At 41.7% G+C, this 57,671-nt stretch carries 52 protein-coding genes (2 of these 52 cut by a window edge); 31 read left to right on the forward strand and 21 right to left on the reverse strand.

Translation table 11 applies throughout. The features are described from left to right. The 3 genes from J8Z28_RS19365 to J8Z28_RS19375 all read left to right on the forward strand — a co-directional run. A protein-coding gene (locus J8Z28_RS19365; RefSeq protein WP_250660832.1) for a DUF7822 domain-containing protein crosses the window boundary here: on the forward strand, nucleotides 1–24 show its 3' end. It extends 834 nt beyond the left edge of the window; only the last 24 of its 858 coding nucleotides appear in the window; its start codon lies beyond the left edge, outside the window; the stop codon is at nucleotides 22–24. 499 nt (nucleotides 25–523) lie between these two features. Beyond that, the gene (locus tag J8Z28_RS19370) at nucleotides 524–778 is read left to right on the forward strand and encodes a YfhL family 4Fe-4S dicluster ferredoxin (protein ID WP_054562570.1); all 255 of its coding nucleotides are present in this window, start codon (nucleotides 524–526) and stop codon (nucleotides 776–778) included. A gap of 104 nt (nucleotides 779–882) precedes the next feature. Further along, the gene (locus J8Z28_RS19375; RefSeq protein ID WP_250660833.1) at nucleotides 883–2,202 is read left to right on the forward strand and encodes a methyl-accepting chemotaxis protein; all 1,320 of its coding nucleotides are present in this window, start codon (nucleotides 883–885) and stop codon (nucleotides 2,200–2,202) included. Nucleotides 2,203–2,234: 32 nt separating this feature from the next. Here the strand turns inward: J8Z28_RS19375 and J8Z28_RS19380 are convergent, their stop codons facing one another. Both J8Z28_RS19380 and J8Z28_RS19385 read right to left on the reverse strand, forming a co-directional pair. Then, nucleotides 2,235–2,486 (reverse strand): TIGR03643 family protein, encoded by a 252-nt coding sequence (locus J8Z28_RS19380; RefSeq protein ID WP_250660834.1) that lies wholly within the window; start codon nucleotides 2,484–2,486, stop codon nucleotides 2,235–2,237. 45 nt (nucleotides 2,487–2,531) lie between these two features. Next, entirely contained in the window at nucleotides 2,532–3,416 is an 885-nt protein-coding gene (locus J8Z28_RS19385) for a LysR family transcriptional regulator (protein ID WP_250660835.1), read from the reverse strand. Between the two features lie 102 nt (nucleotides 3,417–3,518). Here J8Z28_RS19385 and J8Z28_RS19390 point away from each other — a divergent pair, with 102 nt between their 5' ends. The 3 genes from J8Z28_RS19390 (at nucleotide 3,519) to J8Z28_RS19400 (ending at nucleotide 5,955) form a co-directional block, all read left to right on the forward strand. Then, nucleotides 3,519–4,148: an NAD(P)-dependent oxidoreductase gene (locus tag J8Z28_RS19390; protein ID WP_250660836.1), complete on the forward strand. Its 630-nt coding sequence runs from the start codon at nucleotides 3,519–3,521 to the stop codon at nucleotides 4,146–4,148. A gap of 68 nt (nucleotides 4,149–4,216) precedes the next feature. Beyond that, nucleotides 4,217–5,239 carry a Kelch repeat-containing protein gene (locus J8Z28_RS19395; protein WP_250660837.1) on the forward strand — a complete coding sequence of 341 codons (1,023 nt, stop codon included), beginning with the start codon at nucleotides 4,217–4,219 and terminating at the stop codon, nucleotides 5,237–5,239. Beyond that, nucleotides 5,236–5,955 (forward strand): SIR2 family NAD-dependent protein deacylase, encoded by a 720-nt coding sequence (locus tag J8Z28_RS19400; RefSeq protein ID WP_250660838.1) that lies wholly within the window; start codon nucleotides 5,236–5,238, stop codon nucleotides 5,953–5,955. The genes J8Z28_RS19395 and J8Z28_RS19400 overlap by 4 nt, the downstream gene beginning before the upstream one ends. Before the next feature lie 33 nt (nucleotides 5,956–5,988). Here the strand turns inward: J8Z28_RS19400 and J8Z28_RS19405 are convergent, their stop codons facing one another. Next, nucleotides 5,989–7,581, reverse strand: coding sequence for a carboxylesterase/lipase family protein (locus J8Z28_RS19405; protein ID WP_250660839.1), 1,593 nt, complete (start codon nucleotides 7,579–7,581; stop codon nucleotides 5,989–5,991). Between the two features lie 194 nt (nucleotides 7,582–7,775). Between J8Z28_RS19405 and J8Z28_RS21880 the strand changes: the two genes are divergently transcribed. After that, the gene (locus J8Z28_RS21880; protein ID WP_063530332.1) at nucleotides 7,776–9,092 is read left to right on the forward strand and encodes a methyl-accepting chemotaxis protein; all 1,317 of its coding nucleotides are present in this window, start codon (nucleotides 7,776–7,778) and stop codon (nucleotides 9,090–9,092) included. Between the two features lie 50 nt (nucleotides 9,093–9,142). On the opposite strand, the gene J8Z28_RS19420 is transcribed toward J8Z28_RS21880, so the two are convergent. Continuing rightward, on the reverse strand, nucleotides 9,143–10,141 hold the full coding sequence (locus J8Z28_RS19420; RefSeq protein ID WP_250660896.1) for a DUF4382 domain-containing protein: 999 nt from the start codon (nucleotides 10,139–10,141) through the stop codon (nucleotides 9,143–9,145). 229 nt (nucleotides 10,142–10,370) lie between these two features. Here J8Z28_RS19420 and J8Z28_RS19425 point away from each other — a divergent pair, with 229 nt between their 5' ends. Beyond that, complete coding sequence (locus J8Z28_RS19425; RefSeq protein WP_063528152.1) at nucleotides 10,371–10,811, forward strand: hypothetical protein; 441 nt, start codon at nucleotides 10,371–10,373, stop codon at nucleotides 10,809–10,811. A gap of 36 nt (nucleotides 10,812–10,847) precedes the next feature. Here the strand turns inward: J8Z28_RS19425 and J8Z28_RS19430 are convergent, their stop codons facing one another. The 6 genes from J8Z28_RS19430 to J8Z28_RS19455 all read right to left on the reverse strand — a co-directional run bounded on the left by J8Z28_RS19430 (nucleotide 10,848) and on the right by J8Z28_RS19455 (nucleotide 16,967). Continuing rightward, nucleotides 10,848–12,536 (reverse strand): methyl-accepting chemotaxis protein, encoded by a 1,689-nt coding sequence (locus J8Z28_RS19430; RefSeq protein ID WP_063528153.1) that lies wholly within the window; start codon nucleotides 12,534–12,536, stop codon nucleotides 10,848–10,850. A gap of 98 nt (nucleotides 12,537–12,634) precedes the next feature. Next, on the reverse strand, nucleotides 12,635–13,144 hold the full coding sequence (locus J8Z28_RS19435; protein ID WP_062565821.1) for a GNAT family N-acetyltransferase: 510 nt from the start codon (nucleotides 13,142–13,144) through the stop codon (nucleotides 12,635–12,637). A gap of 3 nt (nucleotides 13,145–13,147) precedes the next feature. Next, nucleotides 13,148–14,491: an N-succinylarginine dihydrolase gene (gene astB / locus J8Z28_RS19440; protein ID WP_250660840.1), complete on the reverse strand. Its 1,344-nt coding sequence runs from the start codon at nucleotides 14,489–14,491 to the stop codon at nucleotides 13,148–13,150. Between the two features lie 48 nt (nucleotides 14,492–14,539). Next, nucleotides 14,540–14,770, reverse strand: a complete 231-nt coding sequence (locus J8Z28_RS19445; RefSeq protein ID WP_054562555.1) for a helix-turn-helix domain-containing protein — start codon at nucleotides 14,768–14,770, stop codon at nucleotides 14,540–14,542. A gap of 658 nt (nucleotides 14,771–15,428) precedes the next feature. Further along, the gene (locus J8Z28_RS19450; RefSeq protein ID WP_250660841.1) at nucleotides 15,429–16,442 is read right to left on the reverse strand and encodes a zinc-binding alcohol dehydrogenase family protein; all 1,014 of its coding nucleotides are present in this window, start codon (nucleotides 16,440–16,442) and stop codon (nucleotides 15,429–15,431) included. 93 nt (nucleotides 16,443–16,535) lie between these two features. After that, on the reverse strand, nucleotides 16,536–16,967 hold the full coding sequence (locus J8Z28_RS19455) for a MarR family winged helix-turn-helix transcriptional regulator (protein ID WP_250660842.1): 432 nt from the start codon (nucleotides 16,965–16,967) through the stop codon (nucleotides 16,536–16,538). A 123-nt stretch (nucleotides 16,968–17,090) separates the two neighbouring features. Here J8Z28_RS19455 and J8Z28_RS19460 point away from each other — a divergent pair, with 123 nt between their 5' ends. Further along, on the forward strand, nucleotides 17,091–17,519 hold the full coding sequence (locus tag J8Z28_RS19460) for an organic hydroperoxide resistance protein (protein WP_054553604.1): 429 nt from the start codon (nucleotides 17,091–17,093) through the stop codon (nucleotides 17,517–17,519). Between the two features lie 27 nt (nucleotides 17,520–17,546). Here J8Z28_RS19460 and J8Z28_RS19465 read toward each other — a convergent pair whose 3' ends face one another. Then, nucleotides 17,547–19,280, reverse strand: coding sequence for a GMC family oxidoreductase (locus J8Z28_RS19465; protein WP_250660843.1), 1,734 nt, complete (start codon nucleotides 19,278–19,280; stop codon nucleotides 17,547–17,549). 25 nt (nucleotides 19,281–19,305) lie between these two features. After that, entirely contained in the window at nucleotides 19,306–20,739 is a 1,434-nt protein-coding gene (locus tag J8Z28_RS19470) for a coniferyl aldehyde dehydrogenase (protein WP_250660844.1), read from the reverse strand. A gap of 107 nt (nucleotides 20,740–20,846) precedes the next feature. Here J8Z28_RS19470 and J8Z28_RS19475 point away from each other — a divergent pair, with 107 nt between their 5' ends. Both J8Z28_RS19475 and J8Z28_RS19480 read left to right on the forward strand, forming a co-directional pair. Continuing rightward, entirely contained in the window at nucleotides 20,847–21,851 is a 1,005-nt protein-coding gene (locus J8Z28_RS19475) for an AraC family transcriptional regulator (RefSeq protein WP_250660845.1), read from the forward strand. Nucleotides 21,852–21,967: 116 nt separating this feature from the next. Next, a complete protein-coding gene (locus J8Z28_RS19480) occupies nucleotides 21,968–24,091 on the forward strand; it encodes a methyl-accepting chemotaxis protein (RefSeq protein ID WP_062565817.1) in 2,124 nt (707 codons plus the stop codon). A gap of 248 nt (nucleotides 24,092–24,339) precedes the next feature. Here J8Z28_RS19480 and J8Z28_RS19485 read toward each other — a convergent pair whose 3' ends face one another. Together J8Z28_RS19485 and J8Z28_RS19490 are read right to left on the reverse strand one after the other, a co-directional pair. Then, a complete protein-coding gene (locus tag J8Z28_RS19485; RefSeq protein ID WP_250660846.1) occupies nucleotides 24,340–24,654 on the reverse strand; it encodes a hypothetical protein in 315 nt (104 codons plus the stop codon). Nucleotides 24,655–24,870: 216 nt separating this feature from the next. Beyond that, nucleotides 24,871–26,343, reverse strand: a complete 1,473-nt coding sequence (locus J8Z28_RS19490; protein WP_250660847.1) for a sensor domain-containing diguanylate cyclase — start codon at nucleotides 26,341–26,343, stop codon at nucleotides 24,871–24,873. Between the two features lie 401 nt (nucleotides 26,344–26,744). Between J8Z28_RS19490 and J8Z28_RS19495 the strand changes: the two genes are divergently transcribed. Further along, a complete protein-coding gene (locus J8Z28_RS19495) occupies nucleotides 26,745–28,262 on the forward strand; it encodes a DUF3360 family protein (protein WP_250660848.1) in 1,518 nt (505 codons plus the stop codon). 45 nt (nucleotides 28,263–28,307) lie between these two features. On the opposite strand, the gene J8Z28_RS19500 is transcribed toward J8Z28_RS19495, so the two are convergent. Further along, on the reverse strand, nucleotides 28,308–28,832 hold the full coding sequence (locus J8Z28_RS19500) for a hypothetical protein (RefSeq protein WP_250660849.1): 525 nt from the start codon (nucleotides 28,830–28,832) through the stop codon (nucleotides 28,308–28,310). Nucleotides 28,833–28,884: 52 nt separating this feature from the next. Between J8Z28_RS19500 and J8Z28_RS19505 the strand changes: the two genes are divergently transcribed. Further along, nucleotides 28,885–29,244 carry a DUF1294 domain-containing protein gene (locus tag J8Z28_RS19505; RefSeq protein ID WP_062565812.1) on the forward strand — a complete coding sequence of 120 codons (360 nt, stop codon included), beginning with the start codon at nucleotides 28,885–28,887 and terminating at the stop codon, nucleotides 29,242–29,244. A gap of 50 nt (nucleotides 29,245–29,294) precedes the next feature. On the opposite strand, the gene J8Z28_RS19510 is transcribed toward J8Z28_RS19505, so the two are convergent. The 6 genes from J8Z28_RS19510 to J8Z28_RS19535 all read right to left on the reverse strand — a co-directional run bounded on the left by J8Z28_RS19510 (nucleotide 29,295) and on the right by J8Z28_RS19535 (nucleotide 35,588). Continuing rightward, nucleotides 29,295–29,639, reverse strand: coding sequence for a hypothetical protein (locus J8Z28_RS19510; RefSeq protein WP_175082849.1), 345 nt, complete (start codon nucleotides 29,637–29,639; stop codon nucleotides 29,295–29,297). A gap of 249 nt (nucleotides 29,640–29,888) precedes the next feature. Then, the gene (locus J8Z28_RS19515; RefSeq protein WP_175082848.1) at nucleotides 29,889–30,206 is read right to left on the reverse strand and encodes a DUF600 domain-containing protein; all 318 of its coding nucleotides are present in this window, start codon (nucleotides 30,204–30,206) and stop codon (nucleotides 29,889–29,891) included. A gap of 26 nt (nucleotides 30,207–30,232) precedes the next feature. Next, complete coding sequence (locus J8Z28_RS19520; RefSeq protein WP_250660850.1) at nucleotides 30,233–30,760, reverse strand: hypothetical protein; 528 nt, start codon at nucleotides 30,758–30,760, stop codon at nucleotides 30,233–30,235. A 1-nt stretch (nucleotide 30,761) separates the two neighbouring features. Continuing rightward, nucleotides 30,762–31,508, reverse strand: a complete 747-nt coding sequence (locus J8Z28_RS19525) for a hypothetical protein (RefSeq protein WP_250660851.1) — start codon at nucleotides 31,506–31,508, stop codon at nucleotides 30,762–30,764. Between the two features lie 170 nt (nucleotides 31,509–31,678). Then, nucleotides 31,679–32,578, reverse strand: a complete 900-nt coding sequence (locus J8Z28_RS19530) for an IS5 family transposase (RefSeq protein WP_250659373.1) — start codon at nucleotides 32,576–32,578, stop codon at nucleotides 31,679–31,681. A 37-nt stretch (nucleotides 32,579–32,615) separates the two neighbouring features. After that, nucleotides 32,616–35,588, reverse strand: coding sequence for a contractile injection system protein, VgrG/Pvc8 family (locus J8Z28_RS19535; protein WP_250660852.1), 2,973 nt, complete (start codon nucleotides 35,586–35,588; stop codon nucleotides 32,616–32,618). Nucleotides 35,589–35,891: 303 nt separating this feature from the next. Between J8Z28_RS19535 and J8Z28_RS19540 the strand changes: the two genes are divergently transcribed. From J8Z28_RS19540 to J8Z28_RS19625, 18 genes are all read left to right on the forward strand, one after another. Beyond that, a complete protein-coding gene (locus J8Z28_RS19540; protein ID WP_055197462.1) occupies nucleotides 35,892–36,311 on the forward strand; it encodes a hypothetical protein in 420 nt (139 codons plus the stop codon). A gap of 28 nt (nucleotides 36,312–36,339) precedes the next feature. Next, nucleotides 36,340–36,807: a type VI secretion system lipoprotein TssJ gene (tssJ, locus tag J8Z28_RS19545; RefSeq protein ID WP_250660853.1), complete on the forward strand. Its 468-nt coding sequence runs from the start codon at nucleotides 36,340–36,342 to the stop codon at nucleotides 36,805–36,807. Beyond that, a complete protein-coding gene (gene tssK, locus J8Z28_RS19550) occupies nucleotides 36,807–38,147 on the forward strand; it encodes a type VI secretion system baseplate subunit TssK (protein WP_063704423.1) in 1,341 nt (446 codons plus the stop codon). Before tssJ ends, tssK begins: the two co-directional genes overlap by 1 nt. 11 nt (nucleotides 38,148–38,158) lie before the next feature. Further along, nucleotides 38,159–38,881, forward strand: a complete 723-nt coding sequence (icmH, locus tag J8Z28_RS19555; RefSeq protein WP_054554075.1) for a type IVB secretion system protein IcmH/DotU — start codon at nucleotides 38,159–38,161, stop codon at nucleotides 38,879–38,881. 8 nt (nucleotides 38,882–38,889) lie between these two features. Further along, nucleotides 38,890–42,606: a type VI secretion system membrane subunit TssM gene (gene tssM / locus J8Z28_RS19560; RefSeq protein WP_250660854.1), complete on the forward strand. Its 3,717-nt coding sequence runs from the start codon at nucleotides 38,890–38,892 to the stop codon at nucleotides 42,604–42,606. Between the two features lie 8 nt (nucleotides 42,607–42,614). Continuing rightward, nucleotides 42,615–43,607 carry a type VI secretion system-associated protein TagF gene (tagF, locus tag J8Z28_RS19565; RefSeq protein WP_055197346.1) on the forward strand — a complete coding sequence of 331 codons (993 nt, stop codon included), beginning with the start codon at nucleotides 42,615–42,617 and terminating at the stop codon, nucleotides 43,605–43,607. Beyond that, complete coding sequence (locus J8Z28_RS19570) at nucleotides 43,604–45,169, forward strand: TssA family type VI secretion system protein (protein WP_250660855.1); 1,566 nt, start codon at nucleotides 43,604–43,606, stop codon at nucleotides 45,167–45,169. Before tagF ends, J8Z28_RS19570 begins: the two co-directional genes overlap by 4 nt. A gap of 52 nt (nucleotides 45,170–45,221) precedes the next feature. Further along, nucleotides 45,222–45,743 (forward strand): type VI secretion system contractile sheath small subunit, encoded by a 522-nt coding sequence (gene tssB / locus J8Z28_RS19575; RefSeq protein WP_054554071.1) that lies wholly within the window; start codon nucleotides 45,222–45,224, stop codon nucleotides 45,741–45,743. 10 nt (nucleotides 45,744–45,753) lie between these two features. Further along, nucleotides 45,754–47,280 carry a type VI secretion system contractile sheath large subunit gene (gene tssC / locus J8Z28_RS19580; protein ID WP_250660856.1) on the forward strand — a complete coding sequence of 509 codons (1,527 nt, stop codon included), beginning with the start codon at nucleotides 45,754–45,756 and terminating at the stop codon, nucleotides 47,278–47,280. Between the two features lie 223 nt (nucleotides 47,281–47,503). Next, complete coding sequence (locus J8Z28_RS19585) at nucleotides 47,504–47,989, forward strand: Hcp family type VI secretion system effector (protein WP_054554067.1); 486 nt, start codon at nucleotides 47,504–47,506, stop codon at nucleotides 47,987–47,989. A gap of 54 nt (nucleotides 47,990–48,043) precedes the next feature. After that, nucleotides 48,044–48,451, forward strand: coding sequence for a type VI secretion system baseplate subunit TssE (gene tssE / locus J8Z28_RS19590; RefSeq protein WP_054554066.1), 408 nt, complete (start codon nucleotides 48,044–48,046; stop codon nucleotides 48,449–48,451). Nucleotides 48,452–48,473: 22 nt separating this feature from the next. Continuing rightward, nucleotides 48,474–50,192: a type VI secretion system baseplate subunit TssF gene (gene tssF / locus J8Z28_RS19595; RefSeq protein WP_250660857.1), complete on the forward strand. Its 1,719-nt coding sequence runs from the start codon at nucleotides 48,474–48,476 to the stop codon at nucleotides 50,190–50,192. Further along, nucleotides 50,189–51,169: a type VI secretion system baseplate subunit TssG gene (gene tssG, locus J8Z28_RS19600; RefSeq protein WP_063704436.1), complete on the forward strand. Its 981-nt coding sequence runs from the start codon at nucleotides 50,189–50,191 to the stop codon at nucleotides 51,167–51,169. Before tssF ends, tssG begins: the two co-directional genes overlap by 4 nt. Nucleotides 51,170–51,196: 27 nt before the next feature. Beyond that, complete coding sequence (tssH, locus tag J8Z28_RS19605; protein ID WP_250660858.1) at nucleotides 51,197–53,935, forward strand: type VI secretion system ATPase TssH; 2,739 nt, start codon at nucleotides 51,197–51,199, stop codon at nucleotides 53,933–53,935. Between the two features lie 21 nt (nucleotides 53,936–53,956). Then, nucleotides 53,957–55,978, forward strand: a complete 2,022-nt coding sequence (locus J8Z28_RS19610; RefSeq protein WP_250660859.1) for a type VI secretion system Vgr family protein — start codon at nucleotides 53,957–53,959, stop codon at nucleotides 55,976–55,978. A 15-nt stretch (nucleotides 55,979–55,993) separates the two neighbouring features. Continuing rightward, nucleotides 55,994–56,410 (forward strand): hypothetical protein, encoded by a 417-nt coding sequence (locus tag J8Z28_RS19615; RefSeq protein WP_250660860.1) that lies wholly within the window; start codon nucleotides 55,994–55,996, stop codon nucleotides 56,408–56,410. Further along, a complete protein-coding gene (locus J8Z28_RS19620) occupies nucleotides 56,340–57,569 on the forward strand; it encodes a hypothetical protein (RefSeq protein WP_250660861.1) in 1,230 nt (409 codons plus the stop codon). Before J8Z28_RS19615 ends, J8Z28_RS19620 begins: the two co-directional genes overlap by 71 nt. Continuing rightward, on the forward strand, nucleotides 57,559–57,671 hold the beginning of the coding sequence (locus J8Z28_RS19625; protein WP_175081699.1) for a DUF2169 family type VI secretion system accessory protein. 919 nt of this gene lie beyond the right edge of the window; the window shows 113 of its 1,032 coding nt (coding positions 1–113); the start codon lies at nucleotides 57,559–57,561; its stop codon lies beyond the right edge, outside the window. The genes J8Z28_RS19620 and J8Z28_RS19625 overlap by 11 nt, the downstream gene beginning before the upstream one ends.

Below are 57,671 nucleotides of genomic sequence, written 5' to 3' on the forward strand. Positions count from 1 at the left end.
AATGAAAGGCTTTGGAAAAGATGATGTATGGAGGCTAAGTTCTTCATCTTTAGAAAATAAAGATGGCGAGATTACCCTACGCTCTGTAAGTGAAATAGAAGAGTATTCTTTTAAAGAAAATACATAACAAGCCGCTAAATACTTATTTTCACTACCTGGCTAAAATTTATAAATTTTAGCCACTTCGCGCCTACAACAGGCTTGCGGAGCGTTACGATTAAATCCTCTATCGCACTTTTGTCCATAAACGAGCTATGCCCTTAAGACTCTGCCCATACCGAAAACTCATCTAGTCACCATAAAACCCCTCACTTATTTCATCACATAGCTTGGTTCGATAGATCCCTGTGCATTAGTTCTGTAATATCGCTCTTGGAGAATCTTAACTACTTTTAAACTTGATCTAGATCAAAGAAACTTCATTCGCAGCAATCTATATTACGCGGCTGCAATTTTCGCTGCTTTTTGAAATCTAGATTAGCTTTTAAAGGCAATACTCCATCATCGTGCTTAAAGGTGTGTCATGGCATTACTCATCAATAACAAATGTATTAACTGTGATATGTGTGATCCGGAGTGTCCGAATGAGGCTATATATATGGGCGCGAAGATATATCAAATAGACCCAAATAAATGCACTGAGTGTGTTGGGCATTACGATAACCCTACATGTGTTAGTGTGTGTCCTATTGATTGCATTAAGCCAGATCCAAATCATCGTGAAACTTTAGATGAGCTGGCTGAGAAATACGTTAAATTGACCTCTCAAGCTTCTTAGTTAAATCACTTTTCTTAATTCTTTTTGCTTATCTTAAAGTAGCGCCCTGCGATAATTGTTCTACAATTTTATGAACAACAACACGATAATAATCAGGGCGTTTTATGTGGTTTAGTAAATCCTTACAGGCTGAAATTGATGCGTTAAAAGCTGAGCTTTATCCGCTAAAAGATCTCACTTCGGGTATTGATGAAGAGATGTTGGTGCTTAGGCTGCGTGCTGATGGCACAATGGCCTATATTAACCAGAACTTTTTAGATGAATTAGGCTACTCGCACAACCAGCTAATTGACTCGCCCTTCCAAGATATTATTACTGAACAATCTCGAAATACTGACCAATTTAAAGACTTAAAAAACGCCATTGAAAATCAGCAGCATGGAGTAGGACACTTACAAATAACTCGCTATGATGGCAAGCTTGAGTGGCTTCGTTTGATTGCTCACCCGGTACACACAGAGCAAGGTGAACTTAATTACTTTGCTATTTACGGCACTGTGCTTACCGATGCCATTTCTACTTCTCGTGAACAGCGCGACACTATAAATGCCATCTATCGCTCGATGGCGGTTATTGAGTTTGACTTAGAGGGTAAGGTTATTAACGCAAATGAACCGTTTTTAGAGAGCATGGGTTATAAAAAAGAAGAGATAGTAGGTAAGCACCATAGTATGTTTTGTGAACCTGAACTGGCTGAGTCAGCTGAGTATGAGAAGTTTTGGCAGCGCTTAAGACGTGGTGAGTTTGTTGTTGATCGCTTTAAACGTGTTGACCGTCATGGCAATGAAGTGTGGCTTGAAGCTTCATACAACCCCATTTCAAATGATTTTGGTGAGCTTTACAAAGTGATGAAGTTTGCCACTGTGATCACTGAGCAAGTTAATCGTGAACAGGCAATTTCCCAAGCGGCCGAAATTGCGTATGGCACATCAACAGAGACTGATAGACTGGCTCAACAAGGGGCTGAGGTGTTACAAAACACCATGATGGTGATGAATGAATTAGCCCAGCAGATGGAGCAAGCAGCCCAAGAGATTTCAGCCCTTGATAAACAGTCACAGCAAATTGCAGCCATTGTGCAAAGTATAAGTAGCATTGCGGAGCAAACGAACTTGCTGGCGCTAAACGCAGCAATTGAAGCCGCTCGTGCCGGTGAGCAAGGTCGAGGTTTTGCGGTGGTTGCTGATGAAGTCAGACAGCTTGCTTCAAGAACCTCAAAAGCCACCGAAGAAATTGTTGAAGTGGTAAATAATAATCAGTCACTTACGCAAAATACAGTAAAGGTTATTGAGCAAGGTAAGGTGAAAGCTGAGCAAGGCGTGTCTTTATCAAATGAGTCTGGTCAAGTGATGGAAGACATACAACACGGTGCCCAGCAAGTGGTTGATGCAGTAGGGCAATTTGCTAACCAACTGAATCAGTAATCTTTTTCATACTAGGTTTTAAGCCGTGTAAACTATCTATGTTTATATTGGGTTTTACAATAACCACGGGATATATCTGGATGGCGTAGTTTTAGGTGTTTGGTTTGCCTACCTGATGCGCGTTTTCGCCAAAGTTTAAAACTCGAGCTTGTTAATTGCTCACGCATTAGCGCGATAACGCTTTTTTCATTTAAACCAAACTGTTGGTTTATTGCTTCAAACGGGGTTCTGTCTTCCCACGCCATCTCTATGATGCGTGATACTTCATGATCTAAATGCTGCATTTCGGCTCCTTTTTATAGCCTATACGTATTTGCAGCAGGTTTAGATTATAAGATATCGTGTTGCCAGTGCTCTGCTAAAAAGTCGATGAACGCTCTCACCACATTTTGTTGGAAGTTACGTGATAAATACACTGCCCACAAGTGAGAGCCTATAGTTGTATGCTCTGGCAGTACTTTTACAAGCTCACCTGATGCCAAATAGTCATTGGCGAGATCACATGGTAGGTGAGCTACCCCGATTCCTTGTTTTGCTGCTTTTAAAAGCACCCCCATATCGTTGGCAACAATGTTGCCCTTAACCGTGACTTTTTGTGTGTTGTCGTCGTGTTGAAATTGCCAAATAGTGTGTTTGTTATGAATAAGGCAATTATGTGCAGTTAAGTCATTTGGCTCATTAATCGGTGGGCTCGTAGCTAAATAGTCGTTTGATGCACACACTGCGGTTGCGATATACATTAGCTTACGGGCAATGAGTCCTTCATCGGGCTGGTGGATATAACGCAAAGCGATATCAACGCGGTCATCAACGAGCTGCGATAAACTATCAGAAAGTAACAGTTCAAAGCGCGTCTGTGGATGGCGCTTGGTAAACACTTCAATGGCATCAAACAGTTTATGTTGGCCAAGCCCGATCGGAGAGGCAACTCGAATGGTACCCACTAATTCGTTGTTATGGCTGTGTGCTCTGCTTTGTAAATCAGACACTTGATTTAATATTTGCTGGCAATAGCTAAGGGCTTCTTCGCCTTGAAATGTTAAACTCACTTTGCGTGTTGTGCGATGAAACAATCTTAAATTTAGCCACTTTTCTATATCTTGAATATGTCTAGAAACTTGTAATCGGCTTAAACCTAAATGCTCAGCGGCTTGAGTAAAGCTGCCTGTACGGGCAACTTCGACAAAGCTAGTAATTGAAGTGAGTTTATCCATTGGTATCTTAATATGAAACAATGTGTATCTATATAGTGTATTTATCAGTAATTAGTGAACAAGTAAACTGCAATCATTGAAACAAACAACGGAGAATTCCTTATGAAATTAGCAGTTATTGGCGCAACAGGTTGGATTGGCAGCCACATTACTTCAGAAGCAATCGCACGTGGTCATCAAGTAAATGCATTAGTTAGAGACGCAGGTAAAGTAACCCAAGATAACGTTACAGTGACTGAATTTGATTTAACTAAAGACGATATCGCAACTGCAGCTGCAGGTAGTGATGTTGTTATTGCTGCAATTGGTGGTCGTGCTTTAGGTAACCATAAAATTGTGGCAAATACAGCAAAACAATTACTAAACGCACTTGCAGGTACTAACACACGCATTCTATGGGTGGGCGGTGCAGGTAGCTTAGAAGTCGCACCCGGTGTAACACTAGTATCAAGCCCAGATTTTCCTGCTGAATACAAAGCAGAAGCCATAGCTCAAGGTGAAGCACTTGATGTATTTAGAGCATCAACAGCAGATACAGCTTGGACTTTTGTATCACCAGCTGCGGTCATTTACCCAGGTGAGTCAGAAGGCCCGTACCGTGTTGGTGGCGACAGCTTCTTTACTGATGCAAACGGCGAAAGCAAAATATCAGTCACTGATTATGCTAAAGCGATGCTTGATGAAGCACAATCGGCAGCTCATTTAAATCAACGTATTAGTATTGCTTACTAATAGCGAGCCTTTCTTCAGGCTCATAAAATGGTATTCTTTAGCGATGTGTTAAGTTACCTATTTAATTTATGAGCCTGTTATTTTCTATTGCACTTGCAACCATACCTGCCTTACCCGAACCCGTCGCGAACAATGCTGTTGCCAAAGTTGTTATTGATGAACAAGCCTACTTCCTAAGCTTTATGGGCTTGAGCTCAGGCAAAGCACATACCGATGTTCACAACAAAGTGTGGGTCCTTAAAGTGGGCGATAACGCGTGGCAAGCGGCTAAAGCCGTGCCAAGTACGTTGCCTCTTAGTGGCCGTTTGGCGAGTACCGCGGTGGGTGTGGGTAAGCATGCCTATGTATTTGGTGGGTATACCGTTAGCGCCGATCATCAAGAAATCTCTACACCCGATGTATATCGCTATGATGTGCTCTCTAATTCATATACGCAACTTGCCAATATGCCAGTGCCGGTGGATGACAGCGTGGCGCTTTCGTACCAGCAGCGTTATATCTATTTAGTCAGTGGTTGGCATAACGATGGCAATGTTAACCTTGTACAAGTGTATGATACGCAAACGGATACCTGGCAACAGGCTTCGCCATTTTTAGGTCAACCGGTGTTTGGCCAAGCGGCGGCAATTAGTGGAAACACCATATTGGTGTGTGATGGCGTTAAAACACAGGCGAATGCTGATAAGCGCCGTTCTTTCGCTGCGGTTGCACAGTGCTTAAAAGGTACGATTGATGCTGATAACCCATTAAAGATAGATTGGCGTACCGTGCCACACCCAACAGGTGTTGCCCATTACCGTATGGCAGCAACCAGTTTTAATGGCGACATTTATATGATGGGCGGCTCTGAGAACCCATATAACTACAATGGTATGGGGTACGATGGTAAACCAGCGCCAGCGAGTGATCATGTTTGGCGCTTTGATGTTGATAAAAACACGTGGCAAGTGATGCCAAAAGCCGGTACCGCGAGCATGGATCATCGAGGTTTATTAGAGCACCAAGGAAGTTTGTATCGTCTTGGTGGTATGGATAATAATCAACAAGTGACAGCCGATGCACTTGCTTACAAGGTAAAGTTATCTCTATGAATACACTCTATATTACAGGGGCGGGAGTGAGTGCCGCTAGCGGTATACCGACCTTTCGTGGCGAGGATGGTTATTGGACCATTGGCAGCAAAAATTATACGCCGATGGAAATGGCAACGCGTGCTATGTACGAAAATAATCCCCGCGAATTTTTAGCTTGGTATTATCATCGCTTTGCAACCTATCGCCATCACGGTCCCAATGAAGTGCATCATTGGTTGAGTGATAAAAATCTCATTACGCAAAATATCGATGGCCTTGATGGCAAAGCAGGTAACACCGATTTTATTGCTATTCATGGTCGCTTAGATCAAATGACACTGTTTCACCATCAAGGTGACGATGTGATGGCTTTTAACGCGCCGTGGGATAATGTCAACGAAGACAACCTCCACAACTCCTTGCTTGAGGTGTTCAATATTAATAATGAAAGCCCCAAGCTCAACGAGTCGTTTAAGCCTTACGTGTTGTTATTTGATGAATACTACACTGAGCTTTATCGAATCTCTGAGGCGCAACAGCGCATGCTTGATGCCGATAAAATCGTCTTTATTGGCACCTCGTTTAGCGTCAATATTACCCAAATGGCACTCGATATTGCTCGCAGTCAAGGCACGCCAATTGAAATAGTAGACCCAGATCCTACTCACGTATTTCATCCTAATGTGACATATCACAAGATGACAGCGCTTGAGTATGTTCAGCAGCAAGGATAAAAATAAGGCGCTTATATTAAGCGCCTTATTTGATTAATTTTCAGCTTTTGTTTCTGCGATGTTTAACCGCGCTTGTAAGGGATCCGGTAAAAACTCTGCAGTCCCTGATTTACTCATTTGCAGTATAAAAGATTCATCATTCTTATATGCTTGCCAAGTCGGTAAACCCGGGCCATTGGGGGTGCCTAGCTTAATAAAATTCGTCACATAACGGTGCATTATTTTAGCGGCTTGCTTATCTTGCTCAGTGGTGACATGACCATATTTCGCTGCCACAGTATTAAAAAAGTATGGAATTTCGCTGGCGTGCTCTGCACCTGGTTTATCTAAGGTTTGCGCCACATAACCAAAACGATACAAAAAGGCATCCTTACCCATATCTGTCACACGTTTTGCAACGAACCTTGCAGGCTCTTGCATTAAAGCATCTTGACCAACTTGGTAATTGAGTAAAGGCAATGGCGTTTCGCCGCTTGCATCGTAAGTCATTTTTGCTTGTGTACTGTGTGGAGCAAAACTTGCGAATAACGCCTCTTTAGAAGCAAAATTAGCAAAGCCTAAATCCATATCTGTTGTGCCAACCATGGTCGCAACATGGCTAAATGTGCCTTTACTCAAGCGCGCTTCTGTCGCCGAATTGATGATGGTGCCATCAATAATTGGCCCGCCAACGTAAGTAGACTCATCATTATTTTGTCGATTTAATGTGCTCAAATTTAGGTTATCAACCACGTCTTCGGCAGATAACTCACGCAGTGCAGCAAGGGCATTTTCATCACTGCCTAAAATGGTGTGTTGTTTGGCAAAGTTTTCGCCAATTTTTTCGGCGCTTAGCACAGTGTCATCATCACTACTAAGTGGCAACCGCTTAAATAGTTCTCGTCCGCCCGCTGACATAATAATCGCTTGCTGGAATAAGCCATTAGCAGCAGGGGTTTGCATCATTGCATGTACCGATGCGCCTCCTGCAGATTCACCCATTAGCGTTACTTTTGCAGCATCACCACCAAATTGAGCGATATTTTGTTTCACCCATTCAAGTGCCGCAATTTGATCCATCAAAGCGTAATTGCCCAGTGCATCGTTCTCAAAACGACTAAGGGCTGGGTGCGCAAAAAAGCCAAATCGGCCTAGGCGATAATTAAAGCTAACAAAAATAACCCCTTGTTTAGCAAAGCTTTCACCTGAGTAAACAGCGGGTGATGCGCCACCATTTACAAAGCCACCACCGTGTATCCATACCACAACGGGATAAGGAGCATCGCTGTGTTTAGTGGGTTTAAATACATTTAAATAAAGGCAATCTTCCGAAGGGGTTGTTGTAAGCGGTGCAGCGTCGGCTGCAAACGGTTTTTGCATACAGTCAGGCGCGTAATCGTTAAGTATTTTTACATCTTGCCACTTAGGCACAGGCTGCGGTGCTCGCCAGCGTAACTCTCCCACCGGAGCTGCTGCATACGGAATGCCTTTATAGGCAATAAAGCGACCTTCTTTTTGCCCTTGGATGAGCCCGCCAGTGACGGCGATTTGATCTGATTGAGGTTGTTCTTGGCAGCCTTGCAAAAATACGGCAGAGCCTAATAGAAAAGATGAGTAGAAAATCGATTTGAGAATACGCGAGGTCATAACAAAGCCTAGGCTGTTTGGGTAAGGCTTATAATATTATATATTTGCTCAATGTTTAAGAAGAAAGCGCTTTAGTGTTAGAACTGGCAGTTGGTTAACCTGTTAATCATTAAGAAAAAAGAACCATTTTGTAATTCTATTTCTTATGCTAGTGAGCTAATATTTATTTAACTACCCTAATAACTGGTGTTTCAATGTGGTTTAGTAAACATAAAGATCAACTCATTGATGCCTTGCAGCATGATGTTGATAAAAGTCAGCAATATTTAGCTGGGATCAGAGAAAATATTGCTTATATCGAATTTACACCAGATGGAACTGTTCTCGAAGCCAATGATTTGTTTTGTAAAACAATGAAAGTGCAAGCTGGGGATATTATTGGTCAGCATCATCGTAAGTTTTGTGCGCCTGAATATAGCAGCTCAAAAGAGTATCAAACGTTTTGGCAAGATATCGCTAGAGGCCAAGCAAAGTCAGGGGTTTTCTCGCGCATAAATGGTGCCGGCGAAGATATTTGGCTGCGTGCAACCTATTTTCCTGTTCGCGGTGATGATGGCAAGGTGCGCTGTGCAATTAAGTTCGCTTCAGAAATTACTAAAGAAGTCGAGAAACTTGATGAAATGTCGGCAATCTATGATGCCGTTAATAAAAGCACTGCGATGATCCGCTTTACGCCGGATGGTCATATTATTTCTGCGAATGATAATTTCTTAAATGTTGTAGGTTACAGTCTTGCTGAAATCCAAGGTCAGCATCACAAACTGTTTTGTTATGACGACTTTTATCAAAAGAACCCCAACTTTTGGCAAGAGCTTTCTAACGGGCGCATTTTCTCTGGGCAATTTTCTCGTAAAAAACGTGATGGCAGCCCGCTTTACTTAGAGGCAACCTATAACCCTATTTTTAATAAACAGGGTAAAGTGACGCAGATCATTAAGTTTGCATCTGATGTCACTGCCAGAGTTAACAGCACCGAAGAAGTTAAACATGCAGCTGAAAATGCCGGCCACACGTCTGAAGAAACCTCGCAAGTCGTGACTAATGGTCAGCAGCGAATTTTAAGTAGTGTTGCGTCATCAAAAAAAGTGAGCGAGCAGGTTCATCAAACTCGTGAACTGTCGGATGTTTTAGCGCAGCAGTCATCACAAATAGGTGAAATTGTAACCACCATTAATAGCATCGCAGAGCAAACAAACTTACTTGCCTTAAATGCAGCGATTGAAGCTGCCAGAGCCGGGGAGCATGGCCGCGGCTTTGCGGTGGTTGCCGATGAAGTAAGGAATTTATCGCAACGTACTTCTGTGTCGACCAGTGAAATATCAGGCCTGATTGGAAAGACGCAAGAAATCGCAGCAAAAATGACGGCTCTTATCGAAGAAATCGAAGCTCTGTCTGGTGAGTCTCAGCAAAATGTTGAAGAAGTCAGTATGATCATGGAAGACATTAAAACCGGTGCAGATAAAGTTGTGGATCAAATATCTGAAGTAATTATTCGTTACGATACACTCTAAACAACAAAAAGCCCGCACACAGTGCGGGCTTTTGATGGGGTATTCCAATATTATTCAGAAACAGTGAAAGACACGTCTAAGTCTTCACCCGATGTAACTGTAATTGGTTTTACTTGATAAAGCGTAAATGCTTCGTCTTGCGTTTCTACGTCATCGATGTGCGCTGCACAGGTATAAGCAAGTTGATAATCACCTGGTTGAATGAACGCAAGTTCAAATTCGTATTGGTTATCTTCGCTATCGAAAACAACATCCGCCGTTGCAAGAGGTGCATCTAATGGTGTTTCGTCTTCGTTAACTTCATAGTTGTCCATTGGCATTTCAACATCGCTGCTATATAAGTAAATAGCATGACCGAATGAGCCATCTTCTAGTGCGATATCGATATTATCAGTTTCACAGTTAGCGATAAGTACATCGCTTACAGTGCCTTCGATATCTTCAGATTCAGCAAGGTTTTCTAAGCGAACACCGCGTGGTTTTAAGAAGATCTCATCACTATTTTGTGGATCAACTAGTGACTTTTTAAGGTCAAATTCAATAACAAACTCGTTACCAGCTTGGTTTAGGGTAAAACCATCAAGTTGAATTTCACCGATACCATCGTTGCCTTTACGTTTAACAACCAGTGGTGCAATGCTGTCATCTTCGTAAACAACATGCGAAGTCATGGTTAAATCGTTTGTGTCACCATTGATGACATCTGCACGGATCCATTGATATTCACCCGCAGCTACTTCTTCATCTTCTAATAAAGAAAATACATCATCACCTGTGTAGTCTAATAAATTAACCATTTCAGGCATGGTTTCATCATCATCTTCACGGGTCTCAAAAGTGAACTCTTCACCACCTTGGGTTTTCAATGTGATTGAATCAAACACAACATTTACAGCTTTTAAACCTGTTACAGGTGCATCAGACACACCTAACGTGAACTGTGCAGTTTGCGGCTGAGGATCAACCGAATCGTTCTTGTCGTCATCTGAGCCACAACCAACAAGTGCAAATAAAACGGCGCTGCTAAGTAATGTAGTTTTAAAGTTCATCATTTCTTCCCTTTGTGTTCTAAAAATTTACAAATAGTTTAGTCACTAAAACTTAATGTAACTTGAATTGCTAATAATAAGTTTCGATTAACACCTTTGTACCTTTTATGTAACAACCTGAAAGCCACGACAAAATATAAATGCAAATTTACCGTGCTTATTAAGCAAATCCATTTTTCTTCCACATTTTGCTGACACCATCGCAAAAAATAAAAATCTAGGAACAAAAATGAAGGTCATTGATTTAGAAAAGCGCTTTGAGTTGAGGAGTTGGGCACTGCTAGCTGCATTTAACTTAATCTTATTTGTGGGATTTATTAATAGCTCATCAGAAGTGAGCAGCTTACTTTTTAGCTTTTTAGCTTGTGCAGTTACGTTGTTATTAGCGCTACTTGTGTTTAATTCAAAGCGTAATTTAACGGTGTGCCGTCATGGTGTGCATTACCGTAATTTATTTGGGCAATGCCGCCATATGCACGCAAGACAAGTGCAGTTTATTCACCATTACTCATTTTTTGGTTTGCGCTTAGTACTTATTATGGGCGAAAAGTATATTTGTATTGCGCCTTTTTATAGCCTTAATGACAAACATCAACAGCGTCTAAAGCGCTACGATAATGATTTGTTCGATTGGCTAAAGAACTTACAAAAGACCAATGATTTTTGTTAAGCAGGCTGCAATGCCTGCCTAACCATCAATCAGTTATTAGGTTTTATAACGGCTTACATTTTGTTCTAACTGCGTTGCCGTGTCTGTTAGTTCATGCATGTATGACGTTGCTACATCGGTATCATTAGCGGTTTTGTTAGCAATATCGACAATGGTCGTCATGTTTTGATTAATCGCTTCAGACACTGACGTTTGCTCTTCAGCGGCTGTGGCAATTTGTGCATTTTGTGATGTGATAGTGTTAACCGAAAGCAGTACTTCATTAAGCGCTTTTTCGACTTCGCCTGCCTCATTAACACTGGTTGCACTGCCAGATTTGATTGACTGCATAATGCTATTTACAGTTGTTGTTCCTTGCTGTACTTGCTCAATCATTGCCTCAATTTCATGAGTACTATCTTGCGTGCGTTTTGCTAGAGTTCGCACTTCATCAGCCACCACTGCAAAACCACGACCCGCTTCACCAGCTCGGGCAGATTCAATTGCCGCGTTCAGTGCCAATAGATTCGTTTGCTCAGCAATGTTTCTGATCACATCAAGCACACTGCCTATTTGACTCGATTGTTGGTTAAGCTGATCAACTGCATTCGCCCCTTCATCAACTTGTTTGGCAAGGCCATTAATCACCTTTATAGCAATGAGTAATTGGTTGTTAGCTTGTTTTACTAAATGATCGGCATGTTCAGCAGCGGTTGAGGCCTCTTGGGCGCTGCGGGCAACTTCCATTGACGCCGCCGACATTTCGTTTATTGCGGTTGCAACTTGCTCACTTTCTTCATGTTGGCGATTAATACCTGCGTGCATGTTAGCAAGTAGCTCGTTAAGTTTGTGTGACGCTTGATTCATCGATTGCGATGATTGGCGTATATCAATAACCATTTTACCAACGTCATCGGCAAAGCGGTTAAACGAGCTGCCAAGTTTGCCCAGTTCATCGTCTCGTTTCACCATTAAACGCTGGGTTAAATCGCCATCCCCTTGTGATATATCGTTCATTGCGAGTACGGTTGTGTGCAGTGGGCTAGTAATACTGCGTGATACCACCACTGCAATCGCTGCGGTAATTGCAACTGCGAATATTGAAGCGATAACTGTGTTTATAAAGGCATTATCGATACCTTCATTAACCCGTTGTTCTGTTACTGCAACTTGTTGCTCAAGGCCACTGATCCAAAAGCCGGTTCCTAGCACCCAATTCCATTTTGGTACCAAAGCGGCATAGCCGAGTTTAGGGTTTACACTGCCGTTGGTATTTTTCCAAGAATACTGCACATAACCACCGCCTTTCTTCGCAGCATCAATCAGCTCTCGTATCAGATAAACCCCATTAGGATCTTTAAAATCATAAAGGTTTTTACCCTCAAGTGAGGCGTTAACGCCATGGGCAATATTGACACCTTTTACATCATAAACAAACACATAACCTGTATCGCCAGCATCATCAAAACGCAAATTACGCAAAATACTTTTTGCTTGGTTTTGCAATTGTTCAGTATTAGAGCCATCATCTTGTGCGATGAGATGAGCAATCGAACTCATGGCAATTTTTTGATAGTTACTGACTTCGGCCTTTCGGTCGTTTTCCATTTGTGTAGCAAAACTTTCAACGGTTTGCGCACCACTGTGCTTTGACTGCACATAGTTGTAGAGTGTCAGCATAATTGCAATGAGTAGGGGGGGAAGTAGGGCTAGAAAGAGTACCCGTTGCTGTATTGATAGCGCCATTTATCGCTCCTAATAAAAATCCGCAGTACTAGTTTAGTACGTTTAAAGATTTTTATTAGTCGACTTTATGATTATATCAATTGGCTATAAAAGCAGATCTAGGCGACTTGCTTATAAAAATACACCGTTGCGTCAAATTCACCGGAGGAACTTTTCGCAAAACCAGGAATCGTGCCAGCTTCAATGTAATCGAGTTTTCGATACAAATATGAAGCAGTGTCACCTTGGCGGGTATCAAGTACGAGTAATTGAATTCCTAAGATACGGGCGTCGGTTTCTAGGCTATTCATCAATTGTTTTGCTATTCCTTTGCCTTGATATTCGCTGTGCACCATGAGCTTTTCTACTTCACCGCGGTGAGCGCCATTGGCTTTGGCGCACAAAGAAAGCTGCACTGAGCCAATCACCGTATCACCATCAAGGGCAAGATAAAGCCTACGGTAGGGCGTTGCTAAATCGCCATCGACCCCTTGCCAGTAGTCATGTGCTGACTGTAATGATAGCGGGGCAATAAAGCCGATTGATGCGCCACTGGCAACGCTATCAATCAGTAAACTATTGAGTGATTTAGACACCCCTTTAATAGAGTGTACAGCTTTAATTTTCATTATTTATTCTTGTTGAAATAGATACACAGAGCCTAAATTAAGTAAGTTGGTTAACTCATCAAGTGCTTGATAGCTTTCGGTTAAAAGCATTGGATCGGCAAAGTCGTCACTACTTAACGAGTCACGGTAATGCTTATTCGCCCAACTTACTAATTGGTTATATTTTTCTTCGTTGAATCGTACACCCGGATTGACCGCGGCTAGTTCGTCAGTGTTGAGCGCTACACGCAAGCGTAAACAAGCAGGGCCACCGCCATTTTGCATGCTTTGGCGCAAGTCAAAAAAGCGCACTTGCTGAACTGGGTTATCTGCCAAAATCATTTCTTGAATGTAATCGTGAACAGCTTGATTACGCTGACATTCTTTAGGTGCAACCAGCATCATGCTGTCATCACTTAAGGTAATTAATTGGCTATTAAATAAATAGCTGCCTACAGCATCTGTAATGCTCACTTTATTGGTTGGCACTTCAATAATATGTAGCGGTTTATTGCCTAGGTAAGCTTGTTTGATCTGTTTTAGCGTATCAGCTTGATGCAAAAACGCTTGTTCGTGGCATAAAAGTACATTGCCATTGGCCACTGCGATTACATCGTTATGAAAGACACCTTGGTCTATCACATCAGGGTTTTGCTGAATAAATAATTGATTTTCTGGCTTTAGCTGATGTAAACGGGCAATTGCTTGCGAAGCTTCAAGAGATTGTCTTGCAGGAAATTTAACGGGCTTTGGCAAGGCGCTATTAAAACTACTTGCACCATAAACAAAGATCTCAAGCCCTGCATCTGCATGGCTGTCGCATAATCGATTATGATTTGCGGCGCCTTCATCACCAAAAAAACCTTGATCAGGTAAGTGCGTATGATGGCTAAAGTAACGTTCATCGTTAAACATGGCTTTTAATAAAGCCGTAGTTGTAACGGGCTCTAGCGAGCGGTGAAATTTGTTATTTAAGTTAGCAGCCGTAAAGTGCACTTTGTCATCAAGCGTATCGACTGAAGGCGAGATAGTGCCAGCATTGGCTGTCCACATGGCCGATGCACTGTAACAAGCTCGCAGTAAAACAGGGTCGGCTTTAAATGCTTTTTCTATAATTTGGCTATCGCTGCCTGTAAAACCTAAACGCTTTAGCACATTAATGTCGGGGCGAGCATGAGGTGCAAAAATACCTTGTTCTAGGCCTAATTCGTGCATTGCCTTCATTTTTTCAAGGCCTTGAAGCACGGCTTCTTTGGGGTTCGAATGCGAAGAGGCGTGACTTAGTGAAGCGACATTGCCATACGATAATCCCGCGTAATTGTGAGTAGGCCCCACTAAGCCATCAAAGTTTACTTCTACTGCGTGCATACTTAATCCATCATTATTGTGCGTGTATTTTAACCATACAGAAGTTATTTAGCTGAAGCTAGCTAACTCCATTTCTACATTACGTAGACTTTGTTGAAGGCGCTTCTGAGTGGCAATTAAATACGCTTTTTGTTTGTTCTGTTTAACTTGTTGCTGTCGTGCGGCTTTGTATAACACACGCTTAGGAATGTCGTACTGCTCAGACGCTTCGGTGATTGTCAGTTGGTGAACCGAAATTTTTTTAAGCGCTTCAATAAATGCGGGGTCATTATTTAACATAGCGACGCTCCAAATCAGCCACATTATGCGGATCGTTTGCTTCATGCATATGCCATGTGCTGATGTCTAATCGCCAAAGTAGATAAAGAGTGTGAAAGAAGTTAGTCACGTTAGTCTCCTTGTTAGTGCCAGTTCATACTCACTATTGGAAGATCTGTGCCAAACCTTTATTTAAATTAAATACATTAAAAATCAATTGGTTAATATTGGGCGGTAAGGGCGTCCCTAAAAACAGGCACTAAAATAGTGAAAGGTAAGTGCTGTAATGCACTTTAATGATGCGTGTTATTATTGTTGAGTGAGGAAATACGCGATGTGAAATCGCTGATATATGCTCGCACATCGTATCTCGTTTTTCGTAGCAGCGGCTTTATGCCGCGACATGGTTGAGGTAGGAGGATACGAGAATAAAACGCGATGTAAAATCGCTGCTACAAGCTGGCACTTCGCTTCTCGTATCTCGCACCTCGTAACTTGAATCTTAATTTTTTGTTTCGCGCGCCAAGCAAGCGTGACGCCTACGGGTAGCAGCGGCTTTATGCCGCGTTATTGGTGAGGTAGGAGCGATTCGAGAATAAAACGCGATGTAAAATCGCTTCTCGCAGCTCGCTTCTTTACTCTCGTTTCTCGAATCTCGCACCTCGCAACTTATTCCTCGTTACTCAAACCCTTCCAACACAAGCTTTCCGCGAGCTTTATGAGATTCTAAAATTCTATGGGCTTTAATAAGGTTTGCTACGTTTATCTTACCTAAATGCTCACCCAATGTTGTTTTGATTGTGCCGTTATCAACTAAGCTAGCAAGCTCTGAAAGAAGCTGATGTTGGGCAATCATATCATCGGTTTGGAACATTGAGCGGGTATACATAAACTCCCAATGCAACGAAATACTTTTACGCTTTAACTTTAAAATATCAAAGCTTGCAGGGTCGTCGATCAGTGCCAATTTACCTTGTGGCTTGATCACTTCCATAATGCTATCAAGATGTTGGTCGGTGTGCGTTAAGCTCACTACGTAATCAAATTCATTCAGGTCGGCCGCAAGACGTTGCTCGTTCAGGTTTTTACTATGATCAAGAACATGATCAACTCCTAAATCTTTAAGCCAGTTGGCGCTTTCTTTTCGTGCGGCGGTACCAACAACCGTTAAATTGGTAAGCTGTTTGGCAAGCTGCACTAAAATTGAGCCTACACCACCGGCGGCACCTATCACTAATACAGAGGCTGGCTTATTGTTCTTAGATTTTTCAATCTGTAAGCGGTCAAACAATAACTCCCATGCCGTAATACTGGTTAAGGGCAGGGCGGCTGCTTCACTATTACTCAGGCTTGTTGGTGCAAGACCGACAATGCGTTCATCAACAAGTTGCAGCTCAGCATTACTACCTTGGCGCGTTAAGTCGCCAGCATAAAACACACGATCACCGACATTAAATAACGAAACCTTGTCGCCAACAGCTTTAACCGTCCCCACGGCATCCCAGCCAATAACTTTGTAGCCAATGTCTGGTGACACATTAGCGCGAATTTTAGTATCAACGGGGTTTACTGAAATTGCTTCTACGGCTACAAGAATGTCGTGACCTGTGGCAACGGGATCAGGTAATTCAATCGCTTGTAGTGATGAGTCCGATAACGTTGGGGTTGCTGTAGTGTATCCAAATGCTTTCATGATGGTGTCCGTATTGATGAGTTTTGAACACTATAGCGCATCTAGTTTTATTAAAAAGCAGTGTAATCCAAATTCACTTTCAAATAATTTTTGTTAATTGAGGTCACTATTTACTAAATCGAGTAATTCAATCAGTTGCAGTGCTTGTTGTTCGTTAATGCTTGGGAAGCGACAACGAATTTGCGACGGTATATTGGCGGCTTGATCTTGCATCGCCTTGCCTTTGGCTTCGAGCTGCACGAGTCGTTTGCGTTTATCTTGGCTATCTTTGGTGATCGACAACAATGCTTTATCGCTCATTTTTTTCAAAATTTGCGTCATCGCACCGCCATCAATGGCGGTTTTTTCAAGTAATTCAGCAATGCTGATCTGATCTTTTTCCCACAGCGCCATCATCACTACGTATTGCGGGTAGGTTAAATCTAATTGATTAAGAGAATCTCTATACGCACGGGCAATCCCATTCGATGCCATATATAAGCGATGGCATAGTTGGTTATCTAATTTTAGTTGTGGGTATTTCATACTCGATCCTCAAAATTCAATACGAGTATTTTAATTTGCATACAAAGTATTTGCAATCCCGAAAAAGCTGATCTAATATATTTTGCATGCAAATTATATTTTCACTCAATTAGGAGAGTAATCATGAAAGAACTACAAAGCGTCGCATACACAGCAAAAGCAACAGCAACAGGTGGACGTGAAGGCACAGCAAAATCAGATGATGGTCGTTTAGATGTGGCACTATCAACTCCTAAGGGGTTAGGTGGTGATGATGGTCAAGGTACAAACCCTGAGCAATTATTTGCAGCAGGTTACGCGGCTTGTTTTATCGGTGCATTAAAGTTAGTGGCTGGCCAAGCAAAAATTAAATTACCAGCTGATACTCATATTAACTCAGAAGTATCTATTGGTCCTATTGAAGGTGGTTTTGGTATTGCTGTTAAGCTTGCGGTATCGGTAGGTGATCTTGATAAAGACACCGCTCTTGCACTTGTTAATAAAGCGCACGAAGTATGCCCATACTCAAACGCTACACGCGGTAACATTGCTGTAGAGTTATCAGTGATCTAATCGCTATTTATCAAAATAGGCCGTGCTTTATGCACGGCTTTTTTGTTTTTCAGCAATCGATTTTGCTAAATCACCTGAACCCGTAAGCGCAGATACTAGGCCTTCGCGTGGTTCACTAAATTCTATTGGTTTTATCTTGCTTGCTCGGGCTGCATCGAATACCGGCACTTGGCTCATTGCATATTCCGACAATGCGGTAATGGTTAATGATGGGTTTACCCCTAAATTACCCGGTATGATTGAGCCGTCAATAACTCGTAGGTTTTGATAGCCGAACACTTCTCCGGAGCTATCAACTACGCCGTTAGAAGCATCAGTCCCCATGGCGACTCCACTCATTATATGCGCCGTCATCGGGGCACCAAATAGCACTTCAGATAAGGCTGAGCCTGGCACGCCACCGAGTTTTTCGGCGTAGAGTTTGGTTGCTTCTTCTGCTTTTGGAAAACTAACACTAAGCGGCGTGTCATTGTCTTTTTGCACCGCAGTAATGCCGTTTTTAAATAAGCGATACCATTTACGTCGCCATTCAAGGTGAATAAACGCCTCGGATTTTTGCATCACCAAAAAGAGAATTGAGCTGCGGGCTTTTCCTTTTGGCCGCAAGACTTTGGCTGTTTTTATTGGATGGCGCAGTGTATTCACTAAAAACTTAGCAATACGCTTGAGGCCTTTTCCAGTCACCATGGGAACGTAAGGTAAATATAGCCATGTGCCATCGGCGCCTTCTCTAAACCGGCAAATTTCAATATTGGTGTCTTTGTCGACCGAAATAAATGAGCTGATCGCAACACCATCATCAACTTTTTTAGTAGTGTTGTTCGCGGTGGTGAGGGTTTCTGAATTAGTGCGAATTTGCTGACCTAGCCAAGCTGAAATATTGGGCAATGTTTTGTCTTTATCGCGCATTTTTAAAAGCAAAGGCACGGTGCCCATGACCCCTGCGCTTAGCACAACGCCACGTGTTGTTAGCGTATAAATATGGCTGTTGCGATGACTGGTATCTTTAATCTTAATTTTGTATCCTGCACTGCCATCTGCATTGAGCGGGGTGATTTTGATTACTTCAGAGCTGGGTCTTATCTCTACGCCATTGCGTTCGGCAAAGTACAGATAGTTTTTCATTAAGGTGTTTTTGGCATTATGGCGACAACCAATCATGCAGCTACCACAGTAATGGCAGGTATTTCGCCTTGGACCATCGCCATTAAAGTATGGGTCGGGTAGCTCTTTGTTATAGGCTTCGCCGGGTTTTGCAAAAAGCACCCCGGTATTCACGGTTTTGAACGAGTCACCTTGACCCATCTGCTCTGCAATCTCTTTTAGTGTGTGATCGGCAACATTGGTATAGGTATTTTTGGCACTGCCTAACATGCGCTGTGCAAGGCCATAGTAGGGCATTAGGCTTTCTTTCCAGTCTGATTTTATGCGTGTCCACGCTGGAGATTGAAACACTTCATCATCAGGAATAAGTTGCACATTGGCATAAATTTGTGAACCACCACCCACACCCACACCATGCAGCACAGTGACTTTGCTGGTAAACGAAAATTGAATGCAGCCTTTTAGGCCAATTTCTGGCTGCCACATATAGTTTTTGATATCTAGGTTGGTTTTTGGAAACTCTTTATCGTCGCGGCGTAGGCCTTTTTCGAGTACTAAAACTCGGTTGCCTTTTTCGCTTAGGCGAAGCGCACTCACAGAGCCGCCAAATCCAGAGCCTATAATAATTTGGTCAAAATCAAATGTGTGTTGCTGCATTATTATCACCTGTTGGTGTTTATTATTATGAATTTAATTTACTTAAAAAGGCTAAAAGCTTATCGGCAAACCTGCCGTAAGGCGGCATTAAAAATTTCACGCTCGAAAACTTGGCTTGATAAAACACCGGACGTAATTTTGAAAAGGTTAAAAAGCCTTCATAGCCATGGTAATGCCCCATACCACTGGCACCTACGCCACCAAAAGGTAAGTCGTGCTGACCGACATGAAACAGGGCATCGTTAACGCTTACACCCCCCGACATCACCTGCTCAATATAAAAGTTAATAAGCTGTTTGTTGTAGCTAAACGGGTAAAACGCTAAAGGCCTATCTCGCCCTGCAATATAATCAACGACCTGCTGCGAGTCTTGATAGGTTTTTACCATTAAAATAGGTCCAAATATCTCGCGGGTATCAATGCTCATACTGTCATTGCTGTTTAAAATTAATGTCAGTGGCAGTTTTCGCGTGTTGGCATCAGCCACTTGGTCGCTAAGCGTAATAACGTCAGCGCCAAGTTGTTTGGCTTCTTCAATACAGTTTGTAAGGCGTTTAAATGCGCGGTCATCAATAATGGCTGTGTAATCTTGGCTATTGATATCTGGCACATGTTTCTTCGCCCAGCGAGTTGCTGTATCGATAAATAGCGCAAGTTGAGACTGATGCACAAATACGTAATCAACATTGGTACAAATTTGCCCAGCGTTCATTTGCTTTACATACATGATGCGCTCAACAGCTTTTTGCATCGGGTAATCAGTAGCAATCACAGCAGGAGATTTACCTCCTAACTCAAGGGTTACAGGCGTTAGATTTTGCGCTGCGGCAGCCATCACTTTTTTACCGGTTTCGCCTGAGCCTGTGAACATTAGATGATCAAAGGGGAGCTTTGAAAAGGCGATGCCTACTTCACCAGTCTCACAGTAAAATTGCAGCTTTTCGGGTTTGAAATAGTGGCCTACAAGCTCCCCTAAAAGCGCACTTAAATGCCGAGAGTTTTCAGACATTTTAACCATCGCCTTGTTAGCTGCTGCAAATGCAGCAGCTAATTGACTAAAGGCTAAATTTATCGGGAAATTCCATGGCACAATTAACCCTACAACACCAAGCGGCTGGGGAATAACTCGGTTCTTTGCCCCTAAATACATACGGTGATCAACATGTCGCTTTTGCACTTTCATCCACTTTTTAAGGTGCTTTAAAGTGCTATTGATATCTGCACAGGCATTAATGATTTCGGCAAGTAAGGTTTCATGGCGAGAGCGATTACCATAGTCTTGATTAATGGCCTCGATAATACGTGCTTGGTTCTCAGTAATCATGGCTTTTAACGCAAGTAAGTGTTCACGTCTTTGCTGGTAGTTTTCAATACCCTCAGCTTTAGCGTGGCTGCGCTGCGCGACTAAGTCGGCCATTAAAATGTTGTCGATGTTTATCGGTTTTGCTGCAATGTTCATCTGTAAGTTCTGTTTGTCAGAGTTTGTTCTAGCATAAATAAATCACTTGCAGTTGATTTGACTTTTTAGGACACTGAAATGACTCTTTAGGACAAAAGGCACACTGCGTGGAAAGTTTAATTCGCTCTTCTAGTTTAGCTGGGTTTGAGAATTTAGTGAGGCAATATGGTGTGAATCCAATTACTTTGTTGGAGAAAGCAGGTATTTTACCCGCACAGTTACGCGACCCAGACAGCTTTGTTGTTTACGCTCATTACCTTGAGTTACTTGAACTTGCTGCCAAAGCGTGTGATGAGCCATGTTTTGGCTTAAAGCTTGGCGCATCACAAAGTATGAGTACTGTGGGCTTGATTGGTGCTTACATGTCGCGCCAACCTACGATTCTTGATGCCCTCAATGTTGCCCAAAAATACATATACCTGCATGCTGAAGGTATTGTGCTAAACCTTGCCCTGCTTGGGCAAACGAGTTGTGAGGTACGTTTTGTCCGACTGTCTGACGAAAAACACGAGTTTGAGCAAAAATCTCAGTTGGCAGTGTGTTTGGTCAATAAAATATTAAAAGAATTAGTTGGCCCGAAATGGCGCGCCGATAAAGTGTGCTTACGGCAATCTGTCGCAGTTAAACAGCGGCCATTATTTAATAAAGTGCTTAATTGCGAGGTTGAGTTTAACAGTGACGTAGATGCGATTTACTTTTCAAGCGCATTTTTATCCTATAAACCCCAGCTCAATGATGCCATTTTAGACACCTTAATAGCGGATCAACTTGAGCTGCAACGCCTTAATAAACTCCCCGATGAAATGCTGCAAATAGAAGGTGCGATGAAAATGTTGCTAGCAACCGGTGAGTGCAATAAAGAAAATACCGCCAAAAGTGTTGGGCTACACCCCAAAAAGCTGCAACGCATATTAACTGAGCATAACACCAGTTATCGGCAATTGTTGGACGAAGTTAGAAAGTCAGAGGCAATGCGACTATTACAAAAAAAGCATATCAATATGACCGACTTAGCACTGCGTTTAGGCTATGCGGAGCTGTCGATTTTTAGTCGTCGCTTTAAGTTATGGTTTGGTATGTCACCCACCGAATGGCAGCATAACTTGCGCTAACTTAACAAAGCAGCTTAATTACAGCAAAACTTCATACTTTTTTTCTAATTGTCCCTGTGTAGTCATGCAAATGGTCTAAACTATTAGCAAACCTACAATAAAAACAGGAAATGTCGATGCGGCAGTTAGCATTAGCGAAAAAGTTATTATGGCTTACGGTAGGCAGTATTTTTATTACTGTGTTTGTTTTATCAAGTGTTTTATGGTGGCAGCTGTCAAGCAGCAACCAGCAGTTAGCTGCGCAATCAGAAAAGTTGATTGTTGCAGAGGTGGAGGATAAGCTCGCTTCAAATGCCGCCGCATATGGTGAACAAGTTGCTGGGTTTATTAATGAAGCGTACCGAGTGCCTTATTCATTTGCCGCTATCTTAGGTGACAACGATGCGGCAGCTACCTTAACCCGCGATGCTGTGGTTGAGTTGAATCGCTCTCTATTACAAAAAAATGATATTCTTTCATCTATCTACTCGCAATTTGAAGCAAATGCGTTTGATGGCCGTGATGCTAATTTTATCAGCGGGTATGATCATTCTGTAGCAGGCGTTGGCACACTAGAAATTTATTTCACGCGCAACCGAGACGGCGTAATTGAGCAACAAGTGGTTGACGATGTAGCTGAAAAATATGTGGATACGCTCAATGAATTTGGCCAGCGGGAAGCTGAGTGGTACTTGTGTGTAAAAGACACCAAAGTGCCTTGCATTATGGAGCCCTACCTATACGAAATCACCCCGGGTTACTCTGAAATGATGACCTCTCTAACTGTGCCCATTCTTCGTGATAACGAATTTATAGGTGTTGCTGGGGTTGATTTAACATTGCCTGTATTTCAAAGCATGACCGAAAAGCTCTCAAAAGAGCTGTATAACGGTAAAGCCCGCGTTACCTTGCTAAGTTCACTCGATTTAGTGGTTGGTAGTAGCCATTACAAAGATAAGCTAGGCAGACCGTTAAAAGAGGCGGTGACTAAAAGCATTTTAGACAATTACGTAAAAGCGAAAAAACAAAGTGGTGTATTTAAAGTTGGTGATGAGTATTTAGTTAACTACCCAATTAGCATTAAGCTTGCGAAAACACAGTGGAACTTATTGATTGAAGTACCCGCTGAGCTTGCCCTTGAAGGGCCGCATGCACTGGCAAATAGCATGAGTGAAAATGCCAATACACTAGGCGGTTTAATCTTGGTTACAGGTATTATTATTGCTGGTGCAGCCTTTGTTATCATGACCTTAGTGATCCGCACAATTGTGGCACCACTACAGCAAATTCAACAGCGCGTTGATAACCTTGCCAGTGCTGAAGGTGACTTAACTCAAACCTTGCATGTTGATACTCACGCTGAGCTAATCGCATTGGCAACTGGCTTTAATGCGTTTCTTGCTAAATTACGAGATTTAATTGGTGAGCTTAAAAATGTATCAACGCAAACCAAAGAGCAGGCCCACTTAGCAACTAGTGTTGCTGTTGATACTAAGCACAACGTTCAAGCGCAGTTCCAAGAGATTGAGAGTGTTGTGACCGCCATGAATGAAATGAGCGCAACAGCCCTTGAAGTGGCAAGAGCCTCAGAGCAGTCAGCGCAACAAGCTGATGAAATAAACAGCCTTGTTGTGAGCAGTGAATCGAGCTTGTCGTCTGCGGTTACCCAAGTTAAAACCATGTCAGATGAAATCAAAGAGGCCAATCAAGCGGTTGAAAAAGTTGCGGCACGCAGTAACGACATCACCCAAATTTTAGATGTGATCAGAACAATTGCAGAGCAAACTAACTTACTTGCACTGAATGCAGCAATTGAAGCGGCAAGGGCCGGTGAACAAGGCCGTGGCTTTGCGGTAGTGGCTGATGAAGTAAGGGCACTTGCTTCAAAAACACGTTCATCAACCGATGACATCAGTGGCCTAATCGACAGCTTACAGCTAGAAGTAGGTAACGCTTCTAAAGTAATTGAACAAGGTGTTGTGCGTGCACAAACCGCGGTAGATGAAACCTCCGTTGCATTTGATGCATTACATGAAGTTGTCGTCAAAGTGGATGAAATCACGCAGCAAATTACCCATATTGCAACGGCCGCAGAAGAGCAAAGCTCAGTCACAGAAGAGATAAACCGCAACCTGACGTTAATTTCAGATGCCGCATCGCAACTAGCTGAGCTATCTACCCAAGCCGGAGATGGTAGCCAAACCCTCAATGCACTCGTTGCACAACAAGATGATGAGTTGAATAAGTTAAAGACGAAATAGTTTTAAGGTGCTAGGCGCTAGGCGCTAGGAGCTAGGAGCTAGGTTCGAGAAAAACGCGATGTAAAATCGCTACTACAGACTCGTTCCTCGATTCTCGTAACTTTACTCTCGTTCCTCGTAACTAATACCTTGTTTCGCGCGCCAAGCAAGCGTGACGCCTACAAGGTAGCAGCGGCTTTATGCCGCGACAAAGGGTAAAAATATCGTTATGCGATGAAGTAATCGAACCTAAAATCGATTAAGGGTGGTTATACATCGCTCGTAATTGTTAGATAATTATTTTTACCAAAAGTAACGTAATAAATGGGTAAAAATAGACCCGATAGTAAGTTCCTGCTCATAGTGTTTGAAACAGTTACTTTATTTGATTGAATATCTTTGACAGAAAGTTTAGGGCTAGAGCACCAATCAATGGAGAACCAGATAAATTCAGCGTCATCAGGTATTGTGTAGTTGGCTAAAGAGTTGGGTTTGACTTTGCCGATTTTTTTAGAGTCGGCCCATAAAGTGTAATCTCTAATTTTATCATGATATTGTTTTGGTCTGGTTACTTCAATTTCCATTTGAACCTCACAAGGATAGTAATTCCATTAAACTTAACGGGCTTATAGCTCGTTTTCTTCTATAGTCAGTGTATTTTTAACAGAGCCGTTAATTAATTTCTAGTCGTATAGTGCAAGGAATCTTAGGCCCATGCTCGCATCTCGCAACTTTACTCTCGCATCTCGCAACTTTACTCTCGTAACTTTACTCTCGTAACTAGCAACTCGTAACTCATTCTAACTACACTGCGCCTGATTACGGCCTTGGTTTTTGGCTTGGTACAACGCTTTATCAGCGCGTTTTAACATCGATTCTATACGCTTATCGCTTGCTTGTAAGGTACTTACGCCAATACTCACGGTGAATACAACGTGGTTGTTGTCGGCGATGATGTCTTGTTGTTCGATATCGGCTCTAATCTTTTCTGCAATAACAAATGCCGTGTGGTTATTTGCCATAGGTAAAAATAAGACAAATTCTTCTCCACCAATGCGCCCCGCAATATCTGATGATCTGCTATGTTGGATGAGTTTATGCGCTGTGGTTCGTATTACTTCATCGCCAGTAGCGTGGCCAAATTTGTCGTTTATAGCTTTAAATTGGTCTAAATCTAGCAGTAACAGAGAGCAAGTACATTGCGCGTCATGATATTTTGCAAACTGCTGATTAACCTTTTCGAAGAAGCCGCGGCGATTATAAAGTTGTGTTAAATGATCTGTTACAGATAAGGCTAATGCCTCATGCTTAGCACGTTCTAGTTCATAGGTTCGCTCTTCTACTTTTTGTTCGAGCATGGTGGTTAGTTTTTGTTGCTCTTTCTTGCGCTGAATAAACACGGCTTGAATAAGTAATACCGCTGAAAGAGTAAATAAAAAGAAAAACTGCATGGTCACTTCTGCTGTTTTAGGATGATGATAATAAAAATACCCCCAGCCTTGATTACTTCCGACCCAAGCTGCAAAAAATACTAACATATTCATGCAGCTGGTGGCGGTTGGTGATAACCGCGTAGCGGCATAAAGCAGTGGAAACAGCAGTAATGCAGGCTGTAAAAATGGCAATGTCATGGTTGTGTATGCGGGGCCAAAAATAAAATAACACAACAAAACCACGGTAAAAGTAAGCAACAGAAGTTTAGAAAATTCACTAGGGGTGACCGTATGAGGCCAATTTCGCCATAAAAAGTAAAGGGCAGGGGTGAACACAATTGCTGCTAAGGCATTGCTAATACTCCAATTTAATATGCCTACATACAAGCCATTAAACCACTCGATACCAACTAGTGAGTATATGCCCACACCGAAAAGCGCAGAAATCACGCCAATCGCAATGCAAGCAACAATAAACACCCTGGCTAAACTGGTAACGCTCGTCAGCAGTGTGTGTTGTTTAAGTTTTCGGTTAATTAGCCAAAATGCAGTCAAAGCAGCGAGAGTATTACCTGTGGTTGTAGCGGCATTTATTGCTATGTGTTTAAACGTGAATGGGTTTAAGCCGCTGAGATAAAAGTAAAAAAACACAACTAAACAGGTGCCTGATGCAACGCCCAACCAGGCTTTACGACCAAATAACATCAAGCCTGCCAATGCGACTCCTGCTGGAGGCCATACTGCTAGTGTTTTTAACACTTGCATGGTAAACAAGCCAAACAGCAGATAAACAGAGCAAACAATGATATTAAATTGCCAAGGCTTGAGCTGTGTGTTCATACATCCCTTTATGCGCTTATGTGAGAAAGCCACCGACTGGCGAGTTAGCATTAATCAAACTACTAATAAATTAGTATATTAGTAGTTAGGAATTAGGCAAATTCAGTTAATTTAAAAGTAGTTTTTATAACACTGTTTGCTATTCATACAATTTATTAGACTAATAGTTAATGTGCTTAAAAAACAATCTTTTGCTTACTCTTTAAAAGCGCTAAATATAAATAAATCATTAATTATCAATTGTTTGAGTGTATTTTATGAGTCTCTCAACTTATTAAAAACACCTATTTTATAAATTCATACCCGACCATTTGCCTAATCGTGTTTTGTATCTGGCTGCTTTACCCTAACTGCATAATAAAAACTCACACAATTTTTCAAGATAGGCAGTAGGAGAACTCATGAATACGAGGCAGCAATTAGCGTCAAAAACGCCTGCTGAACAAGGATCGGATACTCATACCGACCAGCAAAGCTATCAAGCACTTCATAAACCAAGTAGTGAATTTTCGAGTCGTGACGAATACCTTGAACACGAATTACAAATTATGCAGCCTAAGCGCTGGCGTCCTAACTTACCATTTCGTGATTATCGGTTTGAATTAGAAGACTCTATTCCTGCCATGGCAGGGACCATAGGCAAGGTGGTTATGGTGGGTGCAATTGCTGCAACGTTTGCAGCGCCACTGGGCTTAGGTGAAGGCTTTATTCTAGAAAATGTGCGCTATGAGCTGTTAATTGTATCGATCTTCATTTTATTATTTTCAGGCTTCTTTTTACCAACAGCAAACTTAGCGGGTACGCATGGCCCGCTTATTCCTTTGATCCCGATTGTAGTTGCTGCGGGTGGTCACCCAATGGCCTTCGGTTTACTGATAGGGGCGTTTGGTCTATTACTGGCGCTTAGTAAAGGCGGGAGTTTACTGGCGGGGTTAACCAGCCGAGGCGTGTGTGGCGGTTTACTGCTTTACCTTGGTTTTATTGGCACGATTTCGCAGGTTAAAAAGCTATTTGCATGGGCTGAAGGCATTGATATGACCCATATCGCTTTCATTGTGATCTTGTCGACTATCGTGTTATATGCCTTACTTGAGCACTTCAAAAAACGTTGGTTAGCAGTGCCTTTAAGTTGCTTACTTGGTGGTTTAATCGCATTTTTACTGGGTGCACCGTTTGAGTTTAAAACAGCGCCGGGTTTACCAAATATGAACCCAATGTATTGGTGGGGTGAAAATACCGGTTGGATGCTGGGTTTACCAACCCTAGAGAGCTTTGTGGTGGTATTGCCATTCGCGGTGCTTGCGGTTGCTATGTGGTCACCTGACTTTTTAGGGCATCAAGTATTCCAAAAAATTAGTTACCCAGAACGCACAGAAAAAGTACAAATGAACATTGACGATACCATGTTCAGTGCTTCAATCCGCCAAACGTTTGGTTCTTTGTTAGGCGGCTCTAACTTTACCTCGTCATGGGGAACCTACATCGTGCCAGCAGCCATCGCTAAACGCCCAATTCCTGCCGGAGCGGTGTTAACGGCATTATTTTGTATTATTGCCAGTATTTGGGGTTACCCAATGGATTTAGCTATTTGGCAACCTGTGTTATGCGTCGCGCTAATAGTTGGTGTGTTTATCCCGCTTCTAGAAGCTGGTATGGAAATGACCCGCGAAGGTAAAACTACGCAATCGGCTGCTATTGTGGTGTTTTCATCTACTTTAGTGAATCCTGCATTTGGCTGGTCATTAACTATGTTGCTCGACAATCTGGGCTTAATTGGTTGTAAAGAGCGAAGCTCTGAGCTGTCTCCAATGAGCCGTTGGATAATTCCGTTAGTGATGTTTGTTATCTTGACAAGCGTGATGGCAATAGTAGGGATGCTGCCGGGGATCCCAGCATTAATGGCTGACTTTAGGCATTGATAAAAAAGGGTAAGGTGATAAACGCCTTACCCTTTTTTAAAGCTTTTATTTAAACTTAACTGTTTTTTCGCTGCGGGTGTAAGTTCGAGTATCGGGTTTTGTCCACTGGCCTTTTTTAAGGTAAGAGGTCGACACTACAAAGCTGTTGTCTTTAAACTCGCTTGTCGATTTCACCTTAGTGATCCCTTCTTTATTACCCGTTACATTTTCATAAGCAACAAATTGAGTAGGGCTAAGTACATTCATTGTGCCTTGGGTATAAAAACCTGCCGTAGTGAAGTAATAAAACACCAAAGACTGCTTTTTATTGTCCCAAAAAATCATCGACTCACCACCATATTCACCTTCATTGATAGAGTGAATGGTTTTAATCGCCGTGCCATTTAGCGCGCGTTGCCAAGTACTCACATCTTGCACCGCAGGTTTACCTGCTGCGACATTAAAGTCTGACTGCCAGGTGCCTAAGTAAGGCTCAAACACTTTTAGCTTGTCATCAAGTTGTTGATCTACAGCCATAACAGAAAGCGAAGATAAGCAGATTGATAGTAAAAGTGATTTTAGGTATGCCATAATAGCGTCCCGATAAAATTAATTTGTTTTGCAGAGTATAGGTGATAATTCGTTGATTAAGAAAACATTAATTACATTTTCATTGTTGTTTCTAGCGCTGCTATGGCTGATATCGTGGCAACTTAATATTACCTACTTTATTGCAGGCACTTACAGCGTAGCGAGCTTAATAAGCTTTTTGGTATATGGCTGGGATAAACGTTTAGCGATGCAACATGGCGAGCATGTGATAAGAGTACCTGAGCGTACACTGCATATTTTGGGGTTAATCGGTGGCTGGCCAGGTTCATTAATTGCGCAGCAATGGTTAAGACACAAATCCAAAAAACGCAGTTTTATTGCCGTACTTTGGCTAACAATTATTGTTAATGGCAGTGCACTGTCGTCACTGTACTATTTGCAGTTAATTTAAAAGAAGATCAAAAAAGGAAAGCCGCTGCTTTCCTTTTTCGTGAAAACGACTTATTGTGCAGCTTGAATTGATTCAATACTATCAAGCTCAATCGTTAGAATCGTTTTCTTATCAACAACAACCCATTTGCGGTAAGTTAAGTAACCAGGTTTTGTTACTTCAATGTCGTACTTACCTTCATTAAGTTCGATACCATCTTCATAAACAGGTTTAATATTCATAATACGAACACGCGCATCATCAGGTGTTGTGACCACTGTTAATGAAATTACCGATTCATCTACAACCACTTCAGGTGTTACTTCTGCAATAGGCTCTGGTTGGGGCTCAACATCATAGTTTGATGAACAGCCGGCTAAAACCAATAATGCAAATAATGCGCTTAACTTTTTCATAAATACTCCATTTAATAGTTCACAATAAACGAAATCGCTTATAGTTTGAAAACTTATGAATAATCAAGGAATAACAATAGAGGTGGGTAGCTATTATTCGTCTTCCGTGACTTTCATATTTATCATCAATAATAAAATTTGAGATATTTTAGTATGTATCCTAATAAGGTTCAAATTATAGTTTCATTAATATTATTAAATAATGATTTTTAATTATTGTGTGTATTGTGGTTTTAAAAATAGTAATTATTAATTTTCATCATTGTTTTCTTTATCAAGCGCTATGCTGAATTTTCCCTGCCGAGTGATATTAAAAATCGCACGTTGCCAATTTTCTGGTTGATTTTGTATTGCAGAATCAAACAGTGTTTTAAATAAATCAATAATATGGTCAGAAACGGCAATAGGGTGCTGAGTTTCATCGGCCTCTTTTTCATAAAAAGCCTGGCATGTAATGACCTCATCGTGCTGGCAATCTAAAACTAACATTGCTTTCGACCAGTCACCGTTAATTTGTTGATAGAGGTATTGACCTAGTTGCTGTGGTATTTGTGAGTTGGGTGTCATGTGCTGTCCTTAGCATTGTTGTTTTGTTATAAAGTGCCGTTTTCGTATTTATTGGCAAGCTCTTTCCATGTTTCAAAAAAACCGCCTTGAAATAGGTAGCTATCTGAAATAATTAATGATTGATAGCCCGAGCCATCAAAATCTTTGCGAGAATAGTTATATAAACTATAACCTTGATCGCCTCTAGCATTTAACCTCCCCATTAAACGTGTAAGGCCGATATCTTCACCTTCAACTAAATCGTCAGTGCTTATTTTTCCATGGGGTAACCCACCTTCGTGAGGCATTTTAGTAAAAAACTCAAACTTATTAACGAACCAAGGTAAAATTGAAAGTGGTGCATCAAATTGTCTAGTTGATAGAAAATTAGGTTTATTTTTACGTTTAACAATTCGGTGCGAAACAATTGAAAGGTGATTGCTTTGAATAAAAAAGGATTCAAAGTCACCAGGATAATTCAGCTCATCCTCAATTCTCACTAAAAGTCTGATATCTTTTGGTGGCACTTCCGGATCTTTGATTTCAATAAGGGGAGGCAAAAATTGTTTGGTCATGTTAAATTCCGCTTTTAATTGGTTGAATAATAGGAGTAATGTCTATTGCATTCCCAAATTGTTCTAAGTTGATCAGCTTTCTCTCAAAATTAAATGTTTCAACTGCACCATACTCATTTCCTTCTAATAAACTTTTTGTTAAGCCGTTACCTAAGAAGTGATGGTTATTGCCAATAACTCTTTGCATTTCAAGCCTTATTTTTATTAAATCATATTCACTTTGGTTTAAATCTAAACTTTTAAAGTAGTCTACTGCACCTTTTGTATCCCACTCAGCTTTCATAAAGTCAGAATTTAATGCATTTGAATAGAGTTTACTGTACCTAGCTTGAAAATCAGGAGTAAGCAACGTATCGAGTTGTTCTGACGTAAATACTTTTGATAACTCATCTCGCGCAAAATTATTGAGGTTTTCATACGTAGGCACAATACTTTTGGTATCTGCTAGTGCATGTGTCTTTTGTGTATCTATAATAATAAGTGAGTAATTTTTATTTTGGTCATAATCAAGCCCCAAAACTTTACTGATTATTTCTGGATCGGAATCTGCATTTTCTAATTGGTCAAATGTAGTTGACCAATACTTTGCACCAAAGCCCGTCTCACCTCTAAAAGGCGCTCCTAACAATCCTGGCTTACCGTCATACTCTAAATATGATGATTCCATGAAGCGCACATGAAATCGTTCACTTATTACAGCCCCACTTTTTGCTAAAGCAGTTAACTCTTCATCTGTGTATTTAGCCACATAGCCATGTTTTAGAAGGTTTTGTCTTGCGACTTCGAGTCTTAGCTGAGCTTCTTTTAATGACTTAGGCTCTGGACGGCTTCGCTTTTTGCCGATGGTGAGTTCATCATCAAGTTTCTCTATTCGGGGCCTTGTTGATCAAATGCAACTCTCTAACAAATTCACTTAACTTACTGATATTTAGGCAGACCAAGGGTGTTGATCTTATTTAGCGCCTTCACTTTGATCATCGCTTCAACCAGTTGGCGATTGTAATCACGCGCATTTAGCTTAGCCCCCATCAACTGTTTAAAACGGTACATCGCTGTTTCTGCTAATGAGCGAACATGATATCCACTGAGCTTTTTCCATTGTGTGATTCCTAACTTATTGCACAACATGACAGCCTCATTGCGTGGATGCTTATCAGTCCACAGGCGTGCATTCTCTCTCGGCGGGATAACAGGTATCGCGCCTTTTTCAGTTATTTCTGCATAGCAGCGGCGGCTATCATAAGCACCATCAGCGCTCACTCTATCTATACGCCGACGTAATGGTCTTATCAAATCTTGGAGGGTCTCGCCGTCGGTGACGTTACTGAGCGTCATTTGCGCCCCCACAATATCATGCGTGTTGGCATCCACCGCAAGGTGCAGTTTTCGCCACTTTTTTCTTGCCTTTACGTGGTGCTTCTGTGCATGCCATTCACCTTCGCCAAACACCTTAAGTCCTGTGCTATCAACTACAATATCTACAAATCCAGTGGTGCGGACTTTACTGCGAAATTTAATATTCAACTCAGCACTGCGCTTACACAGACAACTGTAGGTTGGGGCTTCAAGCGGAAGCTTCATCAAAGATAATACCGATTGTGTGAACCCTTGAAGTGCCCTGAACGATAAGCCAAAGACAGCTTTGAGTGTTAAGCAAGTTTCAATAGCAAGATCAGAGAAATGATTAGAGCGGCCACGCCCACCGTGAGTACATTCGTTATACCAATGACGCGTTGCTTTTTCGTCAAACCAGAAGCGAATATTACCGCGGTTAACGAGGGCTTGATTATAGTGAGACCAGTTTGTGATTTTGCTCATTGTTGTTGCACAGGCTAGTAGGATATAGATGATCTGATCACAGGCTGGCAAGATAGTTCAAACTTTTAGGAAACAACGCCTCTATTCGGTCGACTTGGTGTTGCTCAGTATTACCTTTACGAGAGTAGTTTAATCGTTTTAATTTAATAGCTTCAGCTAATTTTTGAATTGCTTGTGCTGCTTTTACAAAATACCTTGATTTTGAAATAGCTGAAACAGCAACACCTGCTCCAAAGGTTAATAATGCAAAAATGATTTCAAAAGCAAGTTGACCTGCCATTCTGGTTTTCTCAACGCTAGAATGGGCATCAAAATAGTCGTAAGGGAAATTTGCAATTAATGTACGCGCTTGTTCATCTTGCGCAATCATAATCAGTGTTTTAAAGCCATCAGCAACGGCTTCAAACCCCTCGGTCGTATTTTCTAATATTAACTCTATTTCTTGTCGTAAAGCTTCTATATCACCTTGAACTAAATGTTCGAGTAACCGCCAACATGCGGCCCCTATGTCGAAGATACTTTCACCTACCCATTCAACTAAATCCGCTGTACCAGTAACAATACTTGCACCTTGTTCATATAGACCAGTTATGAATGCGCCTGTGTAGATTAATCCCTGCATAGCTATATTTTCTTGAGCAATTAAATCTTCTTGGATTTTGGCTTGACTGCGAATTTCTTTCACCATCGCAGTTAAATTGGTCTTTAGCTCTTTTCTAAGGGTGTTCACATCATCTTCAGTCGCACCAATAAATTCAATAATGACGTTACCTGGGGCTACATTATCTATGGTCGCTAAGCCGTTACTCAATGTTCCTTCGTATAAAGTGTTGTTTGAGTGCTGAATTTGAAAAGCAATATCTTCAACCGGAAGGCCATCACTGTAAAAGTAAGCAAGTTCAATGACTTTATCTTGGCGTGTTGCAACTCCTGAATCAGAAATATCGAAATTAGTAACGGCTGGCACATTTGCAGAGGATATAGTCCTAGGTGCACGCGCTGTACTTGGGCTTTCAATATCGTAATTAACGGGGCCATCAAAATTTATAAATGTGCCATCGAGGGTGAGTACATCGGTGGCAATAATCTCAACATTTCCTTGACTGTCGAGTTTAATTTCGCCGCCTTCGTTATGTAGGATTAAATCACCACGGCCTGAGCCTGTAATCGCGATTGACTGGTTAGTTTGCAAAAATGTTGAGCAATTGGGGGCCGAAATAGTTAAGTCACTTGAGTTGGTTTTAAGCTGAATATCGCTTTGCGCAAAGGCTTTAACTGCGCGACCACTGACCATCGACAGTGCTTGACGAGATTCAATGAGGGTGTTTTTTCCTTGCCATGCTTGGCTACCTGCACTTTGCATGTTGATATCGCGGTTTTGAGTGCTGAGCGAAACATTGTTTTTAACATCAATAAACTGATTATTTTTAATCACAAACTGAATGTTGTCGTTCTCAGTTGTTAGGCAGAGGTCTTTACCTGCATGTAAGTTAATGGTGCCGAGCTGGCTTATCCATTCTATAAATTGGCGGCCTGATTTTTTGGCATTGAGCTCAAGATAGTGCTCACTGGCTAAGGTTTGTAAAATGATTTTAGGTGCTTGCTTGTCATCATCAAACTGCAGCTCGTTTTGCGCCGCACTGACCAGCCTGTTTTGTGTATTATTTGCAGCGGTGACAACGCTTGGCTGCGATTCATTCATCGCAAAACCCATTAAAAACGTGTTGTTAGGGTCGTTATTTATACAGCCAATAAGTACCTCAGAACCACCAACAAGGGGGAAGTGCCAGCCAGTGGCCTGAGGTTGGTTTTGACATGCGTATAAAGCAAGTTGCTGAATTGCTTGGCTTGATTGCGCAATTGGCCTTGCCGTTGTGTCAAAATCAGTTCGCACACGGTAGCAACCTAAATCATCAATGAAACTAGAAGTCGTTAAAGACTCTACCTTAGCCGGAAATACCATAGGTTTGGCTTGATGTGGCAAAGGTTTGGCTTTAAAAGGCGTACCACGTTCGATAAATTGGGCTTTACAACTATAGCGTGTTAAACCTTGGTGACTATTTTCGTCATTAGGTTGTTCACTGCTGTGATACACGCTAACACACAGTAAATCAGCACTACTGCCCGTGCCGGTTTGATCGTCAATTGCAACTGAGCTACCCGCAAATAAATCACATACATTACCCACTAGTTGCGTTGTTTTATTAAGAGAGGCTAACGCGTTACTGAAATCTTGCGCTTGTAATGAGGCGGCACTGGGTGTTGATGCGCATGGTTCAAAGTAAGATTGACTGTTACTTGCGACCTTTAAATATTGTCCATGGGCCACGCAGTCAGTGCGATCATTGTAAATAGAGTGATGTACTTGGCTGTTAAAAAAGCCAACATAAGCGGTATTTTCATCGTTATTCATACCGGCCGAGTTTTTGACTGATACAACACCGCGCTGCAAATATGGGCTGTTTAAGTTACTATCACTGATCACTAACAGTTCAATGTTATTTTTTGTTTCAAACCAAATAAACAAGCCAAATTGGGTTAGTATGCGTTGTAGAAAGTGCCAGTTGGTTTCCATTGCTTGCACACACTGTGGAAGCGCTGGCAATGACGAGCCGACACGAAAATCAATTTGCCCTGGTGAATAGCCAGCTTGGCCTGCTAAATAAAAAATAACATCTTTTAAATTAACGCCAATAAAAACCTTACTATTTGTAATGTTTTTTAATGTACTCAATCTATCTTTAATAATTATTTTATATCGATATTTACCTTTGAATGTACCTAAATTGTCACACTCAAAAATGATCCCTGCTAGGTGGCGAAAAAAATTATCTTTATTAACGAATGTAATTAATGCGCTTTGTAAAAGCAGATGCTCTAATAGAATTTGCTGGCTGGATTCACCAATGAGAATAAACTCAAACCCTTGATTTAATTGTTCAATCCCATCTACCTGAGTGACATTTAGGGTTATGTTATTTACATCAATTAATAGTCGAGAATTAGACACATCCTTGTCCTTTTTTAACTAAGTCCTGTAGCAAGAAACGGGAAAATACACATTTATTAATCAATGTTCAATAGAATAATTGTAATAATAATAATTGCGCCATAATTTTGTTCATAATGCCATTAAATGCCAATTAATACGTTTTTATTAGTTTTTATATTAATTCGAAATTAGTTTTATTTTTGAGCTGTATTGAGTTGACTTTTTTGAAAGGATGTTTGTATTATGCCCCCGTTTTAAGGACTAACGTACCAAAAGTATGACATGGATTTGTACTTTTTTTGGTTAATCAAGGATGATTTTATGGATAAAAAATTATTTATAAATCAAGTCGATAACTTTTATTTTTTGGCTTGGTCTCTTACTAAAAGTATCTCTTCCTTACTTGATCAGACCGGTATTCCAGCACATCGAGTGTTTTCAGCGTCGGTGATCGATCAGTTTTTCTTTTTCCTGAATAGTCCACCTAAAAATGAAGGTAAAATCATTTTAATTAAAGAAGATATTAGTGCTTATATTGATGAGTTGATTGTACTAAATACAAAAATAATATCTTCTGTAGATGATGTGGTTATTAAGTCTCTGGCTGTTGATAATCAAGAAAATAAACGTTCAGGTATTTTTCCTAAAATATTCAATAGTCATAAATGGTCCGATTGCGCATCAATGCGATTTAATCGAGTAATCTGTCCTGTTTACGAAGAAGTTCTTTGTAAAAATTAATTAATCTAATAAATCAATGGGGTTTTGAATGCGTTTTGCAATTAAAAAGGCAGTGCTAATTACTTTGTTTATGTCTTTAACAGCATGTATGAGCACAAATGTAGAGCTAGATATCACCGCGACAGATAATCTTAATTTGAACCAATTTGATGAAGCTTTGCCTGTGGTACTCAGAGTGTATCAACTTTCGGATATACAGAGCTTTAAAACAGCTACGTTTGAAGATTTGTGGAAATCAGATAAGTCAGTTCTGTCAAATACGTTGATCACCGTAGAAGAAAAAACAATTAACCCCGCTGAGAAAACAAAAATAGAATTTGAACAAGCGGAAAATGCGCGTTTTGTTGGCATTGTCGCCCTTTTTAGAGATCGCCAAGGTGATAAATGGAAAACGTTCTACCCGCTCGGTGACGGGCCCGTTAAATTATCTACATCGTTAGATGTATTGATTACAAACAACGAAGTTCAATTACCAGATGAAGACGAGGCTGAGTAATGAACATTAAAGGGCCAATGAAACCTGTATGGGCTGAAGGCGTGTTGCTAGCACAGCAGCATTTTCAGTTATTTGATGACTACCATGAGCAAAATCAGATTGTTAGACAAGGCTTGATTTCGCCATTGGCCTTTGGTTTGCACCACCTCACTATTGATGAATCAGCACTCGCTCGCGGTATTTTAAAGGTGATCAGCTTTAAAGCGATTCTTGAAAATGGGCGTTTACTTGAATTTGATCGTCAACATCACGAAGAACTAAAGCTTGAGTTAGCTGCCGATACAGATGAAGTCACTGTGTATTTAGCGATTGCTGCAAATAAAGTTGTCAGCGACATTGAAGGTTATGCAACTAGTGGCCAACTCAGTGCCTATCAAGCAGATTACATTGAGTTTAGTGATCACCACGATGCAGCAAGAAACCGTGAAGTGCTAATTGCACAACCTAACTATATTTTGCTGACAGATAATGATGTAAAAACGTATTTTGATACGCTTGCTTGTATCAAAATTATGCGCGCTGAAGACGGCTCGTTTAAAGTCAGCAAAGAGTTTGTGCCGCCATTATTAACGATACAGGCCTCGTTTTATTTAACCGAGTTGCTTAATAGAACGGCGAACTTGGTAAATGCAAAAGTGAACGTGTTGCTTGGTCGCAGAAAGAACTTTGGTTCAGTTACTGATTTTGGACCTAACGAAATGAACAGCTTTTTGCTGTTAAATGCAATGGCACCATCAGCAAAACGCTTAGACCATTTAAAAAGCTTGCAACTTGTTCATCCAGAGCGATTATATTGCGAGCTTGTTGACTTAATTAGCTCTGTGTCGATGTTCGAGCACAGTGATTTAGTGAGTCAAATCCCGCCTTATCAGCATAAGCAATTGACTCATGTCTTCGGCACCTTAGATATTTTATTGAGTAAATTACTTGAGGGTGTTGTTCCTAAGAAAATGGCAGGTCTTAAACTTGAGAAAGTATCGAACGCCATTTATCAGGTTGCCACCATTGATTCAGCCATTTTTGATAATAACGACTTCTACTTGGCCGTTTACTTTGAATCTGAAGATACCAAGTGGATTGATACGTTTAGTGATCAAGTCAAAGTTGGCGCCACTGAAAAGCTCGAAATTATGATTGCATCGGCTCTTGCGGGCGTGCAGTTAACACATTGTCAGCGACCACCTAATAAACTAGCTATCAAAAGTGGCTATGAATACTTTCGTTTAGAGGCTCATGGTTTTATTTGGCAGCAAATTATTGAAGAGCAATCGCTTAGTTTATTTATTCCATTTGGCTTACAAGCGGCGCAAGTCGAAATCGTTACAGTGGCAAGAAATTAGGACGCAAGACAATGCAAGAAGCAAAAAACGAACTTGATTTAATCGCCTGTATTGCGCCAGTGATAAACGCGCTTGCGCCTTTAAAGTTAAAGCAATCGACAGATCTTGAACTAAACGATTTTCGAGAGCAGTTACTTACGAGTTTTGATGAGTTTGAACGTAATTGTTATACCCAGCAAGTAACAACCAGTGTTATGCAGGAAGTTAAGTTTGCCCTGACTGCAATGTGTGATGAATTTGTAATGAGCTCTGGCGCGCATTTTCGAATGGATTGGATGTCGAGACCCTTACAGCTTGAGTTTTTTGGTAATAATCGAGCGGGTGAAGAGTTTTTTGAGCGATTAGCAAAACTTCGTACCGGAGGTGAGCCAAAGTTTGCAGCATTAGAAGTGTATTACATTTGTTTGCAACTTGGCTTTGAGGGTATCTACAAAGTGAAAGGAATTGAGCAACTTAAAGCCTTAATTGTTGATGTACGTGCGCAAATAGAAGATGTACGCGGTACTCCACGAGGGCAACTATCTGATAATGGCGCGCCACTTGAAGGGTTTGCAATGAAGGTAGGCCGAAACATTCCTTATTGGGTGATTTTATCAATTTGCTTGGCATCGATTGTTTCGCTTTTTGCTGGTTTTCATTTTGTTATTAACAAGCAAGCAACTCAGAGCAGCCAACGTATTGATAATCAAGTAGAAGTACTTACGCAATTAAGTAAAACCAACGAGACTCGATAGGAAAAGTAATGCAAGGAAGAGTGAACAAAAGCGGCCTAGTGCACTTTTTACTGGGCTTAGTGTCATCAAGAGCAACAGGGCAGTTAATTGGCTTAATTGCTGTGCTCAGTATTATTTGGTTTGCTGGTCGAATCGTTGGTTTAGACACGACAGATAAAAAGCTTATCGCGATGGCTGCGGTAACAGCTGTTTTTATCGTTTTTATTTTTATCCGTTGGTTATGGACAAAGCGTTCGGGCGATAAGCTAGCCTCTGAACTTGCGAGCCATAATGCGGGTTCAAGTGCTGAACTTGATGAAATAAAAGAAAAGATGCAAGAAGCATTAAGCTCGTTAAAAGCTTCCCATCTTGGCGCAGGATACCGTGGTAATACAGCTTTGTATGCACTACCTTGGTATATGATCATTGGTCCTTCAGCCACTGGGAAGAGTACATTATTTTCTAACTCTGGCTTGCATTTTCCATACTCAAATTCAAATGAACTGCACATCCAAGGTTTTGGTGGCACGCGTAACTGTGACTGGTGGTTTTCAGATCAAGCAATTCTGATCGATACCGCAGGGCGTTACACAACAGAGCAATCTGAAAACAAAGAGTGGTTATCTTTTTTAAGCTTGCTCAAAAAATATCGTCCTAAACTGCCTATTAATGGTGTGATGGTCGCGATTAGTGTTGCAGATGTTTTAACCTCAGACAGTGAAGAAATTCGTCAACACGTAAAATTAGTTCGTGAGCGTATTGAAGAGCTTATTACTCAACTTGGGGTGATCTTCCCGGTTTATATAACCTTTACTAAAACAGACTTGATCAGCGGCTTTGAGCCATTTTTTAATGACTTAACAGAAAAAGAACGTGAGCAAGTGTTTGGTGCTTATTTACTAGATATTAGTGAAGATCAACAAAATGATCCGGCTGAAATGTTTGAAGTGCGCATGGAGGAGTTATACCAACGCCTTTGTGAGCAACGTTTGAGCAAGGTTGCTCGCGAGCGTAATGAACACCGTAAGCAGTTAATTTTAGATTTCCCGAATCAATTTAAGTCAGCATCAACAAAGTTGACTGAGTTTGTAAACTTGTTATTTAAAGCCAATCCGTATCAAGAGGTTCCTTGGTTTGCTGGTGTATATTTTACCTCTGGCACGCAAGAGGGCACACCAATTGAACGTATTACGAATGGGGTAAGGGATCAATTTGGTGCTGTCGTTGTTGAGCAAAAACAAGAAAGCATTACGCAAAGCTACTTTATCAATCGTGTTTTTAATGATGTGATTTTCAAGTTGCAAGACCTAACTCGTGGTAACCGCAAAAAGCGCTTGGTTGGCCGTTGGTTAAAAGGTTTAACAGTGACTTCAGGTTTGGCAAGTATTGCCGCCGTGACAGCATTACTCATTACTTCATATACAAGTAACCAGTTGTTGTTGAATCAAGGTGAAGCCCGTGTTAAAGCGATTGTAGAAGCGAATGTAAATAAAGCTAAAGACGAGCAAAAACTTGCAGCCACACTTGATTTATTTGAACATTATCAATCGCTTAATAATTATGAAAAGCAGTTGCCATGGTATTTCATTTTTGGCATATACGAGGGTGACGAAACTCTAACTAGTGTTTCGCAGGTTTTGTTTAATCAATTAAATCAGTTGATCACCCTTCCTGCAGAAAAACAAACGCTTGCGCAGCTGAAAGAGTTTGAAGCTATTTGGTCAGCAGATGATGCCGATGCTCGCGCAGCAAGTCGTCAGGCATATTACGATGCTTTGAAATTACATCTGATGTTAAGTGCTCACCCTGAACACAAAGACAATAAGTTTGCCAAGCAGCAGCTACTTAGTTTTATTAGCCAGCACTTTAACATTGAGATTGATGCTCAAGCTGACTCACCGATCACCTCACAATTAAACGATTTAGTTGATTTATATTTAGCGAACATAAGCACAGATCTAGAAAACCCAGGTGAAATTTTATTTTGGCAAAATAATGAAACGGCTGTACTGAATGCAAGAAATAGCCTGAACACACAACCAGAAGCCGAACCTCTATATCAACAAATTATTAGTAGCTTTGCTGAGCGTAAAAAAGCGATTCAGCTTAAACAGTTTATGGCTGCGAAAAATCGCGATGTACTGAAAAGCAACTTTAGTATTCCTTATGTGTATACCAATGCAGGTTGGCAAGAATATGTTTATCCAGAAATTAAACGTATTTCTCGACTGGTATTCTCTGGTGATTGGGTAATGGGCACAAGTAATGAAAGCGGTCAAAATGCCGTTGATGAAGCCCAAGCTGATGCACTGGCAAAAGCAATGCGTAGTTATTACTTTAAAGACTATGGCAATACATGGTTTGCGTTTTTGAACAGTATAAAAGTGCCTACTTTTAGAGATTTAAATGATGCCAGTATTAATTTTGCTCGCCTTTCGTCTACTGATGGACCACTCATTGATCTGATGACTTTGGTGAATGACAACATCGTTGTTGCAGATAAACCATCTGCGGTTAGTGCAAACAACGACAAAATAGCGACCATTCTTTCTGGTGCAACAGATACGGCAGCTAAAAAAGTGGCCAAAGGAAAGTTAGCAAAACAAGTTGCAGAGCGCCCTGACTTTTCTCAAGTTAGTACTGTTAGAGCCCCTGAACTTGAAACGCGTTTTGCTGACTTGCGTCGCTTCTCGCAGCATGATGAAGATAAGCAGATGTCTGATTATATGAGTCAGTACATTAGTTCTTTGAGCAGCATTCACTCAGATATAAAAGCGATGGCTGCTAGCAATGAAGATGATGCTCAAGCAATGGGGTTTGTACAAGACTTATTGTCTGGAAATAGCCAAGATAATGCATTGCAATCGTCTTGGATCATTATAGAAAGCCAAACTCGAGCGCTAGACCCAGAAACAAAAGACACGCTTGACGTGCTATTTAAAGCCCCATTGCAGTCAGGTATTGCAAGTATCATGGCAAAAGCACGTAGCCAGTTAAATGAAGAGTGGGAAAACCAAGTTTATACCATGTATAGCAACAGCATTGCTGGCAAGTACCCATTCAATTTGACTGGCCCTGATGCTGCTATTGCCGATGTTTCTGAGTTCTTAAATAGTGAAACTGGGGTGCTTTGGAACTTTATTAATAGCCAACTTAAACCATTTATGAAAGTACGCCGAGGTGTATGGGAAGAAAAGCAATGGAACGGTGTGGGGATTGGTTTTAATCAAGAGCTATTAGACGGTTTAACAAAAGCAAATAAAGTAACACGCTCTTTATTCCTGAACGGCTCAGACGCGGCTGGTTTTAACTTCCAAATGATGCCTGTACCACAAAAAGGCATTCGCGAAACGTATTTAGGTTTCTCTGAGCAAGGTTATCGCTATAGAAATGAACCGGAAGAGTGGCGTAATTTCTCATGGCCAGGAAGAGGCGCAGCAGAAAAAGCTATTTTGTATGGTTTAGATAACACCGGACGAAGAGTCACTATTGAGCAAGATGGTCCATGGGCTTTATTAAAAGTACTTAACGAAGCAAATGTGAAATGGATTAAGGGTACAGAGTTTCTTGCTACCTGGGAATTAGTTGATAAATCAGAGCAAAGTTTAACAGTCCAGTTCTCATTAAAGTCTGGTCGCAATAGCGGTATTTTTTCAAAGTACATGTTGACCTCTTTTGCATTGCCTAATTCGTTGTTTGCACCTAAGCCACAACTTGCGCAAGCAAGTAGAGCCTCGGTTCAATAGGGGCAAGTATGTTTAATTTGTTCACCAAGAAAAAGTCGCCAACGCTGGTTAAGCAGTTTACCTACGGGTACATGGGTAAAACACCTGTTAGGCCTGACTTTGTAAAGTTAAATATATCTTCTAGGGAATCAGTAGCACTAGACCATTGGTTGCAAGAAGGTTTCGCGCATATAAACCGAGGTGTTATTGGCGGTAAAACAACTGCATTAAATGGTGTTTCTTCGTTATTTTTTGTATCTGGTAATAGTGACGACAGTAGTTTGTTAGGTGTTTTACAGCCAAGCACTGATAGCAGTGGTCGTTTTTACCCGTTTAGTTCGTTTATCCATAGCGGACTTGAGACTTACAAACGCCACCCTGCTTTTCTATTTTTATATGCAAGTCATGTCATTGAGCACCTTTTAGGGGTTAATCAGCGCATCGTTGAAGCACATTCAATTGATGCGATGGCTGAGCAAGCTAAATCGTATAGTAAAGTGGCCGATGCATTAAAGCAGCAGCCAAATCTAAATCAAGAGCTTGATAAATTACGCAGTATTCCGATGAGTGTGGTTTGGCAGCATTTAGGGATCAACGACATTCATCACCGAGCGGTTTTAATTGAAGAGCTTTCAGCGGTATTAAAGTCGATTGCGAATAGAGGTTGCCTACGTACACAATTTGGTATTCGTCTACCCATGCCACACTTTAGTCACGAAAGTGCCCTAGTTGCAGGTTTTTGGCTACATTTAATTGCTTCGATCGTTGCCGATCATAATTGGCAACCTTGGTTCTTTTACCAGCTAGGAAATGAAAGTTCGCAACCTAGCCTAACGGTGTTTTGCCGCCCTGTACCGGCATCTTATTTTGGTTCAGTGTGGCTTGCTGAGGATAAGTCAAAAGACATTATTGATTTAGTAAATCTGTCACTAGACAAAGTGCCGAGCGAATACAGCCTTAATTTTGCTGATATGGACAATGTGAGTGTTTACGATGCGCTCAGAAGGTGGTGCAAAGCATGAGTGTAGTTAATCCGCATACCCATAACAGCTGGGAGCTGTGGCTTGAAGAGCTTAGTAAGCAACTTTCGGGGCTTGCGTGTGGTGAAGATCTAAAATACGAAGAAACCTTTAAAGCACTTAAAGCTTCATCATCAGGTGTGGGCGAAGTTGATTTTAAAGTCATGTTTATTCAAGCCACCGATCTTTTACAAAACCAAAGTAAAGATTTACGTATAGTGAGCTACTTGTGCCTTGCGGCTACCAGTGAGTTTGGCGTAGTGGGTTTAACTCATTCTTTAAAACTGTTTAATCAACTATTAAGCCAGTTTAGTGAACAGGTTCATCCTTTAAAAGCACGTATGCGTTGTGCGGTTAACACGTGGTTTTTACAGCAGCAAGAACGCTTAAAAGGGATTGCCCAAGCTAAATCATCTAGCCCTGAGCAATGGGCTGAATTAGAGACTGTGTTAGCTGAATATAATCAGGTTTCAGTGCCTGTACTTGATGCTGACTCAGGGCCTTTATCAACTCTAAATGAGTGGGTAAAAGAGCAAGTAATTCGCAATCCTGTCGCTAAGCCAGAACCAGAAGTTAAAGCAGAGCCTGAAACACACCAGACAACAGTGGTCAGCGAGCCAACGACTGAGCCCGTAGCGCAACAAGTTGTTCAGGCAAAACCAGTGACCACTGCACCTAAAGTGACTGACATTGCCAGCGATAGTGCTTACCTAGCCGCAATTCGTGAGCTGCTTAATTTTGATAAAGAACAAAACAACATTGAACGGGTGTTAAAGCTCTCGCGTGCAGCACGTTGGTCTGGATTAGCGTTACCTGCCAATGAAAATGGCAAAACAAGACTGCCAGCACCGCGTGCGGCTGCCTTCGCCCCCATTGAAAACGCACTGGCAACTGAACAAGCAGAGCAAGCATTGTTACTTGCTGAGGGTTTGTTTATGGAAGGCGCTATGCAGTTTAATTTGAATCTGCAAATGCTTACTTTGTCAGCGCTGAAACAGCTAAATAAAGCAAAATTAGTACAGTGGTTAGAGCAACAGCTAGTCTCTTTAGTCAGTCAATTTCCGTTATTAACCAATTTAAAATATGACGATGGTTCGGGGTTATGCAGCCCACAGAACAAAGAAGCGTTATTAGACATTGCCAATTCACATGCTTCGCAAAATGAAACAACTCAAGTGCAAGCAAATCCATTTGACGAGCATTACATAGCCTTAAGCGAGCAAGTTGCAAAAGGGCAGTTAAGTGCAGCCCTTAGCTTGGTTGCACAATTAAGTACGCCAACTGGATTCGACCAAGCTCAAAGTCAATTGCTTAAAGCTAAGTTGTTACTTAAAGCAGAGCATTATGAGCACGCATTGGCAATTTTAACCGAATTACTCGAGCAAATTGAAACTTATCAATTAGCGAAGTGGCAACAACAGTTTTGCATGGAAGTATGGCGTTTCGCCAAGCAATGTTATGCCAATTTGTCTCAGACAGAGAGTGATGACATGAGTTTAGCTGCTAAGCAAATTAGTCAGCGAATGATGGTTACAAACCCGGCACAAGCAATAGCCTGGGTGTAACACGCCTAATTGGAATTTAGTCGTTAGACAAACAAACTGCAAAGGAAGAAACATGACAGATACATTTCAAAAAGAGATCCCACGAGCTCGGATCAACATATCGTTAGAGCTTGATACTGATGGGGCATCACAAAAAAGCGAATTGCCTTTAAAAATGCTGGTTATTGGTGACTATTCTAATGGTCAGAATAGCCAAGAACTTGCTGAGCGCGAACGCGTGACGATCAATAAAAATAACATTGAGCAAGTGCTGAAAGATATCGCGCCAAAAGCGAACTTTCAGGTGGCAAATAAGATTAAAGGCGACGGTGATATCAATGTTAATTTGCAGTTTGATTCATTTAAATCGTTCGATCCAGAGCAGGTTGCTGCACAGGTGCCTGAATTAAACAAAATGATGGCAATGCGTAATTTATTACGTGACTTAAAATCAAACCTTCTTGATAACTCATCACTTAGAAAAGAGTTGGAACGTGTTTTACAAAACCAACCAGAACTTGATGAGCTAAAAGCCAAGCTAGATGAAATAGCGCCGCTTGCTTCTGAAGATGAAAAACAACCTGTGACGGAATAAGGACGCCGCTATGTCAATGCAAGAACAATTAAATGTAGCTGCTCACACAGTTGAGCAAGCGCCATTATCAACCTATGAAAACCTATGTAACATGGTTGATATTGCCCCTGTAGGCGATGAAATCAAACTAGATACATTTAGAGATGCAGGTAATCTAGCAGAAACACGTGCGAATGAGCGTCTTACCGCTGCTATTAATGTCTTTTTAGATATGGCAGGTATGAGTGGCGAAGAAGTAACACGCATCGATAAGCTATTGCTTGATGATTATATTGCAAAAGTAGACACCATTATTTCGCAGCAGTTGGATCAAATTTTACATCACCCTGATTTTCAGAAAGTAGAATCAGCGTGGCGTTCGCTGCGTTATTTAATTAACCGCACGCCAAATAACGCGAATATAAAAATTGAAATGCTCGATGTTGATAAAGAAACATTGCGTGATGATTTTGAAGAAGCGCCAGATACCACACAATCAGCGTTATATAAGCATGTTTACACATCAGATTATGATACCCCTGGTGGCGAACCTGTATCGACTATGGTGTCTAACTTTGAGTTTGATTGCTCAGCGCCAGACGTTTCACTACTCCAAGAAATCTCGCGCGTTTCGGCAGCGGCCCATTGTCCATTTATGGGCAGCGTAGGTCCTAAGTTCTTCTTAAAAGAGTCATTAGACGAAGTATCTAAAATTCAAGATATTGGCTCTTATATGGAGCGTGCTGAATTCTTACGTTGGAAAAACTTCCGCGAGTCAGAAGACTCTCGTTATATTGGTCTTGCTTTCCCGCGTTTCTTACTACGTTTACCGTATGGTGAAACAAACCCAATTCGTAACTTTAACTACCAAGAAGATGTGAACAGTCAGCACCACGAGCGCTATTTATGGGGTAATGCAACATTTGCATTTGCTGCCAATATTATTCGTAGTTTCCATGATAATGGCTGGTCGGTGAATATTCGCGGCCCGCAATCAGGTGGTAAAGTTGAAAATCTACCTTTGCATTCATTTGAAGCTGGTAAGGGCTCTGAAACTAAAATCCCTACAGAAGTGCTTATCTCAGAGACCAAAGAGCTTGAGTTTGCTAACCAAGGCTTTATTCCTCTTAGCTATTACAAAAACTCTGACTTTGCGTGTTTCTTCTCGGCAAATAGTGCCCAGAAACCGCAAGTACTTGAAACTGCTGAAGCAACAGCAAACGCCCGTATTAACTCGCGTTTACCTTATATCTTCTTAGTATCGCGTATTGCTCACTACTTAAAAGTATTGCAGCGTGAAAATATTGGTTCGAGCAAACCTCGTCATGAGCTAGAGCAGCAGTTAAACGATTGGCTAGGTGCGTTGGTAACGAAGATGAATAACCCGGATGAGTCGTTAATTGCAACACACCCGCTCAAAGATGCAAAAGTAACGGTATCTGAGATCCCAGGTAACCCAGGTTATTACCGCGTGAGCACTTACATTGTGCCGCACTTCCAAGTTGAAGGTATTGATGTTCGCCTTGCGCTTGTTGGGCAAATGCCTGGCGAAAAATGAACTGCCAAGCCGCCGATGAAACGGATTTAAGCAGGCTGTGTAAAGACGTCAATTTGGTGAGTAGCTGGTTGGTGTAAAAGAATGGCCCCAAGTTGGTTGCAGCCAACTTGGGACATGTTCCCCAGTGGCATGAAGCATCGGGCTTTTTGGGGGGCATAAACAAGGTTGTTTATGCCTATGCCATTTAACAGGAAACAATTCATTCTAAAAGGAGAATAATGAAATGGCAATTCCAGCGTATATGTGGTTAAAGGATGACCAAGGTAATGACATCAAAGGTTCTGTAACTGTTGCAGAGCGTGAAGGTTCAATTGAGATCCTACACTTTGATCATGAACTTCGCATTCCTACAGATAACGACACAGGCGAATTAACAGGTACTCGTAAGCACGAACCTTTTGTTATTACAAAAGCGGTTGATGCAGCAACACCTTACCTGTACAAAGCGTGCTCAAACGGTCAAACACTTAAGCAACTTGAGCTTAAATGGTACCGTATTGATGACACAGGGACCGAGCGTGAATATTTCTGCCACAAGTTGGAAGATGTAAAAATCACCTCAATTCTACCAACAATGCATAACGTAAAAGACTTAGACAAGGAGCGTTACCCGCACCTTGAAACAGTTAGCCTACGTTATAAGCGCATTACGTGGACTTACCTTGATGGCAACATCGAGTTCTCTGACTCTTGGACTGAAGGTCGATAAGTCAGCAAAATTAAAGGATATGCGAAAGCATATCCTTTTCTTAGAGGTAAGTTTATGGCGTTATTCGATTTTTTAACTCAACCAGTCACACGAAATGGTCATCAAGGTTTTCAAACTGATGAGCAAAACAGTGTCTGCAAACATCTAAATGAATTACTTAATGCGCGTCGTGGCGTGTTAAAACATTTGGCCGATTATGGGTTGCCTGATGTCGAAGATATCTACGAGGGCCTTCCGTATTCACAGCACACCTTGGCGTTTGAAGTTAAAAAATTGATAGAAAAATACGAGCCACGAGTTCGCTATGCCAATGTCATTCCTATGGAAATTCGTGAAGAAAATTGCGTGATTAGGCTTGATATACAAGCATTTTTAACCTCAGGACAATGTATCAAACTTAACACCCGATTTGAGTCGGGTGGTAAAGCCGATGTGGCAGAGCATGCCAAGCAGTTTGATTAATTCAGCGTAAAAGGATAGTTCAATGCAACAGTATTTTGATGCACAAATGCGCTTATTAACCCAAGCCGGCAAACAGTTTGCTCAGCATTACCCTGAGCACGCAGGCATGTTAAATATCGATGCGCTAAAAGATCGTGACCCCCATATTGAACGACTACTAGAAGGTGTTGCCTATTTAACTGCGCATACGCAAAAGCGTTTAGATGAGTCTGTTCCTGAGGTCTCAGAGCAAGTGCTGCGTCAGCTATGCCCTATATTATTGAGCTATTACCCATCAAGCACGGTTGTAAAGTTTAGCCCTAAGCTGGCAATGCAAAAATCACATCTTATTGAAAAAGGGCTGACGCTAAGCGCTGATAAGTCAGTGGTTGATAAAAAACATATCACCTTTACAACAACGCACGACCTACAAGTTAGTCCCCTTGATATTGAGCATGTGCGTTATCAAGAGTCGCATTTAGGGTCTGAGCTACGTATTGGCCTACGTTTTGTTTGCCAAGGTGAGCGCAAAAATTACGACCTTGCAAATTTACAGTTTTACTTACGTGGTGATACTCCTTTATGTAGTTCTTTGTTTAAGCTTTTAAAAACAGCAGAGCAGTTTACAGAGCTTGATTTTGGCCCCTCGCATTTTGAACATAATAAAAAGTTAAAAGTAAAAGGTTGTAGTGCTACTTATTTAGATATAGATGGCGCTTTATTACCGCATGCAGAACAAAGCCATCCGGGCTATGCGCTGCTGTTAGACTACTTTAACGCGAAAGACCGTTTTTACTTTATGCGCTTTGATGGTTTAAAAGATCTGACCTTACCTGAGCATATTGATCGATTTGAGCTAGTGTTTAGAGGCAGTAGTAAATTACCGCCGGGTCATCAATTAAGCCGCGATAATATTTTACTCAATTGCGTGCCAGCTATTAATTTGTTTGCACAACCTGCAGAGCCAATACGCATAGAGTCAAACCGCACTGATTATATGATCACCGCTGATCAAAACAGAACAGATCATATCTTCAGTTACACCATTAATGAGGTTAAAGGACGCAACTCGTTAAGTGGCAAATCGTATGATTACACCCCCAGATATCAAAGCGTGTTTGAAGACGAAAAGAAACTGTTTACCGTTTTAACGAAAGATGTGGGCGGGGCTGCGCCGTGCCACTATTTACAGCTGCCATTTAACCTTGAAGAAGAAAAAGAAACCTTATCGGTTGATTTAACCGTTTTTAATGCTGGTTGGCCAAGGCAGTTACTCCAAGAGGGCGATTTAAACATTGGCGGCCCAGATATGCCAAGCATTGCCAATGTAGAAAATGTAATTCGCCCGACTAACTATTTGCCATGCCCTGAACAACCAAAGCATTGGCAGTTAATAAGCCTATTAAATGTGAAGTTTTCACAGATTACACAAGTCACCGAATTAAAACGCTTACTGGTATTATTTGATTGGTCACAAAAAGCTGAAAACCGATTACGTATTGATAGCATTCAAAAAATTACCGCAACACCGATTAGTCAAATTAAGCGTGGCATTTTTATTAAAGGTGTTGATGTACTGATTGATATTGATGAAAGCAAATTTGTTTGTGATGCCGACTTGTACCACTTTTGCAATATGCTGCATCAATTCTTTTTAATGTATGCGCCAATTAACGAGAGCGTGCAAACCCGAGTCAATGCGATTCCAAGTTATAAAACCCACTGCTGGGAAATTGAACCGGGCAAGAGTTATCAGTTATGAATATGCACGAGTCAATAAATCACCCTGTTTGGGCAAAGTTACCTGAACCAATAGAAAAGCTGATTGCAGCTCCTTGGCAGTTTAATTTGTTTAAGGCGATGAGCCTAATTGAAAAACATTGGGCAACACCTTTAGAACTTGAAAAAGGGATTAGCGAGCGAGTTATCTTTAAGCCTTATAAAGAACTTGGCTTTCCTGCCACTGATGTACGTAGCTGCGAATTAGATAACCTTGGTCGTGGCCGATTAAGCTTATCGACATCATTTTTAGGCTTGTATGGTGTAGATGCACCTATGCCACATTATTTACTCGAGCAGGCGGCAAGTGATCAAGAAAGTGGGGGCCGAGTAAGGCAGTTTTTAGACATGTTTAATCATGTGCTTTATTGCCAATTGTTTCAAGCATGGAAAAAGTCGCACATCAATGTTGAAGGCCGTGGTGCAGAGCAATTCGATCATTTAATTGAAGCCATCTTATCAACCAAAACTGAGCAAAAAGTTCAGTGCGGTATCGCCAGTTTAAAACAAACCAGCGCTGCGGGTTTAGCGCAATTACTTCGCCACTCACTAGAGGTTGAGCAACTGACTGTGGATGACACCCGTGCAAATTGGCAACAAATAGACTCGCCAAGTTCATTTGGTCAAGATCAACAGATGGTGTTAGGCGAGTCAGCGGTTCTTGGCGAGCGCGTATTAGTCAGTGGTAGCGTACTGACCATTGTGATTGGTCCTGTGGATTCTGACACCGCGATAGCGCTTAATCCTCAGCACTCACAAGGCAAGAAAATGGCTGCCATGTTAAGCACTCATTTACCTAGTAATGTGCAATGGATTTGTCAAATTAAGGTGGCTAATCAAGCAGTAACAGAGCAAGCCTTAGGGCAAAACGATTTGCTACTCGGTCACAACTCTTATTTAGGCTGCGCTGAAGCAAATATCAGCGTGCACAGTTACACACATCAACAATATCAACATTAAAAGTAATCAGGATTTAAGGAAAACAACATGGATGCAAAAGGCATAAAGCAGCTTATCGACAAACTAAATGGCCATACTGCAACAGCACTTGAGTCAGCGGCAGGGTTTGCAAGCAGTCGTAGTCACTATGAAGTGTTACCTGAACATTTATTAATTAAGTTGATGGAAGAAGGTAGTAACGGCGATTTAGAGCATATTTTTCACTTTTTTAATATTAATCAAGACGCAGTGTGGCATGAGCTGCTCGACTTTTTAAACCGCCAACCTGCGGGTAACCAGAGTAAGCCGGTTTTTTCTCGTCGACTTTATGAGTGGCTTGAGCGAGCTTGGTTAAGTGCAAATGTACAGCACAAAAGTGACTGGATCACCGGCGCTGCGTTGATTGATGCCTTAACTGAATTATTGCCATATAGCCCTGTACTGCAATTGCCTGCGTTACTTGAAAAAATTGACTCCCGTTTTATTGCTGAAAACCTCGATAAGCTTTGCCAAAACTCAAGTGAGCGATTAAATCCACAGGCAAAACAAAGTGCTCAGCATACTGTTGCTGAGCAGCAAAGTGTTCAAGGTGGTGCTCTTGATGAGTATTGTGAAGACCTTACCGAGAAAGCGAAACAAGGCAAAATTGACCCAGTGCTTGGTCGCAATGACGAAATTCGCATGATGGTTGATGTGCTTTGCCGTCGTCGTAAAAACAATCCAATTTTAGTGGGTGAGCCAGGGGTAGGTAAAACAGCGGTAGTTGAAGGGTTTGCTCAGCGTATTGTTGATGGTAAGGTTCCTGATGATCTTAAAGGTGTACGATTACTGGTGTTAGATATGGGCCTATTGCAAGCCGGTGCAGGGGTTAAAGGTGAATTTGAACGCCGTTTAAAAACAGTGATCGATGAAGTAAAAAACTCAACCACCCCTATCATCATGTTTATTGATGAAGCCCACACGTTAATTGGTGCTGGTGGCGATGCTGGTATGAGTGATGCGGCTAACTTGCTAAAGCCTGCGCTTGCCCGAGGTGAGTTACGCACAGTCGCTGCAACCACTTGGAGTGAATACAAAAAATACTTTGAGCGAGATGCTGCACTTGAGCGCCGTTTTCAACTTATTAAAGTAGATGAGCCAACGGAGCAAGCTGCTCAGCTAATGTTAGCGGGTTTGAAAGATAAGTATCAACAACATCACAACATTCAAATTACTGATGATGCTATAGAAGCTGCAGTGGTTTTGTCGTCACGTTATATCACGGGTCGTCAACTACCAGATAAAGCCATTGATGTGCTAGATACCGCTGCGGCAAGAGTTCGAATGTCGTTTGCTACCGATCCTGCAGCCATTGAAGCTGAGCGTGAGCACATTAATTACCTTGAAACACGTATCCAAAGCATTGCAGCAGAAAGCGAGCAAGGTTTGGCGGTTGATATGGACAAATTGCTGCACTTACAACAAGAACTAAATGCAGCGCAGAGTAACTTAGCAACATTGACGAGTGCGCGTGAGTCACAAATTTCGACATTAGGCCAAATCAATGAGTTTAAGCAAGCTAATTCGCAAAATGAATTAGACAGCAGCGTGTTACTTAACTTACGACAAACGCTAAAAGAGCAGAACACCCAAGATAATGGCCTTTACAGTGAAGTCGATGCTGATGCCGTTGCGCAAATTATTTCGCAGTGGACAGGCGTACCTGTTGGCGCGATGGTGAAAGACCAAATAACCAATTTGATTACCCTTGAAAAAGCCATAAGCCAAGAAGTGATCGGTCAGCAGTCAGGCATTGCGAAAATTGCCCAAACATTGCGTGTAAGTAAGGCAGGTATAAGCAATGAGTATGGGCCGCTTGGCGTGTTTTTATTAGCAGGCCCTTCTGGAGTGGGTAAAACCGAAACAGCACGATGTTTAGCTAAGCAACTATTTGGTGGTGAAAAGTTTTTAACCACCATAAACATGAGCGAGTATCAAGAAGCGCATACAGTATCGCAGCTTAAGGGTTCGCCACCGGGATACGTTGGCTATGGCGAAGGCGGGGTATTAACAGAAGCTGTAAGGCAGCGTCCGTACTCGGTAATTTTACTCGATGAAGTAGAAAAAGCGCATAAAGACGTACTAAACATGTTCTACCAAGTTTTTGAGCGTGGCAGTATGCGCGATGGCGAAGGTCGCGAAATCGATTTTAAAAATACCGTGATCATCATGACCTCAAACTTAGGATCTGCTGAGCTTATTGATGCTTGCACGCCACCTAATGTCATAGATTTAACTGAACCGACTGACGATGAACATGCCGACATTGAAAATCAAGACCAAATCAACGCAGCATTGAATAATGAACAAGCCCCTTTGAATGAAGACGGCAGCCCATGGCAAGTTCCTTCAATTACAGCACTAACAGAGCTAATTAAGCCGCAGCTACTGCAATTTTTTGCCCCGGCACTTTTAGCGCGTATGCAAGTTATTCCTTATTTAGCGCTCGATAAAGAGGCACTGCAATCTATTGTCAGTTTGAAACTAGACGGTATTGCCAAGCGTTTAGCGAATAATCACAAAATGCAGCTACGTGTTGATGAAACCGTACTTAACAAACTGACCGAACAGTGCCAGTTATCAGACAGTGGTGCGCGCATGGTAAATGCAGTGATAGAGCAGCAAATATTGCCAGGCATTGCGAAATCAATTTTAGAGTTTATGGCAGAGGATGACATGCCAGATATTCTCACTCTAGCTGTTGATGAGAATGATGAAATTACCGCAACCTTTGCGGACCAAGCATAAAGGATTTGAACAATGGGATTCATGGATAGCCTAAATGAACTAAAAGCCAACACCAGTCATTTTAGTGTCAGCGTGCAAGGGTTACCGGATGGCATGGTTTCGGTGACCGATTTTGAATCAAGCAATGACAGCCTATGTGAAGACTTTGCTTTTTCTATTCAAGTGTTAAGTCAAGAGCACCTCAGTGCCGAGATGCTGTTAGGTAAAGATGCCAAGCTCAATTTAGTGTGGTCAATGAGCGACCGCACGATTTCTGGGATCATCAGTGCTTTTACTGCACATGGGCAAAGCCATCAGGGTTATCACTATACGCTGACCATGAGTTCTTATTTAACCTTGTTGAAGCACCAACACTCTAACCGTGTTTTCACCATGATGGATCCAGCTGCCATAGTAAAAAGCGTATTTACTAAAGCTGGTTTTCCAATGCAAAAGTTTAGTATTCAAGCGTCGGGCCCAACCCTTGAAATGACGGTTCAATACAACGAAACAGACTATGAGTTTGTTACACGTTTGATGCGTAAGTATGGCTTTGTGTATGGTTTTGTAGAGCAAACAGGGGGTGATTGCACCTTCAAAGTATGTAATAGCAGTAAAGACTTTTCGTCCTTATGTGATGATGTAAGCCTGAGCTATGTGCCGCCATCAGGGCAAGTTCGAAATAGCGAAACCATTTTTGCAATAAGCCGTAAAGCACAGCTGCATCCACAAAGTGTGTCGCTCAATGATTACAACTACAAAGCCCAAGGTAACTTAAATGTGTCGACCGCAAATAATACCAGTTACCCAGGGTTTGGTGATGATAGTCATTATGCAGATAACTTTCCTAATGCCAATATAGGTAATTCGCTGGCTAAAGTACGTCAACAAGCCTTTGATTGTCAGCGTGAACAATTAATTATTGATACTGATTGCCGTGCCTTAAGACCCGGTATGTTGTTGACAGTGTATGATCACCCTGATCATAAAGGGCTGTATTTAATTACGCGTGTTGATCACAAAGGCAGTCAATCTGCAGCAGTAGAGTATGGCTCGCAAGTTAAAGGGTTAACCTATAAAAACCAAGCTTATTTATTGCCTGCATCCGTTGAGTTTAGAGCAGAGCTGTCTCCTGATCGTCGTGTATTTGCAACATTTAATGCCACCATTGAGCAAGAGGTTGACGACGATGGCAACTACTTAGTGCGCTTACCGTTTAACCAAGACGGTGAAGGCCAAGAAAGCCGCCCAACGCGCTTACTACAGCAGTATGGTGGCAGTGGTCATGGTATGCATTTTCCGTTAACGACGGGCACCGAAGTGTTAGTAACCGGTGAAAATGGCGACTTAGATAGGCCGATTATTTTAGGAGCGCTTTATAATCAGAGCTGCCCGAACCCGGTTACCAGCCAAAATCCGACAGAGAATAAGCTTGTCACCCGTGCTGGGCATAGCTTGATCATGGATGACAAAAGCGGTGAAGAAAAAATTAGCCTTGCAAATAAAGAAAATAAAAACCAATTGTTGTTAGATGCCACCGAGAATGCCCATCAAGCAACACTCAAATCAGTGGAAGGTGACGTCAAAATTTCAGCCAAAGAGAACCTACAATTTGTTGCTGAGAATGACGCCATTTTTACCGCTGCCAACGATTTTACTAATCGTGTTGAAAACACCCTACAAGTTCAAACACGCGAGGGTGATATTAAGGTAACGGCTGCGGCTGACTTAACATTAAAGTCTGATGCCGATACCCGTATCGAAGCGACTGATGGCAGTAGCGAACTTAAAGCAGCGCAAGAACTTAACTTGCAAAGTGAGCAAGATTTTAGTGTCTACTCGGTCGATGGCAACCTTGAGTTTCAAGCGCCAAATGGTGATTTGAACCTCTCTAGCGGGGCAAATATCACCATCAAAGGCGAAGGTCGAGGCTCTATCCAGCTTAGCCAAGGTGGTGCAAGTTTAGAGATTGATGCTGCGGGTAATTTAACTATCGATGCCACCAATATCACTCTATCGGCTAGAAACATTGCTATTAAAGGCAATGCAATAAGTAATAACTAATTTCAAGGACTGAAAATGACAGCCACAGTAACTCAGTTATTTGATCAGCAACAAAGCCTTGCAGAGGTCAGTGAAGTGTCACCTCAGGGTAAAGCTTTGAGCGTGGTTATTAATCACATTCATTACGATGTTGCTTTACAAGCTGCCCATGTATCGTGTTGCAAAATAGGTAGCCAAGTTGTGGTGCTACACAGTGAGCAAGGTGTGATTGTAACGGCACTTTTAGCCGCACCTGAACAATCTCCGGCGGCTCACATTAGCAACGAAGCAGGGCATATTATTATTGACGCAGAGCAAAGCGTTAGCTTGCAAACCGCCAAGGGCAGCATCGAAGTATTTGCTGATGGCACTATCGTGCTTGATGGCGAAGATATTACTGCAAATAGCCAACAAGACCTTACTTTGGCAGGTTGGCCGATTAGGCTTAATTAATATGTTTGCAGCGGTTTCTAAGTTAAAACAGCATCAACAGCGTGTTACTACCTTAATGGCGCACCGTGAAAAGCTCCTTGCGTCAGGGGCGTATAGTCTTGCAAGGCAAAAAGTGTTAGAGCATCAAGTGCTTAATCACCTTTATGTGCTGGCATCGCTTAAGCAGCAGTCACCGTGCGACTACTTCAATGGGAACAGTTTTAATGACCTTGCTGAACTTAGCTGTGATGATTTTTGTGAGATCGCGTTAGCGAGCGACCAGCACGCCATTTTTGCGCTTTGTGCAACACGTTTAATGGCTGCACCAGAGCAAGACAACAGTGATTATTTTTTAGCGCTTAAAAAGCAGCAAGCTCTGCCTGTTTATACTTTGTTATCGCAGCAACTTAGGTATTGGACTATCCCAGAACAAAAAGCACTCAGAGCCACAGTGCTAGAGGGTAAAGAGTCATTACCGCAGCAGCTTAAAACTATTTTGTTTTCGCAGCCTTTAAATGATGCCGAGTTACAACAAGCCTTCGCTCATGCTGATTTTACTTTGGTGTATGCCGCTTTAGTCAATTGCTATTGCCAAGGCGATAACAGCCTTAGTGATAAAGTATTTAAAGTGTTTTCGAGTACTAGCGAGCCTTCAAAAAAAGCGCAGTTATTACAATTAGCTGGGCTGGTTGACGATAGTCGCTGGCATGAGCCTTGTGCTTTATTTTGTAAAGCGCACCCAGAATTTTGCCAAACCGTATTAAGCCACTTTGTGTATAAATCAGCGCTGGTATTGGTGATAGAGCTTATGGGCGTTGCGCAAACGCAACAAGCAGCTTATCAGGCTTGGTTAACGTTAACAGATAGACCACTTGCAAAAGCAGAAGCCTTAACACTGGTAAGTGCGCAAAATCAGCATCATGTGCAAGCCGGTATAAACTTGCATGATGCAGAGCATGTTAGGCAAGCACTGGCTTTAAGCAAAGGAGAGTGTGTTTTAAAAGGCGTGAGTTTTACAAAAGCGCAGCCAGAGCAAGGCTTAGCAGAATTGGCAGGCGAGATTGTACAGCGAGTATTTGCCCCTCAGTTTGAATTAACACTGGCCTGTGGCCTTTATCATACTCAGCAATCAGCAGTTCAATGGCAAAAGTTAATAGCAGGAGCACAACATGCTGCATAACTTTACTCCTTGGCAAGCAAGCGTGTTTGAAGGTTGGCAAGCAGATGGCACTGCGTCTCATGTTGTTTTGGTAAAACAAAGCTTTGAGTTTGATGAAAAAGG

The sequence above is a fragment of the Pseudoalteromonas sp. SCSIO 43088 genome (assembly GCF_023650795.1).
In the GTDB taxonomy this organism is placed as follows: Bacteria; Pseudomonadota; Gammaproteobacteria; order Enterobacterales; family Alteromonadaceae; genus Pseudoalteromonas; species Pseudoalteromonas shioyasakiensis.

Bases quoted from the DNA above. Each gene is read 5' to 3' on its own strand.
- J8Z28_RS19370 (WP_054562570.1), top strand. From the start codon at position 524: ATGGCATTACTCATCAATAACAAATGTATTAACTGTGATATGTGTGAT.
- J8Z28_RS19375 (WP_250660833.1), top strand. From the start codon at position 883: ATGTGGTTTAGTAAATCCTTACAGGCTGAAATTGATGCGTTAAAAGCT.
- J8Z28_RS19380 (WP_250660834.1), bottom strand. From the start codon at position 2,486: ATGCAGCATTTAGATCATGAAGTATCACGCATCATAGAGATGGCGTGG.
- J8Z28_RS19385 (WP_250660835.1), bottom strand. From the start codon at position 3,416: ATGGATAAACTCACTTCAATTACTAGCTTTGTCGAAGTTGCCCGTACA.
- J8Z28_RS19390 (WP_250660836.1), top strand. From the start codon at position 3,519: ATGAAATTAGCAGTTATTGGCGCAACAGGTTGGATTGGCAGCCACATT.
- J8Z28_RS19395 (WP_250660837.1), top strand. From the start codon at position 4,217: ATGAGCCTGTTATTTTCTATTGCACTTGCAACCATACCTGCCTTACCC.
- J8Z28_RS19400 (WP_250660838.1), top strand. From the start codon at position 5,236: ATGAATACACTCTATATTACAGGGGCGGGAGTGAGTGCCGCTAGCGGT.
- J8Z28_RS19405 (WP_250660839.1), bottom strand. From the start codon at position 7,581: ATGACCTCGCGTATTCTCAAATCGATTTTCTACTCATCTTTTCTATTA.
- J8Z28_RS21880 (WP_063530332.1), top strand. From the start codon at position 7,776: ATGTGGTTTAGTAAACATAAAGATCAACTCATTGATGCCTTGCAGCAT.
- J8Z28_RS19420 (WP_250660896.1), bottom strand. From the start codon at position 10,141: ATGAACTTTAAAACTACATTACTTAGCAGCGCCGTTTTATTTGCACTT.
- J8Z28_RS19425 (WP_063528152.1), top strand. From the start codon at position 10,371: ATGAAGGTCATTGATTTAGAAAAGCGCTTTGAGTTGAGGAGTTGGGCA.
- J8Z28_RS19430 (WP_063528153.1), bottom strand. From the start codon at position 12,536: ATGGCGCTATCAATACAGCAACGGGTACTCTTTCTAGCCCTACTTCCC.
- J8Z28_RS19435 (WP_062565821.1), bottom strand. From the start codon at position 13,144: ATGAAAATTAAAGCTGTACACTCTATTAAAGGGGTGTCTAAATCACTC.
- astB (WP_250660840.1), bottom strand. From the start codon at position 14,491: ATGCACGCAGTAGAAGTAAACTTTGATGGCTTAGTGGGGCCTACTCAC.
- J8Z28_RS19445 (WP_054562555.1), bottom strand. From the start codon at position 14,770: ATGTTAAATAATGACCCCGCATTTATTGAAGCGCTTAAAAAAATTTCG.
- J8Z28_RS19450 (WP_250660841.1), bottom strand. From the start codon at position 16,442: ATGAAAGCATTTGGATACACTACAGCAACCCCAACGTTATCGGACTCA.
- J8Z28_RS19455 (WP_250660842.1), bottom strand. From the start codon at position 16,967: ATGAAATACCCACAACTAAAATTAGATAACCAACTATGCCATCGCTTA.
- J8Z28_RS19460 (WP_054553604.1), top strand. From the start codon at position 17,091: ATGAAAGAACTACAAAGCGTCGCATACACAGCAAAAGCAACAGCAACA.
- J8Z28_RS19465 (WP_250660843.1), bottom strand. From the start codon at position 19,280: ATGCAGCAACACACATTTGATTTTGACCAAATTATTATAGGCTCTGGA.
- J8Z28_RS19470 (WP_250660844.1), bottom strand. From the start codon at position 20,739: ATGAACATTGCAGCAAAACCGATAAACATCGACAACATTTTAATGGCC.
- J8Z28_RS19480 (WP_062565817.1), top strand. From the start codon at position 21,968: ATGCGGCAGTTAGCATTAGCGAAAAAGTTATTATGGCTTACGGTAGGC.
- J8Z28_RS19485 (WP_250660846.1), bottom strand. From the start codon at position 24,654: ATGGAAATTGAAGTAACCAGACCAAAACAATATCATGATAAAATTAGA.
- J8Z28_RS19490 (WP_250660847.1), bottom strand. From the start codon at position 26,343: ATGAACACACAGCTCAAGCCTTGGCAATTTAATATCATTGTTTGCTCT.
- J8Z28_RS19495 (WP_250660848.1), top strand. From the start codon at position 26,745: ATGAATACGAGGCAGCAATTAGCGTCAAAAACGCCTGCTGAACAAGGA.
- J8Z28_RS19500 (WP_250660849.1), bottom strand. From the start codon at position 28,832: ATGGCATACCTAAAATCACTTTTACTATCAATCTGCTTATCTTCGCTT.
- J8Z28_RS19510 (WP_175082849.1), bottom strand. From the start codon at position 29,639: ATGAAAAAGTTAAGCGCATTATTTGCATTATTGGTTTTAGCCGGCTGT.
- J8Z28_RS19515 (WP_175082848.1), bottom strand. From the start codon at position 30,206: ATGACACCCAACTCACAAATACCACAGCAACTAGGTCAATACCTCTAT.
- J8Z28_RS19520 (WP_250660850.1), bottom strand. From the start codon at position 30,760: ATGACCAAACAATTTTTGCCTCCCCTTATTGAAATCAAAGATCCGGAA.
- J8Z28_RS19530 (WP_250659373.1), bottom strand. From the start codon at position 32,578: ATGAGCAAAATCACAAACTGGTCTCACTATAATCAAGCCCTCGTTAAC.
- J8Z28_RS19540 (WP_055197462.1), top strand. From the start codon at position 35,892: ATGGATAAAAAATTATTTATAAATCAAGTCGATAACTTTTATTTTTTG.
- tssJ (WP_250660853.1), top strand. From the start codon at position 36,340: ATGCGTTTTGCAATTAAAAAGGCAGTGCTAATTACTTTGTTTATGTCT.
- tssK (WP_063704423.1), top strand. From the start codon at position 36,807: ATGAACATTAAAGGGCCAATGAAACCTGTATGGGCTGAAGGCGTGTTG.
- icmH (WP_054554075.1), top strand. From the start codon at position 38,159: ATGCAAGAAGCAAAAAACGAACTTGATTTAATCGCCTGTATTGCGCCA.
- tssM (WP_250660854.1), top strand. From the start codon at position 38,890: ATGCAAGGAAGAGTGAACAAAAGCGGCCTAGTGCACTTTTTACTGGGC.
- tagF (WP_055197346.1), top strand. From the start codon at position 42,615: ATGTTTAATTTGTTCACCAAGAAAAAGTCGCCAACGCTGGTTAAGCAG.
- J8Z28_RS19570 (WP_250660855.1), top strand. From the start codon at position 43,604: ATGAGTGTAGTTAATCCGCATACCCATAACAGCTGGGAGCTGTGGCTT.
- tssB (WP_054554071.1), top strand. From the start codon at position 45,222: ATGACAGATACATTTCAAAAAGAGATCCCACGAGCTCGGATCAACATA.
- tssC (WP_250660856.1), top strand. From the start codon at position 45,754: ATGTCAATGCAAGAACAATTAAATGTAGCTGCTCACACAGTTGAGCAA.
- J8Z28_RS19585 (WP_054554067.1), top strand. From the start codon at position 47,504: ATGGCAATTCCAGCGTATATGTGGTTAAAGGATGACCAAGGTAATGAC.
- tssE (WP_054554066.1), top strand. From the start codon at position 48,044: ATGGCGTTATTCGATTTTTTAACTCAACCAGTCACACGAAATGGTCAT.
- tssF (WP_250660857.1), top strand. From the start codon at position 48,474: ATGCAACAGTATTTTGATGCACAAATGCGCTTATTAACCCAAGCCGGC.
- tssG (WP_063704436.1), top strand. From the start codon at position 50,189: ATGAATATGCACGAGTCAATAAATCACCCTGTTTGGGCAAAGTTACCT.
- tssH (WP_250660858.1), top strand. From the start codon at position 51,197: ATGGATGCAAAAGGCATAAAGCAGCTTATCGACAAACTAAATGGCCAT.
- J8Z28_RS19610 (WP_250660859.1), top strand. From the start codon at position 53,957: ATGGATAGCCTAAATGAACTAAAAGCCAACACCAGTCATTTTAGTGTC.
- J8Z28_RS19615 (WP_250660860.1), top strand. From the start codon at position 55,994: ATGACAGCCACAGTAACTCAGTTATTTGATCAGCAACAAAGCCTTGCA.
- J8Z28_RS19620 (WP_250660861.1), top strand. From the start codon at position 56,340: ATGGCGAAGATATTACTGCAAATAGCCAACAAGACCTTACTTTGGCAG.